Here is a 57,671-nt window from a genome sequence, read left to right as displayed (position 1 = left end):
AAATATTAAACAAGGCTCTGACAGGACTTCTGAAGGAGCCTGTTGCCGTTATCGGCGCAAGCAGGACGGATTCCGGCGTCCATGCGAGAGGCAACGTGGCTGTTTTTGATACGGAGAGCCGGATTCCGGGTGAAAAAATCTGTTTTGCCCTGAACCAGCGTCTTCCAGACGATATCCGGATCCAGGCATCGGAGGAGGTTCCGCTCACCTTTCACCCCAGAAAGGCCAACTGTACAAAGACTTATGAATACAAGATCATGAACCGGAAAATCAGTATGCCGCTGGAACGGCTTTACAGCCATTTCTGTTATTTTGATCTGGACGTGGGCAAGATGAAGAAGGCGGCCGCTTTTCTGGTAGGAGAACATGATTTTAAGAGTTTCTGTACAACTCGTACCCAGGCGGAAGAGACGGTAAGGACTATTTACAGCCTGGACGTCGATAAGGCAGGGGACATGATTACGATCCGCATCAGCGGCAGTGGTTTCCTTTACAATATGGTCCGCATTATTACGGGAACACTTGTGAAGGTAGGAATGGGAGTTTATCCCCCTGAGCATATGGAAGAGATACTGGAGGCCAGAAACCGGGCGGCAGCGGGACCGACAATCCCAGCCGAGGGTCTGACACTGGCGAGCCTGGATTATGAGAAGGAACTCCGGCCTTATCTGGAAGGGAAGAATAAACACTGGCATTACGTTCTGGATCAGAGGGAAGTAAGCGGGGGCGGTCCTGCCTATCTTACAATACACCGCTGTGAGGACGAAGAGTTTGAGGGCGTTGTGAGGCGCGTGGTGCACCAGGCATACCGGAATGGAGCGAGGCGCGTGTCGGTGGCAGATGAAGAAAAAGAGCGGTTCAGGGACGGAGACAGGTATGGATTTTATATTGTAAAAGAAGATGGCGGATTCTGGATGTGTGATGAGGCGGGACTGGATGAGGGCGTTATTATGGGTGTGAAACAGTAATTAAAGATGCGGGTGTAAACCGGCGGTAAAACAGAGAATGAGGACGCGGAAACCGCAGTCCTCATTCTTTATTGCAGCCGGCCCTAAAGTGTAAGGCTGATTCAATGCCAATACCGTTCTGTTATTTTTCTATGCCCTCCCGTCCCGTTTTGTTGACGAACCCTCCCCTACCACGTATAATTAAGGACAGGAAAAAAACGGAAGAACATGCCTTAAGGCATGCCGGCATAGTGGGGGGGAAAATGAGCAAAACATTTGTTTATCTGGTCTATTTCGGACTTTATTCGCTGGCAATTCTTATTATAGGAAAATCATCCTTCGGGGAGAGCGATTCCATCTCAAAGTTTTTTGTCGGAGAGAGGAAAATCGGCGTCTGCCGGCTCTTTTTTACATTTGTGGGAACCTGGATTTCGGCGGCCACGATTCTGGGGTATACGGGAAACGTGTACCAGAACGGTGTGGCCGTCATTTCCATGTCCGTTATTCCATGGTTTATCGGAGCCGTGATGCTGTATGCAATCAGTGACCGGCTCTACGACAACGACATTTTTACAATTCCCCAGTTAATTCGCAACCGGTACGGCTCCAAGGGGCTGCAGATTGCCTCGGCCCTTTTGATGTCGGGCGGATATGTGATGTATCTCGTCATGCAGATAAAGGGGTTTGGCATTGCCGCCTCCAACCTGCTCAATATCGACTACAAGGTGGCCGTTTTTCTGGTGTATCTGTTCATCCTCTATTCCACCTTTGGCGGTTTTAACTCCGTTACCAAGACGGACGCCGGGAATCTGGTGATGCTTGCAATCAGTGTCGGGGTAATCTACTTTGTCATTGTGGGAAAAGTGGAGGGAACATGGCTCCTGACCGACGGCACCGTGGCCCGGGAAACAATGAAGGCCGGAGCGGTGGTGGAACAGAAGGGACTGTTCCGGGATTATTCCCCTCTTATGTATATCTCCATGTTCTTCGGCTGGGGGATGGGGCTGGCTACGAATCCCCAGTATATGGTCCGAATTATTGCGGCAAAAGATAAGAAAACGGCAAAGAGGATGCTTCTCTGCGCTATGGGGTTTCTCGCGGTATTCTATTTCGCCCTGACCCAGATCGGTCTGGGACTTAAAATCCTGTTTCCCCATCTGGAGACATTCTGTGCAACGGACGACATCTTTGTCTACGCGATTGATCATCTGCTCCATACGAGGTTCAGCGGCTTTTTCCTGATCAGCGTGATCGGAGCCTGCCTCTCTACCGCCAACTCCCAGCTTCTGCTGATTGGCTCTATGCTCTCCTACGACGTGGCCGGCCAGTTCGGAAGCAATGGGATGAAGGAGGAAAAGCTCCTGGTCCGGGCCAGATGGTTTATTTTTATTGGCGGCACCTTGTCCCTGATTCTCTCCATCAATCCGCCGGGTAATATCCTCTTTTTCGGGGCGGATGTATGGGGAGCATTTGCAGTGGTTTTCACACCGCTTATTTACGGCGCCCTGCTGTACCCGAAGGGGACAAAAGCAGGGGCCTATGCGGCATTTATAACGGGAGTCCTCTGTTCACTCCTGCTTTGGGGGAGAACCACCAGGGTGTATTGGGCTTTTCCGGCCACGGCCTGTTCCGTCTTTGCATACCTTGCAGTTTCGTACATTGAGAGAAAATGGGGGACGAGAGATGAAATGGCTGAGTGATAGACTGTCAAAATGGTTTTTCCAGATAGAAAATGAAATCCTGGTTCCCTTTTTATTTGTAGGAATCATCGTAATCTGCGGGTTCGGCGCCATTTCCTATTACAACGGCTACACGATGCAGAGGGACAACCAGAAAGCAATGGCGCTTCAGATGTTTGATGAAATCAACAAGGACGTCAATTTCCTGACCGGGAAAATCAGCGAGGACGATCTGAGGGAGAAATACAGATATTACGGGCGCGGATATATCAGAATCACAGATGAAAACGGAACGGTTCTGACCTATGAAAGCAGCGCAGCATCCGACCGGGAGGTGTTCCTCACCAATGAGACGGGCAATAAACTGGGATGGAAGCTGGAATTCCTGATAGACGGTAAGACATTTGGGGAGGAGATCCTGGAAAAACAGAATTATGTGGTGGTCGGAGCGATTGCGTCTCTTCTCATTATTATCCAGGCCAGTATTTTTATTTCCCACAACATTACAAGGCCCATCAGGAGCATGAGCAGCACCTGCAGGGAGATCAATAAAAATAAGGGGAATTACAGAAATTACCGGTTTGAGTCGGTCAAGAGAAAGGATGAGATTGGCCAGCTTGCCGTTACATTTGAAAGCCTGCTCCGCAATATGGACAACTACACCAAGATGGAATATACCAGTAAGATGTCCGCCACCCTTGCCCATGAAATAAAAAATCCAATCGCAGGGATACGTTCTGGCATCCAGCTTCTGAAGGACAGGGCGGCCAAAGAGGGAGACAGGATGCTTTGTGAGAGCATGATCAAGGAGATCGACCGGGTGACGGCTCTTATTATGAACCTGTTTACCCTCTCTGTGAAAAAGGAGTCCCCGAAGGAACTGGTATCCTTTGAAAAGGTGATTGGCGAGATTGCAATGATTTATTCCAAGGGGCCGGAGGGACAGAAAGTCACGATGGAAACCGGTGTTGAGGAGGGGCTGACCGGTTATCTGAATGAAAATGAATTCCGCCAGATTGCCCATAACCTGATCAGCAACAGCATCAAGTCCATCCCGTTCGGGACGGATGGACGGCTTAAAATCACAGGAAAGAGTGACGGCAGCAGGGCATTGATAGAATTTCAGGACAACGGAAAAGGCATGAGTAAGGAGGAGCTGTCCCAGGCCATGGAACCATTTTACACAAAGAGCATCAATGGAATCGGCATCGGTCTCGCAATTGTCAAGAAACTGGTGGAGCAGAATGGAGGCACTCTGGAAATGACCAGCGCCTGCGGGGAAGGAACCTGCGTGAGACTCAGATTTTACAGGAGGGAGGAAGACTATGAAGAAAATATTAGTCGTGGATGACGAATTTCTGATCCGCTATACACTGGAAGAGGGGCTAAGGGACAGGGGATACGATGCAAAATCCGCAGGAACCATTGAGGAGGCCGTAGAATGCGTGAAAAGTTTTCATCCCAATGTAGTGATTCTCGACAACCTTCTGGAGCACAGCGTGGGAATCGATGAGATTGCGACCTTTAAGGGAATGGACGACGACATCCAGGTCATTCTCATGACGGCTTACGGCTCCGTATCCCAGGCTGTGGAGGCAACCAAGAGGGGAGCCTATGACTATGTCCTGAAACCGTTTGACGTGGATGAGATCGACTTTATCATTAAAAGATGCCTGGAGCAGATGAAACGGAAGGACTCCCTGGAGTTTTTAAAAGGAAAATCCCAGGATTTTACTGGAGTCAGCGAGGCGGTCTGTCAGATCCGCTCCCAGATTAAGGTGCTGGGAGAGAACTCTTCCGTCAATGTCCTGATCCGGGGAGAGACGGGAACCGGCAAAGAGGTGGTAGCCAGGCAGATCCACGACTGCAGTGACAGGAGGGAAAACTTGATGGTCAGAATCAACTGCGGCGCTATTCCCGAAAACCTGCTTGAAAGCGAGCTGTTTGGCTATGAGAGGGGAGCTTTTGCCGGTGCGTTAAAGACGAAGAAGGGGCTGATCGAGCTGGCAAACGGGGGAACCGTTTTTCTGGATGAGATAGGAGAACTGCCCCTGGCCATGCAGACAAAACTCCTGGCATTTTTAGATGACAGGAAATATAAACGGATCGGCGGGCTGGAAGATATCGAACTGGATGTCCGAGTGATTGCGGCCACGAACCGGAACCTGGAAAAGGCCATTGAGAGCAAACAGTTCAGGGAAGATTTATTTTACCGGCTCAACGTCATGCAGATCGTAATTCCGCCGCTTCGGGAGAGACGGGAGGACATACCGGTCCTCTGCGATTATTACCTCGATTACTACAATAAATCGTTTGCCAGGAATATTGAAAAAGTGGAGCCTGATTTTATGAGGGAGCTGATTCTTTATGACTGGAAGGGTAATGTCAGGGAGCTTAAGAATATTTTCGAACGCTGCTTTTTATTCAGCCAGGGCAATGTGCTGGAAAAACATGTGGAACTGACGCCGGTTGAAAAAACCGAGGTCAGAGGCAGCGGAAACTGTTATTACCTTAAGAATCTGGCCGAAGGGCCAATCAGCCTGGAACAGGAGGTTTCCATGCTGGAAAAACTCTACATGGAGCAGGCGCTTAAGCTCTGTAACAACAACCTGACAAAGGCAGCGGCCCTCCTCGGAACGACCCGTTTTTCAATGAAAAGAAGGATGGAGCGGGAGGAATAGGGACCGGGCGGATGTGAACAGTGCAAAAAGTCACATCGTGCAAAAACGCACGCAAAATTCGTGCGTTTTTGCACGATTTTTGCGTTAATAAGAAAGAGAAATAAATATAATCGAAATTAATATTGAAAAAAATGGAAAAGTCAGATAAAATAATACTGTTGGGACTGAGAGGTCCAAGGGGCAAAGACAATGAGCAAGGTAAGGAGGATAAGACTATGTATTATGTGGATCTGAACAGTGATTTGGGAGAGAGTTTCGGCAATTATACGATTGGTATGGACGGTGAAATTCTTAAATATGTATCGTCCGCAAACGTAGCATGCGGATGGCATGCAGGTGATCCGATCGTGATGGAGAAAACGGTTGCCACTGCAAAGGAAAATGGCGTAGCCATAGGAGCCCATCCGGGATTTCCCGACTTAATGGGGTTTGGAAGAAGAAATATGGTGGTTACTCCGGAGGAAGCAAAGGCTTATGTGAAGTACCAGCTTGGGGCTTTAAAGGCATTTACGGACAGCCATGGGGTTAAGATTCAGCATGTAAAACCGCACGGCGCGCTCTATAATATGGCAGCTGTTGATGAGAAGCTGGCAAGGGCAATGTGCGAGGCAGTTTATGAAGTAGACAAAGATATTATTTTCATGGGTCTGGCCGGTTCAAAGATGATCGAGGCGGCTGAGGCGGCGGGCCTTAAGGCAGCCAGCGAAGTATTTGCAGACAGGGCATACAATGACGACGGCACTCTGGTTTCCAGAAAATTGGAGGGCGCTGTAATTAAGGATAAAGAACTGGCAATCAAACGCGTTGTAAGAATGGTAAAAGAAGGAAAGGTAGAGAGCATCAACGGCAATGACATCGCCATTAAGGCAGATTCCATCTGTGTTCACGGTGATAATCCAAAGGCTCTTGAATTTGTCAAAAATATCCGCGAAACTCTGATCGCGGAGGGCGTAGAGATTAAAAATCTCATGTAAGGGGAATGAAAATAAAGCTTTAAAGTAATCTAAGGCGAAGGAGATATATATGGGAGAGAAGAAAAAGAATAATATGACGGTCCTTCTGGGTGCCGCGTTCCTGATGGCCACATCGGCAATCGGACCCGGTTTCCTGACACAGACGGCTACATTTACGGGCCAGTACGGTTCTGTATTTGCAATGGTTATCATCTGTACGATTCTTCTGGATCTTACAACACAGTTAAACATCTGGTCGATTATCGGAGTTTCCGGTATGCGCGGCCAGGATATTGCCAACAAGGTACTTCCGGGACTGGGATATTTTATCGCATTCCTTGTTGCCCTCGGCGGCCTGGTGTTCAACATCGGTAACGTCGGCGGCGCGGCTACCGGACTAAACGTTATGTTCGGCCTTCCAGTCAAGGCGGGCACAATCATCGGCGGGGCCATCGGTATTCTGATTTTCCTGTCCAAGGATGCGAAAGCAGGAATGGATAAGATGACAAAATACCTGGGAAGTATTATGATTCTCGTAGTACTTTTCGTTGCATTCAAGTCCAAACCTCCGGTAGGAGAGGCAGTGACGAGCGTCTTCCGTTTTTCTGAAGCTCCGGGACTGGTATTCCCGATGATTACGCTGCTTGGCGGAAGCTGCGGCGGATATATTACATTCTCCGGCGCCCACCGTCTTCTTGACGCAGGTTTTTCAGGAACAAAAGACCTTCCGGAAGTACGTAGATCCGTTCTGATGGGTATCGGCGTATCCGGCACAATGAGAATCTTATTATTCCTTGCAGTCCTGGGCGTTGTTACGGCTATGCCGCAGGTTGTCGGAAGCGATGCATGGGTGGCCAGCCCGCCGGCAGCAGCATTCCAGGCAGGCGCGGGAGTGATTGGCTATAAGATTTTCGGCCTCGTAATTTTCTTTGCGGCTTGTACGTCCATTATTGGTGCGGCTTATACATCCGTATCCTTTTTAAAGACACTGCATCCGTTTATTATGGCAAATGAGAAATGGTTTGTAATCGGATTTATCGCAGTATCAACTGTTATTATGACTTTATTAGGACAGCCGGCAACTCTGCTTGTACTGGCAGGTTCCGTAAACGGACTGATCCTTCCTCTGACTCTTCTGACCATTCTTCTGGCCAGCAGGAGAAAAGACATTGTGGGAGAGAACTACAAACATCCTATGATTCTGATTGTTCTGGGAATCGGCGTTGTTCTTCTGACCGGTTATTCAGGCATCAAGGCACTTCCGAAGATTCTGACTATCTTTGGATGATAAATTATAACTGTTCCGTCGGGCGGGGATTTCCTGCCCGGCGTCTGACGAATTCGGAGGGAAATAAATGAGCGAAGTAAGATACCTTGTATCGGGCGACTGCTCTGTATGCGTAGAGTTCGGCAACGAGATCAGCCCCGATATCAACAAGAAAATCAGGGCATTCAAAATTGCTGTTGAAAAAAGTGGTATTGAAGGGATCGTGGAGACGGTTCCCACCTACCGTTCCCTGCTTGTCTATTACAAGCCGGAAATCATCAGCTTTAAAGAGCTTTCCGAAAAGTTTGAGGAGCTGATGGGCTCCCTGGACAACATTGAGATTCCGCCGCCATCCGTAATTGAGATTCCGGTTCTCTATGGAGGAGAAATGGGCCCGGATATTGTAAACGTGGCCGAACATAACGGAAAGACAGTCGAAGAAGTAATAAAGATTCACACATCGGAAGAATATCTGATTTATATGATAGGATTTATTGCCGGGTTCCCATATCTGGGCGGCATGAGCAAAGAAATCGCTACTCCAAGGCTTAAAAGCCCAAGGGTAAAAATCGACGGCGGCTCTGTTGGAATCGCCGGGGAGCAGACCGGTATCTATCCGGTGGACTCCCCGGGAGGATGGCAGCTGATTGGAAGGACTCCGCTTAAGCTTTATGACGCGGAGCGCGAAAAACCGGTGCTTCTGGAGGCTGGACAGTACATAAAATTTAAGTCCATTACCCAGGATGAGTATGACAAAACACTGAAAGCTGTGGAAGACGGCAGCTACCAGTATGTTGTATACGACAAGGAGGTGTAACGATGGGCGTCAAATTTTTAAATGGAGGATTCCTCACAACAATCCAGGATATGGGACGTGTTGGCTACCAGGAGTCCGGTATGTCCGTATCAGGCGTCATGGATCAGCGCTCTGCGGCGCTTTCGAATATCCTTGTTGGAAATGACGAGAATGAGGGTGTGCTCGAAGTCACACTGATGGGGCCGATGATGGAGTTCACGGCCGACAATATCATTGCGGTGACGGGAGCGAACCTTGGACCGAAGTTAAACGGCAAGGATCTGCCGATGTACCAGGCAGTGCCGGTACACAAAGGCGATTCCATGAGTTTCGCCGGAATGTTCAGTGGCAGCAGGGCCTATGTGGCTTTTGCGGGAGGGCTGGATATTCCTCTTATTATGGGAAGCAAGTCCACAAATCTGAAATCCAAGGTAGGAGGATTTGAGGGCAGAAAGCTGGGAGCGGGCGACGAGATCGCATTTACCGACCCGAAGACCACACTTCCGAATATGTATCTGAGAAAGGTAAAAGCCGACGATTTTACCCCGACGGAGCAGGAGCTGCGCGTTGTGATGGGACCGCAGGACGACTATTTTACCGAGCAGGGAATTAATACGTTCTTAAGTGAAACCTATACGTTTACCAATGAATCGGACCGCATGGGCTGCCGTTGCGAGGGTGAGGTAATTGAGCATAAGAACGGAGGCGACATCATCACCGACGGTATCGCTTTCGGTGCAATTCAGGTTCCGTCCCACGGCAAACCAATCATCATGATGGCCGACCACCAGACGACCGGAGGCTACACAAAAATTGCCAGTGTGATTTCCGTGGATCTCCCGAAGGTGGCACAGTCCAGGCCGGGATATAAAGTAAAATTCAAGAAGGTTTCCATTGAGGAGGCCCAGCGGCTGTATATTGCCCAGGTGGAAGAGTTTAAAGCGCTCAAAGAAAAACTTTCCAAAGCGCCGGAACCGTGTGCGGAGCGGGATGCGGCGATTCAGGTTGCGGTAGCCCACGAGGCGCGCAAATACTGGAGCCGGGCGGGCAAGTATAAAGTCCGGATCGACGGCGAAGAGTTTATCGTCGAAATCCAGGAGGAAAGAGAAGGCCTGCGGTAGCGGCATACCGGAAATTAGAACAGGGAGGTAGATACCCATGAAAGATTACAGCAAGACATCACCGGAAGAAATATGGAAACTGATCCGTTCGGGAGAAATTGATTATCCGACAGCGGGAATGTGTGCGGGATATGCTCAGGCAAACCTGGTCATCCTGCCCAAACAGTATGCTGAAGACTTTAAAGAGTTCGCAAGGAAAAATCCGAAACCATGCCCAATCCTGGAAGTGGTGGAGGGAACTCCCGATGTCCACGACATGGGAGAAGGCTCCAATATCGTGACCGATATTCCGAGATATTTTATTTACAGGGACGGCGTCAGGGCGGAGGAAGTGACCGATGCCTCCTCCTATTGGCAGGATGATTTTACCGGTTTCCTGATCGGCTGCAGTTTTTCCTTTGAGGAAGCGCTTATGAAGGCGGGAATCGAAGTGCGCCATATCGCGATGGGCTGCAATGTACCGATGTATAAAACGAATATCCAGTGCGAGAAAGCAGGTGTATTTGAAGGGCCCACGGTTGTCAGCATGCGCCCGATGACTCCGGAGAATGCAAAAATCGCCAAGGAGATTACCGATCGTTATCCAAATGTTCACGGAGGTCCGATTCAGATTGGAGATCCGGAAAAAATCGGAATCAAGGATATCAACAAGCCGGATTACGGCGACAGCGTTGAGATCCGCGAGGGAGAAATCCCGGTATTCTGGGCCTGCGGCGTAACTCCCCAGGCTGCGATTGAGAATGCAAAACTTCCGCTTGTTATCACCCACGCGCCGGGACATATGTTCATCACCAATGTGCTGAATACGGAGCTGAATGATTTCCTGGAGGCTAAAAAGAAGAAATAGCGGAAACTGCTTAAATAACAGAAGCAGCAGTAAAGTTGCCTTATCTAATTATGTATATAATATAAGGAAAAAAAGTTCATTACAAAAAAGCGGCGGGAAGAGGAGAGATGTTCCGGAAAGGGAAGCTCTCCTTTTCTCTTTGTGTTGAGGATTTCGTTGAGATGCGAGGACGCCTCTGTAAGACGGCGGACGGGGGAGTGGGAGGGTGTGTATGAGTTTTCAGTCCCGGTTGGTGGGTTGTGGTGAGGGGGAATCCAGGAGAAAAAATTCCTACGGGAACTCGCTCCCGCTTGTGGAGCGCACAGCGGATGCTAAGACGTCAAAGAACGCCGTCTAAGCACCGGTGGGCTCCAATGTCCCCTTCGGAATCTTTTCTCCTTCCTTCCCCGGGCAGGTTGTCGACGGGACTGAAGACTCAGGGAAGGTGTTGCCCCGTCCGCCGGCTTCAGGGGCTGATTGTCTCTTTCGTCAAGTAAGGGGGGAGGTATTGTCGCGTCCACTATGTAGTCGTGGTAGCGACAGTAGTCCCCGCACTCGTATAATAAGTTTATAGCCAGTTAACATAGGCTGTAAACTTATTTTTTTCTAGTATAGATGTAAGGAATTTCTATGTTGTCATATCAGGAGGGGTCTCCTCCAGGAGTGCTGGTCCATCCTTTTCTCATCTATACTGTTTACTGGTTACTTTCTATCAAAGCCTCCCGGTGCTATAATGGTTCTCAGTGGAATCTTAGCTAAGGTCACTGCTGCCCCCGCATGCAAAGCCTTTGGCTATTGCTTATCAAGCTTGCAGCCCAGACGGTGTGCCATGACTGCTTACACAAATGCTGCATCACCAGTTCCAGCCTCCAGCAGGGTATTTCTACTGGTTCAATGCTGATATCGCGAGGTTGCAGCCGGTACACCGAATCGGGATAAGCTTTGGCTATGTTTCCCCATTCTTACATGAAAGGTGGTGATTACACATGAAGAAAACCGATTACCTGTCAACGCTTTTTGTTGGAATCGACATTGGTTCCCGCTTAAACGTTATCTCTGCTTTGAATTTCGAGCAGGACTTCCTTATCCGCATGGTCCCCATCCCTAACGCCCAGTATGGCGCTGAGAGGATGGGGCAGATGATAGTGGAAGTTCTGGAACAGCACCATGAGTTCCTTTCCGTTATCATCGGTTTGGAGTCTACCGGTTTTTATGGCGTCCACATTGCCAATTACCTTTCCACCTGCGAAAGGCTGGCCCCTTTCGGCACGAAGGTTTACTGCCTTAACCCCAAGGAAGTGGCAAAGTACAAAGGATCCTTCAATTCCCTTGATAAGAACGATGGGATCGATTCCTTTGTCATTGCCGATTTCGCCAGGGTAGGGCGGATTAAAACCCAGCCGTGGCGTGGGGCACAGTATCTTGCCCTCCAGCGCCTTACCAGGCACCGGCTTCACATTACGGAATGTATGGCCAAGGAGAAAACCTACATGCTCAACAACATCTTCCTCAAATTCAGTGAGTTTGCCATGCTGAACAAGGAGGAACATCCTTTTTCTGACAAATATGGTGCCACCGCAGAAGCAGTCCTTACGGAATACCTTTCGACCGAGGCCATTGTAAATGCTTCGGTCGATGAGCTGGTTGCATTCATCAGCTCCAAGAGCCGTGGACGAATCTCCGATCCGGAGCAGACCACTTATCTGCTTCAAAAGGCGGCCACTAATTCCTACCGGCTGGACAAGTGTCTTTATGAACCGCTGACGGTCTCCATCGGGTGTTCTTTTAACTGTATCAATGCATTTGAAAAAGAACTCAAAGCAATTGATGATGCCATTTTAAGGACGGTGAAGGGGCTGAACCCTACCGAGTACCAGATCCTCAACTCCGTTCCCGGAATCGGCAAGGTTTATGCCAGTGGTATCCTTGCTGAAATCGGCACAATCAAGTGTTTCAAAAACAACGATGCACTTGCCAAGTATTGTGGCATTGTCTGGAAGGAAAACCAGTCCGGGATATTTGATGCAGAAGACACGCCTATGAATAAAGCCGGCAACCGTTATCTGCGTTATTACATGATAGAGGCCGCAGGCAGTGTCATGAATCACTGTCCGGAATACAAGGCCTTTTATGACAAAAAATTTGCTGAGGTGAGAACCCATCGGCACAAACGAGCACTCGCGTTGACTTCCCGTAAACTGATACGTATGCTTTTTGGACTGCTGGACAAAAGCCAACTCTACTCTGTGGAAAAGAGTAGGTAATCCATAGTATATACCGAACTTACGTTTCTTTTGAATCGTAGGTCTATTAAAGTTACCTTTCTTATAGAAAATCTTTTTCATTTACCTCTTGACATTTCACCAAATTGCTTGAAGGAACAGAACAAATCAGCGGCCGCAGGCCGGAGTTTGGGATGGCGAAAACCTTCGCGTCTTCAGTCCCGGCCCATAACCTTCCTGTGGGGAAGAAGGGAGAAAAAGATTCCGGAGGGAACCTGGGAGTTCATCGGCACTTACCGAGGTTTTTTCGAGGTTAGTGTCCGCTAGGTACTCCAAAGAGCGCAAGCGTTTCCCGCAGGAACTTTTTCTGCCCGAATTCCCCACCCGCGACAACCTAGCACCCGGGACTGAAGACTCATCCCCTCCCACTCACCATCCCGCCCCCTGACCGTCACCGGCGGCGTTCTCCTTCCTCAATTAAATCATAAATTGTTGAAAAAACCTTGATTTTAAAGGAAAAAGAGGTTGACACGTCCGGCAGAGTGTAATATAATGTATAACTGTGACATCAGGAGAAAGTGCCTGTACCAATGCCCCGGAACAGACATTTTATGATAAAGTTAATCTCAAATATCTGATAGTAAAACAGGAGGTCAACCAATGAAGAGTTATATGGCTAGTCCAGCAACAATCGAGAGAAAATGGTACGTAGTTGACGCTACAGGATATACATTAGGTCGTCTGGCATCAGAAGTAGCAAAGGTTTTAAGAGGTAAGAACAAACCGATCTTTACACCACACGTAGACTGCGGTGATTACGTAATCGTGGTAAATGCAGATCAGATTAAAGTAACAGGCAAGAAGTTAGATCAGAAGATCTATTACAACCACTCTGACTATGTAGGCGGCATGAGAGAGACTACATTAAAAGAGATGATGGCTAAAAAACCTGAGAAGGTAATGGAATTAGCAGTTAAGGGAATGCTTCCAAAAGGACCTTTAGGAAAGAGTATGCTTACAAAACTTCATGTTTATGCTGGTCCAGAGCATGAGCAGACAGCTCAGAAACCAGAAGTTTTAGAAATCAAATTTTAATTAAAGGTGCTGGAAGGAGGAAACAATAATGGCTAACGCAAAATTTTACGGAACAGGCAGAAGAAAAAAATCTATCGCCAGAGTATATATTGTACCAGGTACAGGTAATATCACAATCAACAAGAGAGATATCAATGAGTACTTCGGCCTTGAAACACTTAAGGTAGTTGTACGCCAGCCACTCACAGCAACAGAGACAGTCGATAAATTCGACGTAATTGTTACTGTACGCGGAGGTGGATTCACAGGACAGGCAGGAGCTATCCGTCATGGCCTTTCCAGAGCTCTTCTTCAGGCTGACGCTGATTACAGACCAATCCTCAAGAAAGAGGGCTACTTAACACGTGACCCAAGAATGAAAGAGAGAAAGAAATACGGTCTCAAAGCAGCTCGTCGTGCTCCACAGTTCAGCAAACGATAAGAAATCATATTGTTCAGAACATTTTTGGTGCTCAGAACACTCTACAACATCCCAAGACATTTTGTTTTGGGATGTTTTTTTATACTATTGTGGTATACTAAAAATATGAGCACAGGTGTTTTCTGGGAAACATATCTGATAATAGGTAGAAGGATGTTGCAGCATATTATATATTATAGAAAATTAGAAAGGATAGATACGATGGACATAATAAAAGAAAGAACTGGAAAAAAACATTCTGTTAAAGTCATATCATCCACTGACCAGAAAAAATATATATCTGATAAGGATCTTGAGATGGATGCAAGAGCTACACAGGCGGTCAAAGCAGCGCTTGCAAAAGCAGAATTTTGCAAAAAACCAGTAGCAAAATATGATCTTAAAACAAAAAGGGTCTATGTAGAATATGCAGACGGGGAGAAAAAACGTGTCAAATAAGAAACCGATGATTCTGATCTTGGCGGGACCAAATGGCTCTGGTAAGAGTACCATCACACAGTATCTTGAAAAGGTAGGGACTTATACGAATGCGGATGATATCGTCTCATCTACAGGAATGAATAATGAAGACGCAGCAAAGTTTGTAGATGACAGAAGATACAAGTCGATTGATAAAAAAGAAGACTTTACCTTTGAAACAGTATTATCATCGGATTTTAAACTGAAAATTTTAGAGAAAGCAAAGGCAGAAGGATATTTTATTAAGTGTATATTTGTTCTTACGGTTGAGCCTTATATCAATGTTGCCCGTGTTGAAACCAGAGTGGGATCCGGCGGTCATGATGTAGAAGAAAAGAAAATAATAGAACGTTATCATAAATCACTTGGTAATATAAGCCGGCTTATGGAACTGTGTGATATTTTACACGAGTATGACAACACGATTGAGTCGGTCAGAATTGTACGTAAGCATAAAGAGGACATATCAATTTTTCCAAATGATTTATGGTCGGAAGATGAGATAATGGGTTTAATTGAATAAGCAGGATTATTGAGACTAAGAACCTTCCGGGATTCACCGGAAGGTTTTTTTGAGTGGCAATGAAAAGTTCGTGAAGCATGCTTTTTGTTGTTTGATTACGATAAGATTTTACATAACCTGGTAGCACAGTGCACACAGGCCTTACATTGGACAGTTATAATAACAGCAGGGAGAGTAGTCCCTGCTGTTATTATAACTGCCTGAAAAAACTACTTCTCAGGCATGTCTGATTATCATATGATAGAGCAGGTAAGAAAATTGCCTGAAAGAAGGAGGCCTGTGAATGATTAAAACCTACGTGGTGGATACGAATGTTCTGATTCAGGCGCCATATGCGCTGAATTGTTTTGAAGATAACCAGGTGGTGCTTCCGGTCGTGGTATTGGAGGAACTGGATAACCTGAAAAAGGCCGAGGGGGAGAGAGGCAACAATGCCAGGACCGCCATACGCCTGCTGGAGCAGTTGAGAGTTTCCGGAGATCTGCTCAAAGGGGTCGGACTGCCGGGGGGAGGTACGCTGCGGGTGGAAAAAAACTTTGTGGATGTGAAGCTTCCCAGAGATCTTCCTGAGGAGAAGGCGGATAACAGGATTTTAAAGGTCTGCAAAGGCCTGTCGGAGCAGGTTTCCGGGGGGAAAGAGGATGAGCGGGTAGAAGTGAAATTACCGGGAGAAGGGGGGCAGCCGGGGGAAGCGGCTCAGCCGGAGGAAAAGGGACAGGTGATTCTTGTTACAAAAGATATCCTTCTGCGTATCAAGGCACAGATTATCGGTATCAGAGCAGAGGACTTTACCACAGAGCAGGTTTCAGACAAAGGTGGGCAGTATCAGGGAAGGACCGAGGTCTATGTCCCTGAGGATTTGTTTCATGCGTTCAAAAAAAACGGAATTCCCATGGACGCGGTTTACACGGCGGATTCGGAGGGGAGCCATTCCGGTGTGAGGCTGGAGGAAAATGAGTTTGTCATCCTGAAGGCAGATCAGTCTACGAAAAAAACTCAGCTCGGCCGGGTGGAGAACGGAGTAATCCGGGAATTGGAATTTAAGAAAACCCGCCCCTACGGTGTCAGCCCCAGGAATGCCGGGCAGTATTTTCTCCAGGAGGCGCTGATGCAGCCGGCCTCTAAAGCACCCCTCGTAATTATCAAGGGTATGGCGGGAACGAGCAAGACATTTTATTCTCTGGCCGTGGGACTGGAAAAACTGGTAAATAACCCAAATGGAGAGTACAGGAGAATCCTGGTAAGCCGCCCGAACGCTCAATTTGACACGGACATCGGCTTTCTCCCCGGTACCGAGCAGGAGAAAATTACACCGCTTATGAGACCGATTATCGACAACCTGGAGCAGTTGATTGATTCCAACGAGGAACAGCGGTACTCCAATGAAAAAGAACTGAGCGATAAGATAGAGGAACTTTTCGACCGGGGAATAATACAGGCGGAGGCGCTCAATTATATCAGGGGACGCTCCATTGTAAAAACGTATCTGATTATCGACGAGGCACAAAACATGACCCCCAACCAGGTAAAAGGAATCATCACGCGTGCCGGGAAAGACACAAAAATTATTCTGCTGGGAGACCCCAACCAGATTGACCGCCCTTATCTGGATGAAAAGACAAACGGACTCAGTTATGCGGCGGAATACATGAAGGGAAGCCCGCTCTGCTGGCAGCTCACCATGACTGCGGAGGAATGCGAGCGTTCCCTGCTGGCCATGGATGCGATAAGGCGGTTATAAGGGGAGTTAGTTGAGATGCGAGGACGCCTCTGTAAGACGGCGGACGGGGTGGTGGGAGGTTGGATATGAGTCTTCAGTCCCGGCGGTTGGTTGTGGTAAGGGGGAATCCGGAGAAAAAAATTCCTGCGGGGACGCGCTCCCGCTTGTGAAGCGCACAGCGGATGCTAAGCTCGAAAATACCTCGCCAAGCACCGGCGGGCTTCAAGGTCACCCTTCGGAAAGTTTTTCTCCTCCTTCCCCGGGCAGGTTGTCGACGGGACTGAAGACTCAGCGAAGGTGTTGCCCCGTCCGCCGGCTTCAGGGGCTGATTGTCTCTTTCGCCAAGCAATTTGGTGAAATGTCAAGAGGTAAATGAAAAAGATTTTCTATAAGAAAGGTAACTTTAATAGACCTACGATTCAAAAGAAACGTAAGTTCGGTATATACTATGGATTACCTACTCTTTTCCACAGAGTAGAGTTGGCTTTTGTCCAGCAGTCCAAAAAGCATACGTATCAGTTTACGGGAAGTCAACGCGAGTGCTCGTTTGTGCCGATGGGTTCTCACCTCAGCAAATTTTTTGTCATGAAAGGCCTTGTATTCCGGACAGTGATTCATGACACTGCCTGCGGCCTCTATCATGTAATAACGCAGATAACGGTTGCCGGCTTTATTCATAGGCGTGTCTTCTGCATCAAATATCCCGGACTGGTTTTCCTTCCAGACAATGCCACAATACTTGGCAAGTGCATCGTTGTTTTTGAAACACTTGATTGTGCCGATTTCAGCAAGGATACCACTGGCATAAACCTTGCCGATTCCGGGAACGGAGTTGAGGATCTGGTACTCGGTAGGGTTCAGCCCCTTCACCGTCCTTAAAATGGCATCATCAATTGCTTTGAGTTCTTTTTCAAATGCATTGATACAGTTAAAAGAACACCCAATGGAGACCGTCAGCGGTTCATAAAGACACTTGTCCAGCCGGTAGGAATTAGTGGCCGCCTTTTGAAGCAGATAAGTGGTCTGCTCCGGATCGGAGATTCGTCCACGGCTCTTGGAGCTGATGAATGCAACCAGCTCATCGACCGAAGCATTTACAATGGCCTCGGTCGAAAGGTATTCCGTAAGGACTGCTTCTGCGGTGGCACCATATTTGTCAGAAAAAGGATGTTCCTCCTTGTTCAGCATGGCAAACTCACTGAATTTGAGGAAGATGTTGTTGAGCATGTAGGTTTTCTCCTTGGCCATACATTCCGTAATGTGAAGCCGGTGCCTGGTAAGGCGCTGGAGGGCAAGATACTGTGCCCCACGCCACGGCTGGGTTTTAATCCGCCCTACCCTGGCGAAATCGGCAATGACAAAGGAATCGATCCCATCGTTCTTATCAAGGGAATTGAAGGATCCTTTGTACTTTGCCACTTCCTTGGGGTTAAGGCAGTAAACCTTCGTGCCGAAAGGGGCCAGCCTTTCGCAGGTGGAAAGGTAATTGGCAATGTGGACGCCATAAAAACCGGTAGACTCCAAACCGATGATAACGGAAAGGAACTCATGGTGCTGTTCCAGAACTTCCACTATCATCTGCCCCATCCTCTCAGCGCCATACTGGGCGTTAGGGATGGGGACCATGCGGATAAGGAAGTCCTGCTCGAAATTCAAAGCAGAGATAACGTTTAAGCGGGAACCAATGTCGATTCCAACAAAAAGCGTTGACAGGTAATCGGTTTTCTTCATGTGTAATCACCACCTTTCATGTAAGAATGGGGAAACATAGCCAAAGCTTATCCCGATTCGGTGTACCGGCTGCAACCTCGCGATATCAGCATTGAACCAGTAGAAATACCCTGCTGGAGGCTGGAACTGGTGATGCAGCATTTGTGTAAGCAGTCATGGCACACCGTCTGGGCTGCAAGCTTGATAAGCAATAGCCAAAGGCTTTGCATGCGGGGGCAGCAGTGACCTTAGCTAAGATTCCACTGAGAACCATTATAGCACCGGGAGGCTTTGATAGAAAGTAACCAGTAAACAGTATAGATGAGAAAAGGATGGACCAGCACTCCTGGAGGAGACCCCTCCTGATATGACAACATAGAAATTCCTTACATCTATACTAGAAAAAAATAAGTTTACAGCCTATGTTAACTGGCTATAAACTTATTATACGAGTGTGGGGGAGGTATTGTCGCGGCCACTATGTAGTCGTGAACCTTTTACCTATTGAATATGTTTCAGGCTGAATTCGGAGATAAATCCAAAACTAAATTTAATGTGTAAACAAAAAATTGCATGGTTATGTAAGGATAGGATAGGTCAGGCACTAAAGAGCAGACTCATCAATTTAATACCAAACGGGAGGCACTCTCCTGAAATTCAAGGAAACGTAGTGGTAGCGACAATACCTCCCCCCTTTTGAAGGAATAAGAACAATTCAGCGGCCGCAGGCCGGGGATCGGGATGGCGATAACCTTCGCGTCTTCAGTCCCGGGCCATAACCTTCCTGTGGGGAATCCGGGAGAAAAAGATTCCGAAGGGAACCTGGGAGTTCATCGGCACTTACCGAGGTATTTCACGAGGTTAGTGTCCGTTATGTACTCCAAAGAGCGCAAGCGTTTCCCGCAGGAACTTTTTCTGCCCGGATTCCCCACCCGCGATAACCTGCAAACCGGGACTGAAGACTCACAACCTCCCCCTCACCATCCCGAACCCCGACTCCCGGCGGCGTTCTCTTTCCTCAATAAATCCCCTTTTATATCGGAGCCTTAACAAACTTATTACACATTTTCCTTCATTCTATTGAGAATTCTCTCAGCCAGTGTTATAATTCTTCCAATTGCAGTAAAAAAGTATACGGAGATATGAAAAGAAAAGGCACACCGGAGGAGGTGTGCAGGGAAACAGAGGTTTGAAATGGAAAAGAAACACATGTTCAGCAACAGGGATCTGCGGAAATTACTGGTGCCGCTGGTAGTGGAGCAGATACTGAATTCATTGATGGGAACGGCGGACAGTATTATGGTCAGCAACGTGGGATCGGCGGCCATATCGGCGGTTTCGTTGGTGGATTCGATCAATATTCTGGTGATCCAGGCGTTTTATGCGCTTGCCGCAGGAGGAACGATTATCTGTTCGCAGTATATCGGCCAGGAAGATCACAAGAATGCCAACCGTTCGGCGAAACAGCTTGTATTTGTCGTTACGACGATCTCCATCGCAGTCACCCTGCTTTGCCTGGCTTTTCGTTTCCCTCTGCTAAAACTGATATTTGGGCAGGTGGAACCGGCCGTCATGAGCGCGGCACAAATCTATTTCTTCTTTACAACACTGTCCTTCCCGTTTATCGCCCTCTATGATGCCGGATCGTCGGTCTACAGGGCACAGGGGAATACAAAGCTTCCCATGACAATCGCAATTGTCTCCAACGGGCTTAACATCTGCGGGAACGCTATCCTGATCTGGGGATTTGGTCTCGGAGTAGCCGGAGCGGCTATTGCAACCCTGGGTTCACGCGTTATTTCGGCCGTTGCCGTATTCATTTTCCTTAGGAAAAAAGATCAGATGCTGGTAATCCGGGATTATTTTAAAATACGTCCCGATTTAAAAAAGATAAAAATGATTCTGGCGGTAGGGGTTCCAAATGGTATTGAAAACGCCATGTTCCAGTTTGGAAAGCTGGCGATCCAGTCCACGGTATCAACACTTGGCACCGTTGCGATTGCAGCCCAGGCCATGACGAATATTATGGAGAATTTAAACGGTATTGCGGCCATCGGAATCGGAATCGGCCTGATGACCGTGGTGGGACAATGCATGGGCGCCGGCAGGAAAGAGGAGGCCGTCTATTATATTAAAAAGCTGACCGGTCTGGCAGAGATTGTTATTATCATCAGCTGTCTTGCCGTTTTTGCACTTACAAAACCAATTACATATCTGGGCGGGATGGAAAAAGAAAGTGCAGATATGTGTTTCTATATGGTGGGCTGGATTACTCTGGTGAAGCCATTTGTCTGGACCCTTGCGTTTATTCCGGCCTATGGATTGCGGGCGGCGGGAGATGTGAAGTTTTCCATGGCCACCTCCTGCGTCACGATGTGGGTCTTCAGGGTGAGCCTCTGCATTTTCCTGTGCAGGCAGTTTGGATTCGGACCGATGGCTGTGTGGATTGGCATGTTTACGGACTGGACAATGCGCGCTATCATCTTCTCATGGAGATTTTTCAGTAAAAAGTGGATGTGCCACAAGGTTGTTTCATGATACATAAGCGGGTTCAGGAGTAACGATCCGGGAAAAAGTAAAGGCGCCGGTTCGTTACCGTTTCAGATAAAACAATAAGAATGGAGAAGGAAAATCGGAGGATAACGGAAATGGAAGTGGGGGGAAATGTATATGGAGAAGCAGGGCTGCTGCACTATGGAGACAGGGTGGGGCTTGCCTGCTGTTCGAATGGGCTGTCGGAGGGCGACAGAACATCTTTGAAGCTGCTGAAAGAAAAACTGGCTCTCATCGGACTGGAGGCGGTGGAAAGCCCTTTTTTATACAGAGGGGAGACCGTATTCAGCGGTACCGGAAAAGAGCGGGCTCATGCACTGATGGATTTTTACAGGGATGAGACGATTAAGGCTGTGTTCGACCTGTCGGGTGGTGACATGGCCAATGAGATTTTGGATGAACTGGATTTTAAAATGATCAGTGCTTCCGATAAGATTTTTTACGGATACAGTGACCTGACGACTATCATCAACGCCATTTATACTAAAACGGGAAAAAAATCTGGTCTTTACCAGCTGAGAAACCTGGTGGGATGCTGCGGTGAGAAACAGGCCCGCGAATTCCGTGAAACCATGATGGAGGGGGGAAAATCCCTGAAACACTTCAACTGCCATTTTCTGAGAGGGAGCAGGATGGAGGGAACGGTGATAGGAGGCAATATCAGATGCTTTTTAAAACTTGCGGGAACGGCTTTCTGGCCTGATTTTAAAGGCAAGATCCTGTTTTTAGAGTGCAACGGCGGACAGGTTCCCCAGGTGGTGACTTATTTCAGCCAGTTGAAACAGATGGGAGTCTTTAACCAGGTGTCGGGAATCCTTCTGGGAACATTTACCGCAATGGAAAATAAGGGGATGACGCCGACTGCGGAGGAGCTCTTATTAAACGTGGTCCGTCCGGAATTGCCCGTTGCTAAGACTACCTGTATCGGCCATGGGAATGATTCGAGATGCCTCATGATAGGGGAGCATATGAGAATCCAGAAGGGATGCGGCCCGACGTAATTTTGCGGCGGGAAATGGCGTTATTACCGTTTCTGTGCATCTTTTATTGCCGTTTGGCCGAAGGCGGACGGTAACAAGAGCAGGCAGGAACAGGGTTTTTGCTTGATATCCGGATGGCAAAATGGTATAATGGCGGCATTACAGTATTGGACTGAGCGAGAAAAGTTGAGAAAAACCCTTTGTGAATTCGGGAGGAAGATAGCATGTTGAATTATAAAAAATATAAAAGAGTTCCGGTAATTGATTTCCCTGAGAGAGAATGGCCCAATAAAGAAATTGAGAAGGCGCCCATTTGGTGCAGTGTGGATCTGCGCGATGGTAACCAGGCGCTGATTGAACCGATGGTAGTGGAAGAGAAGATTGAACTGTTTAATCTTCTTGTCAGAATGGGATTTAAGGAAATCGAGATTGGCTTTCCGGCGGCATCCCAGATAGAGTTTGACTTTTTAAGGCAGCTTGTTGAGAGAAGACTGATCCCGGACGACGTGGTGGTCCAGGTTCTGACCCAGTGCCGCGAGCACCTGATCAGACGTACCTTTGAATCGATCCGTGGAATTAAAAAAGCGATTGTACATATTTACAATTCCACGTCCACTCTTCAGAGAGAAGTGGTATTCCATAAGGACCGCGACGAGATCCGTGAGATTGCCATTGAAGGGACAAGACTGGTCAAAAAATATATGCAGGCCTTTGACGGCGAGGTAATTCTGGAGTATTCGCCGGAGAGTTTTACCGGTACGGAGCTGGATTTTGCCCTTGATATCTGTACGGCGGTACAGGAGGAATGGGGACCGACGCCGGAGCACAAGATGATTATCAACCTGCCTGCCACGGTTGAGATGACAACACCGAATGTTTATGCAGATCAGATTGAATGGATGAATAAGCATTTCAAGAATCGCGACAGTATCATTCTGAGCGTCCACCCGCACAACGACAGGGGAACCGGCATTGCGGCCGCAGAGCTGGCGCTTTTGGCCGGAGCGGAACGCATCGAGGGAACTCTTCTCGGAAACGGAGAGAGAACCGGTAATGTGGACATTCTGAATATTGCATACAATATGTTCTCCCATGGAATCGATCCAAAGCTGGAGATTGAAAATATTAAAGAAATCACGGAAATCTGTGAGCGCTGTACAAAGATGCCGGTCGATCCGAGACATCCCTATGCAGGCAAACTGGTATTTACTGCATTTTCCGGTTCCCATCAGGATGCCATCAACAAGGGAATGCAGGCCCTCGGAAGGAGAACGGACGGAATCTGGGAAGTTCCTTATCTTCCTATCGATCCGAGCGATATCGGCCGCGAATACGAGCCTGTCGTGCGTATCAACAGCCAGTCCGGCAAGGGCGGCGTTGCTTTTGTCATGGACAGTTTTTACGGATTCCGTCTACCCAAGGGAATGCACAAGGAATTTGCCGATATTATCCAGGGGATTGCGGAGAAACAGGGAGAGGTGGCTCCGGAACAGATTATGGACGAGTTCAGCAACAATTACCTGAACCGCAAAGAACCGATGCATTTCAGAAAATGCCAGATTACGGACAAGGAGTACGAGGGCGGCGGATTTGCTACGGTTGCCCATCTTACCTTTACGGATCACGGAGAAGAACGCATTATTGACGGCGTAGGAAACGGTCCTATCGATGCAATCCAGAGAGGACTTGAGGATGCCCTGGGAATCCAGATACGCGTACTGGATTACGACGAGCACGCACTCCGCTCCGGTTCCGGCGCCCAGGCTGCTTCCTATATCCATCTGATGAACGTGGAGACGGGGGAGACGACATACGGTGTCGGCATCAGCTCCAATATTACGAGAGCTTCCATCCGCGGTATCTTTAGTGCGGTGAACAGATTATTTTACTAGGTAAAAGAACATTTACCGGAAGTAACGGCGGCATAGGCGGCAAAACAGCGGTTTGCGAATCAGTAACCGGTCGACCGTATGTTGGTAATGAGATGTTAATAGAAGTGATGTTAATAAAAGAGATGTCACTAAGACAGGCGGCATACTGCGTTATGGCAGTATGCCGCCTCAGCTTGTCTACAAACTATATTTTCCTTATATCAGGAGTTTGAGGGTGTAACCCTCATTTCAAATCACGTAGGAGGAATTCAGTTCTTCCTTCGGTGACTAGAATTTATGCGATAGGTTTTTCTTCAATCATGCTTACAATTCCATTTTCCACATCAATGAAAAAGGGCATTCCAGGTGTGGAATCTTTATATGTGCCCAGATAACGGACGAATTTTTCTTTGTCCGTAGTCTCGATTAAAAGTTCTTTCGGGTCGTCGGAAGAAACAAAGTCACGTCCCCAGTCGATGAAACGGTATAGGGTCTGGTCGGTCAGGGTCAGAATGGTCTGAGACCGGCTTGGATTGTAAATATAGTATCCGTCCGGCATATCCTGTTCCGACAGCTTCAGTTCCCGTACTCTCTCCGTATCTTCCGGTGTTATCCATTCCGCTATATCTACATAAAGTCTGTCTTCGTCCAGCCGTTGTATAAAAGCACAGAAGGGACCTGAAATCCCGTCTGTCTCCTCTGCGCGGAAGATGTGCCATTCTTTATCCTCTGATAGGACCATGATCATGCCATCGCCAAAATCCCGTGTATATGGATTCCCAATACAGCCAAAATTGGACTGCCCTTCGATATCGGGAGTTTCATCCGGTTTCAGGGAGGCGGTGATATGGCCGTCCACACTGCCTGCATCGCCCATGGGACCGATTTCGGAAGTTCCGTAATAAAGTTTTCCGCCGGCCATGAGAAGATGGCTGCTGAATTCGTCTTTTGGAGCGGCGCTGTCTGACAGCCCGTCTTTTATTTGGGCAGAATCTGTACCGCTGCTATCCGTATCGGTAAAGGATACGGTGATAAACAGGACACGGTCATATCCGCGTTCCTGCAGCTCGGGCAGGTTGTAGTAATCCGTGACTCCGGCGCTTGCAATGGAGCCGGACTGGGTGCTTGCCACCATGGCGATAGATAACGGCTCATTATACTCAAAAGAAGAAAGCGCTCCAAGGTGGCTTGTGACACTTGATTTGTAACCGGAAGTGGTATCTACCAGACAGGAGTATCTGCCTCCGTCCCAGGAGACGGTGATCTCATCCGGATCCATGAGGATAGAAAATTTGCCCTCCTGCGGAGCCGGGCCGCCTGCACTGGCTATGCTGGTGAGAGTTCCGTCTTTGAATTCTTCGATATGAAAGAGCAGCTCCTTCATTTCACTGCCTGTTTTGTATTCATAGAGCCAACTGTTGGAATGTGTGTCCAGCAGGGAGACAAGTTCCTGTTCTTCACTGGTGAGCGTCACTTCGCTGATTTCCATGGAGGAAGGGGCGGGACTGGAAGAACTACCGCCCCCGCAGGCCGTCAATATGATTCCGGCAGCCAGCAGAATAGCGGCCGGAATTATGGATGGAGGCGGGAAGGAGAGGGGGGTATGCCGGGAAATATCATGGATGTTTATCATTATTGCTCCTTTCTGAAGCCGAATGTTTGATAGATAGCAAATTTATCAGTATTGTTTTTATCAAGCCGGATTTAAAAAGGCACAAATCCGTTTACATTATTTTACCATATTAGATTCTGTGGTGTTTTACTTTTTTATTGCGGAATCCTGAAGTTATCACGCTGTATGCAGAAAGAAACAGATTTTAAAATTGTATAATAATTTTTATAATTGTGCTTGCAAATCATTTTTAATGGAATTATCCTTATTTCAAGGATATCCTTTATAATTTAAAGGAGGAAATTGATTTGATGAATCAGGAGAAAATTAAAGAGTTAGAAAATATTATTAAAAGCGATTACAATAATATCGCCGGTATTATGGTACAAAAAAATGGAGTAAATTTATATGAAAAATATTTTAATGGTTTCACTGCGGACACTGCGTTCCATGTGTTTTCAGTGACAAAAAGTATTTTTTCCGCGCTGGTAGGTATTGCCGTTGATAAGGGCTATATCAAAAGCACGGACCAGAAAGTAATGGATTTTTTCCCGGATTACAAGGTTATACCGGGAGAGAAGACGGTCTATGATGTGACAATTAAACATCTGCTTACTATGACTGCACCGTATAAAACGGCAATGGAGCCGTATGAGAAGTTTTTCTCTAGTGAGAACTGGCTGGAATTCGCCCTCGGCTTATTGGGAGGTGAAAAGCCGGCGGGAGAATTTGTGTATTCCCCGATTGTCGGTACGCATATTCTTTCCGGCATCCTGGCAAAGGCAACGGGGCAGCCGATACTGGATTTTGCATCGGAACATTTGTTTACGCCGCTGGGAATTGAGATTAAGGAAAATGTGGTGCTGGCTACCAAAGAAGAGCATATTGCATTCGGCATGAGGGATACTCATACACGCGGGTGGGTGGTCGATCCACAGGGGCTTAATACGGCCAGCTGGGGGCTGACGCTGACGCTCACTGATCTGGGAAAAATAGGCAGTTTGTACCTGGACGGCGGGATAAAGGACGGGAAACAGATTATTCCTGCCGGATGGATCGAGGAGAGCACCAGGGAGCAGAGCCGATGGAATGAACTGTCATATGGATATTTGTGGTGGATTATTGATAATCAGGCTCACATTTATGCCGCACTGGGAGATGGGGGAAATGCGCTTTATATCAATGAAAAGAATAAAATGGTTGTAGCGGTCGCGTCTCTCTTCCGACCGGAGGTGAAGGACAGGGTAGAATTTATTACAGAGGTAATTGAGCCGATGGTTGAGGAAGAACAGGGATGAAGGCCGGGCGGGCAGATGAATGGAACAGTGATAAATGTATTTAATTACTCTGAATTGTTGACAATCTCTTGACTTGTTGTATACTTGAAAGTAGAAAAACCTGGAGGGAGATTATATGAAGCTTGATCAGGGCAATAATTTGAGCGAAATGGTGTACCATTATTTACTGGATATGATTTTATCTATGAAAATCAAGCCTGGGGACAGAATCCCGGAGGCTAAGATTGCCACTCAGTTTGGAATCAGCAGAACGCCTATCCGGGATGCGATGAAGCAGCTCGCGAATGACGGCATTCTGAATATTTATCCGAACCGGTTTGCAGAGGTAGCCAATTGGGATGAAGCTCTTATCAAGGAGATTGGGATTACCCGTGCCCATTTGGATAATCTGGCTGCTAAACTGGCAATATTTTATGGCAGCAATGCAGATTTTAACCGGATGATGGAACATGCGAAAAATTGTCTTCAGGCGGCGAATGAGGATGATGTGGCAATGAAGATAAAAGAGGACTGTGCCTTCCATCTTGAGCTGAGTGTGATATCGCGCAACCGGCAGCTGATTGAGTTTCAGAAAAAGGTATATTTAAAAATTGAGTTTCTGCAATCCTGGAGAGGCGATTTCCTGGAAAATCCGGTGGAACAGTACCGTCAGCATGAAGAGATAGTGGCGGCGCTGGTGGAGAGGGATGAAAAGAAGGCAGTTCACTTACTTACCCGCCATAATATGCATTTTCACAATCTGGAAAAAGATTTTCCCGTCGCTTTTTTTGCATAGCGTAAGGAAAAGTCCTACAAATTGATTTGGGACGATTCTCCGGGAATAAAACAGGGATGACAAGGCATTCGGACTATAGAAAGAGAATAAAAAAGAGGCTTTCGTTGAGCATATTGCCAACGGAGGCCTTTTTTGCTTACAGGTAAAATGAGTATAAAAATGAATGAAAAATTGATTTTATTAATTTGATTGTTGTGAGTTATTACTAAAAATGAGAGTGAAAAGTAGACAGTTTAAACAAATTGTATACAATTAAAGGAAATGGTATTGACCTTTGTTTGTGAAATGTTATAATGAAAATACAAGTGAAACGGAAATGATTCCGAAGAGGAGAGGTAAACGAACAAAGGAGGAAATGTCTATGAAAAAAATGCTCGCAGTTCTTATGGGGACATGTTTAACCGTCAGCGCCCTGACCGGGTGCTCCAGTGGGAAGGCGCCCGAGACTACGAAAGCTGCCGAACAGAGTGAGGCAGAGGAAACAAAAGCGCCAGAGGAGGCAGAAACTGAGGCAGCAGCTCAGGCTGGGGAAAAGATTGTGGTAGCCAATTTGCCGAAATCTGTAGGAGGCGCATGGTTTAACCGTATGGCGGTCGGTATTGAAAAATACGGACAGGATACAGGCAATGAAGCGTTCCAGACAGGCGCGGACAAGGGCGACGCTGCACTTCAGGTAAAAGAAGTTGAAAACCTGATTACCCAGGGTGTTGATGTACTGACAATTGTTCCGGTATCCCCGGAAGCCCTTGAACCGGTCCTTAAAAAGGCCAGGGAACAGGGAATTATTGTTATTTCACATGAAGCACAGGGAATCGTGAACGTGGACTATGATGTGGAGGCATTTGACGGGCCTGCATATGGAGCCCATCTGATGGATAAGATGGCGGAAGCCATGGGAGAAGAGGGAGAATATGTGATGTGCGTTGGTTCCCTTACCGCGAAATCCCATATGGCATGGGCCGAAGGCGCGGTGGCACGCCAGAAGGAAGCGTATCCGAATTTGACCTGCGTCAATGAAGATGCCTTTGTGGAGACGAACTATAATCAGAAAGCATCTCAGGAGAAAGCAGCCGAGCTTATGAAAACATACCCGAATCTCAAGGGCATGTTCGTAACTTCTGCAACTGATCTTCCGGGTTATGCGCTTGCAGTTGAGGAAGCCAGCAAACAGGGGGCAATCGCTGTTGTCGGCAACGGTCTTCCAAGTGCGAATAAAGATTATATCGAATCCGGCGCACTCACATTCCTGGGATGCTGGGATCCTGCGGACAGCGGCTATATCATGGCCAAGGTGGGAGAGATTTTAAAGAGCGGAGGCACAATAGAAGAGGGGATGGATTTGGGAATTGAAGGTTATCACTCCATTAAGCTGGATGGCAACGTGATTATTGGTGAGGCCTGGAGAGATGTAACAAAGGATACCCTGGCGGATAACGATTTCTAAATGACCGGAACGGAATTCTTAAGAAGGCTGTCTCAAATATTTTTGGGACAGCCTTTTATGATGATGGCGGCAAAAGAGGTGTAATCTATGAAAACTCCAGTTTTAAAGGTATCGGGTATTAACAAATCATTCTCGGGCCACCGGGTGCTGAAAGATATTAATTTGACCGTTTATCCGGGGGAACGGCTTTGCCTGGTGGGAGAAAACGGGTGCGGAAAATCTACGCTGATTAAAATTATCTCGGGCGTTTACAGGGCGGATTCAGGAACAATCGAATTGAACGGCCGCAGTTACACGGAACTTCTTCCCACCGCATCAATTAAAGAGGGCATTCAGGTGATTTATCAGGATTTTTCCGTTTTTCCAAATCTGACTGTTGCGGAGAACATTTCATTGGGAACACAGCTTGTGGAGGGAAAACGTCTGGTAAACTGGAAGCGGATGAGGCAGCAGGCGCAGGCAGCCCTCGACATGATCGGCGTGAAGATGGATCTGGATGAGGAGGTAAGCAGACTTCCGGTGGCACAGAAGCAGATCATAGCCATTTCAAGGGCAATACTTCAGAACGCAAAGCTGATTATAATGGATGAGCCTACGACGGCTCTCACCAAGAAAGAGATAGAGCGGCTGTATCAGATTATTTATGGCCTGTCGGAAAAAGGGATCGCAGTAATCTTTGTCAGCCATAAGCTGGACGAAGTATTTACCGTATGCCAGCGTATTGCAGTAATAAGAAACGGAGACATGATTGTCGACAGGCATGTGGAGGAATTTGAACGTGACAAGCTTGTCTATTATATGACGGGACAGGAAATTGAGGTAACTCCGTTCCAATACAGGAAAATCAGTGATAAGCCGGTCCTGGAACTTGAAAAGTGCTGCCAGAAGGGAGCATTTTACGACATCAGTTTCAAACTTTACGCCGGTGAGATCCTGGGAATCACGGGGCAGCTCGGTTCCGGGCGCACGGAGCTGGCAAAGGCGCTTTTTGGTATCGGCAGAATCCATGAGGGGACTTTAAAAATTCATGGTGAAGTGAGAGAACTTAAAAATATACGGTCCGCCCTGGAAAACCATATCGGTTATGTTCCGGAGGATCGTCTGACGGAAGGCCTTTTTATGGAGAGAACGCTGACGGACAATATCAGCGCCTCCATTTTAGAAAGAAAAAAGAAGAAAAACGGAATGCTGGACTTTAAGAAAATGAAAGAAGAGGCCGCACTCAGAATAAAAGAATTAAACATCAATGCGGCGGGAACCGAAGTCCTGGCAGGTACATTTTCGGGCGGGAACCAGCAGAGGGTCGTGATAGCAAAATGGCTGGCCAGCCGGCCGGAAATCCTCATATTGAATGGTCCGTCGGTAGGCGTCGACGTGAAATCGAAGAGTGAGATCCACCGTATTCTGCGGGAACTGGCGGAACAGGGGCTGGCCGTGATTATGATTTCGGATGACCTGGGAGAACTGCTCAGTACAACAAACCGGATCCTGGTAATGAACGGGGGAAGGATGATTTATGAGGGGGAAACAGCTCGGATTACGGCGGAGATTCTGAATGAGAAGATTACGCAGTCGGATGCCGAGAAACCGGATATGATGGGGAGAGATGATGGAGAGATGAGTGACGCGCAGTCAAACGGCGGCCAGTCTAGTGACAGTCCGGTGGGTGATAGACAGTCAAATGGCGGGCAGAAAGGTGGCGGTCGGTCTCATAACGGTCAGACGGGAGAAGGGAAGGAGGCGCCGAAGATATGATGAATTCCAGAATGAAAAAGTTTGTTAAGAGTAATGAATTTATTGTTTTGATTATTCTGTTCCTCGTCATGGCGTTATTTTCCGTGCTGAATCCCTCGTTTCTGACCGTCAGGAATATGTTTGATCTGTTCAGGACGATGATTGTGACCGGTATTTTCGCCTGCGGTGTCATGATGATTATTATCAACGGCGGAATCGACATGTCTTTTATGGCCATCGCTATATGTTCGGCGTATATGACGATCCGTCTGGCTGCTTCAATCGGATATCAGGGACCGATTCTGGTACTGATGCTGATTTCTGCAGTACTTGGAATGCTGTTTGGGTTTCTGAATGCATTTCTGGTCAATAAGTTTGATATACCAATTTTCATTGTTACACTCAGCGTGGCGACGAGTATCAGGGGAATCATACTGAAATTTGTGGGTAATGAATATGTGGCTAGTGCGGAAATGCCGCCCTGTACGATTGAATTTTCCAAGACATACTGGTTCAACATGGTGGACGCGACCGGATCCAGTTACGGGCTCCATTTTTCCGTCTTTATAATGCTGGGAATCATGATTATAACGCATCTGATTCTGAACCATACGATAATCGGAAGAGGAGTTTATGCTCTGGGAGGAGACAGCTCCAGCGCACAGAGAATCGGATATAATCTGACGGGAATCAGGATGTTTATTTACGGTTATGCCGGTCTTCTGGCCGGGATTGCCGGACTTATCTACGTAAGTAATAACCGTATGGCGGATCCCATGAGTTTTCAGGGAGAGGAACTGACTGTAATCGCAGCCGTGGTAATGGGCGGAACCAGTATTTCAGGAGGTAAAGGAACGGTGCTGGGAGTTTTTCTGGGCCTGATGCTGACAAACGTAATAAACAACAACCTGGCGCTGATTAACGTGCCTTCCTATTGGCAGAAATTTACCTTTGGCCTGCTGATTATCTTTGCCGTCCTGGTACAGTCCATAAAGGCAAAGAGAGAGGCCCGCACATAAGGAGGGAAAACGTATGGGTAAAATAAAACAATTACTGGGAATTAATCTGGTGGTATTCCTGATTTTCGCCTGTTTAAAACCGGACCGTTTCCTGACGGCTTACAACTTTGAATCCATGTGCTTCCAGTTTCCGGAGGCGGGGCTTCTGACATTGGGGATTGGAATTACGATGCTGACGGCCGGGGCGGATTTATCAATTGTGGCGGTGGCAAACCTGACGGCAACCGTAAATGGTATTATTCTGCTGCAGTTCATGCCGGAAGGGCTCACGGGAAGCGGTGTGTGGACGTATCTGCTGCTCTGCCTGGCGTCAACGGTGGTAATTGGTCTTGTATGCGGAATTATCAACGGAATTCTGGTTGCAAAGCTGGGAATCTTTCCTATCCTGGCTACATTGGGAACCCAAAATCTTTATACAGGAATCTGCATGGTGCTTACAAAAGGCCAGGGCGTGTTCGGAGTCTTTCCGGAACAGGTCATGTTTATTGGAAACGGGAAGCTGTTTGGGCTGGTGCCAATGCCGCTTATTATTTTCCTTGCGGCCCTGCTGGCCGTGTATCTGATTATCCACAGAACGCCTCATGGACTCAAAACCCAGCTCTTTGGTTCCAACAGGGTGGCCAGTTTTTATTGTGGAATTGATAATGTAAAAACGGTTTTTAAGACATATATGATGTCGTCCATGTTGGGCGCCCTGACCGGAATCCTGATTCTGGCCAGAACCAACTCGGCAAAATACGATTACGGTTCCTCCTACGTGCTGCAGGCCATGCTGGCCTCCGTGTTCGCGGGGATCTCTCCTCTTGGAGGAAAGGGAAATGTGTTTAACATCCTGCTGTCAGTTGTGGCCCTTCAAATGCTGGATTCCGGCTTTAACCTGCTCAGGATCAGCAGCTTTGTGCGTTCTTCAACATACGGAATTCTTCTGATTATTGGGATTCTGCTGGACTATCTGGCGGTAAAATACCGGCAGAAACGGGAGATTGCACGGGCAAATCAGTAGAGCGGCAAGCAAAGGGAGCAGAGATCGGAAACAAAAATTACAGTGAGACAGGAGGTATACGGATGAGGGCAGCAGTATTTGAAAAAGAGGGAGTACTGGTCATAAAGGAAGTTCCTAAACCAGTCATTACAAAAGACGATGATGTAATAATAGAGGTGGAGCTTTGCAGTATCTGTGGTACTGATGTGCATATTATGAGCGTCCCACCCGGCTACAAAGCAACGCCGGGAACAATACTCGGCCATGAATTGGTGGGTAAAATTGTAGAAACCGGAGAGAAAGTAACAACGGTAAAAGTGGGGGACCGTGTTGTATTAAATCCCAATGATTACTGCGGCGTCTGTGATTACTGCAAAAACAATCTTCCCAATTTCTGTGAAAATATTAAGGCCATGGGAATTGACGTAGACGGAGGATTTGCAGAATACGTAAGGACATCAGAGCGCGTAGTATACAAAGTGAGCCGCAAGCTGCCGGCAGAAATAGCGGCATTTGCCGAGCCTCTGGCATGCCTGCTGAACGGATTCGGTAAAATCAGAGTGATGCCAGGGGAAAGCGCCGTGGTGATCGGAGCAGGGACGATCGGGCTTATGTTTACTCAGATGATGAAAGCGGCCGGGGCGTATCCGGTAATAGTCTCGGAGCCAAGCGAATTGAGACGGGAATTTGCCAGGAAATCTGGAGCGGACTACGTGATCAATCCGCTGGAACAGGATCTGGAGGTCTTTGTGAGAGAGCTGCTTCCTCTGGGGGCGGACTACGGTGTGGACGTGGTGGGAAGCCAGATGATGGAGGCGGTCAAGGCGGTAAGAAAGGGAGGCACCGTGCTTCTGTTTGGAGTCAACGCAAATGCAAGGCCGGAGATTATACAGAGCAGGATTACGCAGCATGAGATCGATGTGAAAGGAACCTGGCTGGCCAACGCGACATTTCCACAGGCCGTGAAACTGCTGGAGAGCGGTGTGCTGAATCTCAGTGAATTGATTACCCATACGCTGCCGTTAGAGGATACATTAAAGGGGATTGAATTGCTTAGAAACGGTACGGGAGTTGAAATATTGATTGATCCGAACAGGTAGGAAAAGGGAAATAATGTTGGAAGAAATAGTGCGGTTAGAGGCTGCATTGCAGCAACAGTGTCATAAAGAGCGCAATGGGGCGGGATGATAGGGGGATATACGAGATGGATTTTTTTAAATATAAAGAAGATACATCCCTGGAGGCAAGACGGTATGAAATATCGTTAAAGAGGCAGAGAGTTGACAGAATGCTAAGAGAGAGGGGAATGGAGGCGCTTCTGCTGACAAAACATCCAAATTTCAGCTGGATTACAGCCGGAGGGAAAAGTTTCGTGGCAAACTGTTTTGATGCCGGTGCGGTAGCTGTTTTGATAACAGGGCAGGGGATGTACGCAATCTGTAATGTGATTGAAGAGCCACGTTTGAGAAAAGAAGAAATGCTGCCGGAATTGGGATTTGAACTTTTGGTTTACGGGTGGGAGGAAAACAGACTTGCCGAATTTGTAATAAAACATGTCTCAGCCATGGATAAAGTGGTCAGTGATATGCCCTGCGGAGGGGCTGTGGTGGCGAACGAATGGATTAGGCCGCTGCGTCTCTGCATGACGGAAAATGAGATGGGCCGCTACCGTTATCTTGGCGACACGATGTCCATGGCATTGGAAGAATATCTTCCGACCATAAAACCGGGAATGACGGAGCTGGAAATTGCAGGCGGAATATCAGACGCACTCTGGAAATATAACATTGAACAGGTAATGCATCTGGTGTCGGCCGATGAAAGAGCCTGCCTGTTCCGGCACGGACTTCCCACGAAAAGGCCGCTTAAAAATAACCTGATAGTTTCTATTAACGGAAGATATAAAGGACTGATTACAACGGTTTCCCGCATGATTCATTTTGGAAAACCGGAGGATTCACTGATCCGGCAGTATAGAGACTGCAGCGAGATGGAGTGTATGGCGGTAGCCAGGGCGGCGGTCGGTGAGGACGAAATTCATATGTACGAAACGTTGAAGCAGGCGTATCTGGATAAAGGCTATAAGGGAATGTTTGAAAAGCACGGCCAGGGCGGCTGTCAGGGATATTGGCCAAGGGAGTACATGATTACGCCGGACTGCCACCATAAGATTCAGGAAAACCAGGCATACTGCTATAATCCGGTGGTGGACGGCACAAAGTCCGAGGATTCTTTCCTCGTTACAAAGTCCGGGCCTGTTTTTATTACAAGACCGATTTCATATCCAAAGCTGGTTTGGGAGATTGACGGAATCAGGATGGAAAGGCCGGATTTATTGGTTGTAGACTGATGATTAGACAAAAATGAGGAGATGGGATGAAGAAAACGGAATTGTTGAATTCGGAAATCAGTTATGTGATTTCCAGACTCGGCCATACACAGCAGATTGCGATTGGAGATGCAGGACTTCCGGTACCGGAAAATGTGAAGAGGATTGATTTGGCTCTTGTAAAAGGAGTTCCCGGTTTCCTGCAGACACTGGATGCGGTGCTGACTGAGATGGAAGTGGAGGGGATAATTCTGGCCTGTGAAATCAGTGAAAGATCCCCGCAGATGGAGCGGGAGATTTTGGAAAGATTCCCGGGGGTGGAAGCTGAGTATGTAGAGCATGAGGTTTTTAAGGAGAGGATGAAGGGGTGCCAGGCCGTGGTCAGAACGGGGGAGACTACGGCTTATGCGAATGTTATTTTGAGGGCGGGGGTGACGTTTTAAGGAGGAAATAATTGGGGAAATTGAAAGAAAAGAAGACACTATAATAAAGAGACAACAAGGCGGCAAGGTTATGTTTGGCAGGCATAGCATGCCGCCTTTCTGCGTCGTAGTGGAAAAGAATATAAAAACAGGATATGATATGACAGACAAGCTGCGAACACACATTATAATTGCTTAGAATTTTGAAAAATGATATGATTATTAACAGAGAAAACAAGGAGGTGCGGAGGTCTTATGCAGGATTCATTAAATTATTATAACGAGCATGCAAGGGAGTTTTCTGATAATACGATAGCGGTTGACTTTAAGAATATGCAGGATAAATTTCTTGCATATCTGGAGCCGGGAAGCCGGATTCTGGACTTTGGGTGTGGCTCTGGAAGGGATACGAAATATTTTTTATCCCGGGGCTACGATACGGATGCTTCAGACGGTTCGGAGGAATTGGTTAAAATCGCTTCCGAATACACCGGAATACAGGTAAGACGAATGTTGTTCCAGGAACTTGATGTAACAGAAAAATATGATGGCATATGGGCATGCTCCTCTATTCTGCATCTGCCGTATGCGGAACTGGCGGATGTGATAATAAGGATGGGGAAAGCGCTGGTACTGCATGGAATTGCCTATACCTCTTTTAAATATGGGAATGGAGAAGGCGTTCGGAACGGCCGGTTTTTTACGGATATGACAGAGGAAAAGATAACAGGACTTCTGAATGAAACGGATGTATTTAAAATAGAAGAGATATGGATAACATCGGATGTACGCCCGGGAAGAGAGGTGGAAAAATGGTTAAACCTGATATTACGGAAGAAATAAAAGTTCAGGATAATATACATTTTGATATCGAACAGAGTGAAGCCATCACCGGGGGAAGGAACAAAAGTAAATTTTTGCTGTACAAGTTAAAAAACAGCATGCCGAAGGCGGAGAGGATTGATATTATTGTGTCTTTTCTTATGGAATCCGGAGTGAGAATGATTTTGGATGACTTGAAGCAGGCACTGGAGCGCGGAGTCAGAATAAGAATATTAACAGGAAATTATCTGGGTATTACTCAGCCGGGAGCTCTTTATCTGATAAAAGACCGGCTGGGTGACCAGGTAGATCTTCGGTTTTATAATGAAAGAAAGCGTTCATTCCATCCTAAGGCATACATTTTCCACCGTAAGGAATTCAGCGAGATTTACATAGGTTCTTCAAATCTATCAAAGAGCGCACTCATGTCGGGGATTGAATGGAATTATAATTTTAATGACAAACGGGACGGGAAGAGTTTTAAGGAGTTTTATCATACATTCGAAGATCTTTTTTACAATCACTCTAATATTATCGATGACCAGACTTTAAGGGAATATTCTCTTAATTGGAAGAAGCCTGCCGTGCAAAGGGATCTGGACAGATATGACAGTGAATCTCAGGAAGAAGATGAGGATGTTGAGGAGGAGCTGTTCCAGCCGAGGGGAGCACAGATAGAGGCCCTCTATGCTTTGAAAAACACCCGTAGGGAAGGTGCGGACAAGGCGCTAATTTTTGCAGCTACGGGCATCGGGAAAACGTACTTGGCGGCGTTTGATTCTATGTCGTATGAAAAGGTGCTTTTTGTAGCACATAGGGATGAAATTCTGCAGCAGGCAGCCGAAAGCTTTCGGAATGTCAGACATTCCGATGACTACGGCTTTTTTACCGGGAAGGTGAAAACAACTGGCAAATCTGTTATTTTCGCATCGGTATTCAGTCTGGGAAAGCAGTCAAGCCTTAACGAACAAAATTTTTCACCGGAGTACTTTGATTATATTGTGATAGATGAATTCCACCATGCGGTAACGGAGCAGTACCGGAATATCATAGCGTATTTTAAGCCACGCTTTTTGCTGGGACTGACAGCAACACCGGAGAGGATGGATGGAAGGAGTATTTACGAGCTGTGTGACTATAACGTACCCTACCAAATCAGCCTGATGGATGCAATTAATAAAGGAATTCTGGTACCCTTCCACTATTACGGTATTTATGATGAAACAGTCGATTACTCATTGATCCGCAGAGAAAATGGTGCCTATGTGGAAAGGGCTCTGACGGCAGGCCTGCTGGCAGACGGCAGACCAGATTTGATTTTCAGGCATTATATGAAATACCGTTCATCCAGGGCACTGGGATTCTGCTGTTCCAGAAAACATGCCGAGGAGATGGCAGGAGAGTTTAGCCTGAGGGGGATTCCGGCTGTAGCGGTATACAGTAATGCGAACGGTGAATATTCAGAGAACCGGACCGAGGCGCTCAGGAAGCTGCGCAGCGGTGAAATTAAAGTAATCTTCTCGGTCGATATGTTCAATGAGGGATTGGACGTACCTGATGTTGACATGGTCATGTTCCTAAGGCCAACGGAATCTCCTGTGGTATTTCTTCAGCAGCTCGGCAGAGGGCTTCGTAAGAGTAAGGGAAAAGAATACCTGAATGTACTGGATTTTATCGGTAATTATGAGAAGGCTGGGGCGGCGCCGTTTTTATTGAGCGGAAAGCCGTATTCCAGGGCGGAGTCGGGAAAAATGCAGCAGCAGGACTTTGAGTTTCCGGACGACTGTATTGTTGATTTTGATATGCGGCTGATTGATTTGTTTCATGAAATGGCAAAGAAAGGGGTTAAAAAAGACGAACTTGTCCGGGAGGAGTATTTCCGTATTAAGTGGCTTCTGAAGGTTAGAATACCAACGAGAATGGATTTGTTTGCCTGCATGGAGGATGATGTTTACAGACTGTGCAGTGGTTTGAAAAACAGTCCGTTTAAACATTATCTGAAATACCTGGAGAGTATTGGAGAACTGGGTAAGATGGAGTCGGGTATTTATAACAGTAAAGGAAATGCATTTCTGGAAATGATAGAAACGACACAGATGAGCAAGTCATATAAAATTCCTGTTTTGATGGCATTTTATAATGATGGGGATGTAAAAACTGAAATCAATGAAGATGATATCTACCGGAGTTACATGAAATTTTATTTCACGGCAAATAACTGGAGGGATCTGGAAAAAGATAAGAGTACGAGTGACTACCGTACTTGGGATGCAAAACGCTGTGCCGATGAGGCACTGAAAAATCCGGTTCGTTATCTCCTGGATTCCGGGGAGGGGTTTTTTGTAAAGAAAGAAGGAGCGATTCTTGCAATGAGTCAGGATATACATGAAGCGGTTAAAATGGAGGGATTTGCGGAGCAGATGAAAGATATTATTGAGTACCGGGCCGCGGATTATTATAGGAAGAGGTATGAAAAGGAAGTGTAGTTTTAAACCTGCAGGGAGTTTTTGAGACTGATATCCCCGGAGTTCAAGGTAAAAGGAATAACATTTAAAACATAACATTTCTCATGATGACAATTTATAAAAGGAGAGGTACGGAATGGACCAAAATTATATTAAATATGGAATTTACCTTTAGAAACACCGGAGGGCAGTATTGATAAAGAGCGCCAAGACCTCTATTATGCTATTTATTGGTGTGATAACTGTAACGTACCTCTCTATAGTGACGTATGCCCTTGCTATGGTACAAAGGGGAGTATGTAGCTGCGGATCTCAGGCCGGTATTTCCTAAGGAGGTTTTGCTAATCGGTATTATTTTAAATGTAATGAATCCATTGGCATTACAAAAATCTTCTGTTTGGAAAGGGAAAGGATTTTATGTTATAGACGGAAAGAAAATACGAATTAATGCTGCAAAACTCAAAAGATTACCAGCCTAAAAGAAGCAGGCATAGCAGGGCCTGTAAAAGTATTTGCAGGTATTCTGTAATATCAGTTAATACACTACCGGATAGGGCTGTAGAATATAAAATTAATAATGAATAATGTGTACGCTGTGGGGATTGTGTTGGACATTTTGATGCAGGATGTTATATGAAAAAAGTTCTAGGAACGAAGCGAAGATGATTTTATTTAAAGTGTAAATCAAATATAAGGGAGTGTAAAATAGAGTGTGAATTTCACTTATGAACTTACACATTCTATTTTACACTTCCCTTTTTAGATTCTGTTCCCCATTGTAACTCTGTTTAATATGGTTTATTTAGAAAAACATCTCTTCACAAATCCTCTTACCCGTTTCGGTTCTGAAGATATTCTGATAAGCCGCATCCGCAGCTTCCGGCTGCAGCCCTTCCTCAAACAGATTTACCAGGAAATCGGCCTCTAAAAGGATCTGATAATCCATCCCGTCCACATCGGAATAGGTGTGGTGATGCCCGACCAGATAGCTGACACGGTCGATGACCGAGGCTCTGAAACCGAGGGAGCGAAGCAGCTTTTCAGCTGGTTCCGGCCCTTCCTGTTCCTGGAGTTTGCCGTTGCAGTACCCATATTTTTCTTCGGCCGGTTTGATTCCGATATCATGGACAATCGCAGCGGCTTCCAGAGTAAGCTGGGTGTCGCCGTCCAGGTTTTCAGAAAGTCCGATGAGCCGTGCAAAGCTGTGGACTTTTAAAAAGTGCTGAATCCGCTTGGGATCACCGGAGTTGTAGTGAATCATTTTCATCATCAGTTCGTCAAGTATATCCATTTGAAAATTCCCCTTTTCTTCCCGATACAATCGATGTTCGGTCATGGTAATATTATTAAAACCACACCTAGAGTATACTCGATTTTCCTTGCAGGTACAATGGATTTGTTTACTATTTCTGTCTGGTATAGTAAAATAAGGTATCAGATCAGTCGTGATGTATTCCGCGGGTGGGGATACTTAAGGGAGAGCAGTGTAGGCTGACGGTGTCCGCCAGACTTTGCAGCTCAGAGCATAATTGAAAAGGAGAAACAAAAGGCCTATGTGGAATTACACAAAATGCACGGCAGCAGACAGGGAAGAAAAGCTGGGCATGCTTGCGGAAGCGTTCAGGGAGGAAAAGGACAGTTCAAAATACTTATCGGAAGTCCGCAAATATATCAACAGCACACAGACGACAATTGTACTGCTTCAGGATTTGGAGGCCAATATTCTGATTGAGATGGACTACGTTCCGGTAAACGACTATGTTTTCCGTGTGGTCAGCATTGAGGAAAGCGGTATTAAGAATCAGGGGCTGCCATGCCTGACGATTCAACAGGCGGTACAACAGTTTACGGCACTGGTGGAGAATGAGACAGGGAAATAGAATTAAAATAGCTACAGACGGGGTTTCCCCGGCAGAAATGAACTGCCCGGGGAACTCCCTTTTGTTTACTTTTGCCATAAAGTATAGTAAAATAGGGAATCATGTAATTACAATGGAGGTTTTCTGCGCTGATGAAAAAATACGATTATCTACTGGTTGGAAGTGGTCTTTATGCGGCGGTATTTGCCTGGATGGCCGGAAAGAACGGAAAGAAATGTCTTGTAATAGAGAAAAGGGATCATATCGGAGGCAATATTTACTGCCGTGAAGTAGAGGGAATCCGTGTTCATCAGTATGGAGCCCACATCTTTCATACATCGAACAGGGAGGTATGGGACTTTGTAAATCAGTTTACGGAGTTTAACCGCTACACCAACAGCCCGGTGGCTAATTATAACGGTGAGATGTACAATATGCCGTTTAATATGAATACGTTCAGCAAAATGTGGGGAATTTCCAGGCCGGACGAAGCCAGGGCCATCATCGAGGAGCAGATAAAAGCCGTTCCCGGGGAGCCAAAGAACCTGGAAGAGCAGGCGATCAAGCTGGTTGGTACGGATATTTATAAAAAGCTTGTAAAGGGTTACACGGAAAAACAGTGGGGACGCGACTGCAAAGAGCTTCCGGCATTCATTATCCGCCGTCTTCCGGTGCGTTTTACCTATGACAATAACTATTTTAACGATCCTTATCAGGGAATCCCAAAAGATGGTTATAATGCAATTATAGAGAAACTTTTCGACGGTTGTGAAATCAGGACCGGCGCGGATTATCTGGAAAACAGGGAAGAGTACGACGGACTTGCCGAAAAGACTGTATATACGGGTATGATCGACGCCTACTATGGTTACCGTTTCGGAAATCTGGAATACAGGAGCCTGAGATTCGAGTCGGAGCTTCTGGACACCGACAACTTCCAGGGAGTGGCCGTGGTCAATTATACGGATCGGGAAACTCCGTTTACAAGAATCATTGAACACAAGCACTTTGAGTTCGGAACCCAGCCAAAGACCGTCATCACCCGGGAATATCCCGAGGACTGGAAGATGGGCATGGAACCTTATTATCCGGTCAACGACGAAAAGAACCAGGAGCTTTACGGGAAATATGCCAAACTGGCAGCCGGTGAGGACAAAGTCATTTTCGGCGGCCGTCTGGCAGAGTATAAATACTATGACATGGATAAGGTAATTGAATCGGCACTGAAACGTGCGAAAGAGGAATTTGGCGATGAACAGCAATAAAACAGCAGGCAGTGAACAGGGTAAATTCTATGAGCCGGAAGTTCTCGCCCGTCTGCAGCAGGAGATTCTCTCGATACTCGATGATTTCCTGAAACTGTGTGAGGAATACCATCTGGAATATTTCGGCATTGCTGGAACCGGGATCGGTGCCATCAGACACAAGGGTTTTATCCCCTGGGATGATGACATCGATATTGCCATGCCCAGAAGGGACTTTGAAAAATTCTTGAAACTCGTACAGAAAAAAATGGGTGATAAATATCTGGTACTGAACGCCAAGACGTGTCCGGAGTACCCTCTGATGACAACGCGTCTGGTAAAGCGCGGGACCGTATTTATTGAAGAGGTAATGAAGGATGTGGACTGCCCCTTTGGCATTTTTCTGGATCTCTATGTGCTGGACAATGTTTCCGACAATCCGGTCATGTACCAGGTTCAGTCCTGGGCAGCGTGGTTCGTCAGCAAACTGATGATCCTGCGGTGCATCCCGAGGCCGACGCTGGCACAGAACGGTTTGAAGGCCGCGCTCATCTGGTCGGTCTGCGGTTTTGTCAACAAAGGCATGAACTTGCTCCACGTATCGCCGGAGGGTCTGCGGAGAAGCTGTGAGGCGGTCTGCAGAAAATATGAAAAACGAAAGACAAACAGAATGGCCTTCCTGCCCGACACCAGTCCATACTGGAACCTGGTGGACAAGAGAAAATACCATCCGTTAAAGAAGATGGAATTTGAGGGCAGAATGATGAACTTCCCCGGTAACATAGAAGAAATGCTTACCAACATGTACGGCGACTATATGAAGCTGCCACCGGTGGAGAAGAGAAAGACCCATTATCCGTACCGGCTGGCCTTTTCAGACGAGAAAAACGTTACGCTTCACTCTGTGCCCGGTAACACGCTTTGCGATGCCCGGAAACGGTAGAAAATACAGAAAGACAGGTAACAGCCATGAACTTACTCAGAACCCTCCTGATTGGAGGAGACGATAATCTGGAAAAACGGAATATGGCATGGAATATGCTGGGGAGCCTTCTCTATGCATTTGCCTCAATGGTCCTGTCGATCGTTGTCATACAGATTGTCGGCGAGGATGAGGGCGGAATCTTCAGCTTTGCGTTCTCCGCCTTCGGACAGCACATGTTTATGGTTGCCTATTTCGGCATGAGGCCGTTTCACATCACGGATATCGGAAGACGTTATACATTTGGCGAGTACCTCCGTCTACGGTTTGTGACCTGCGGCGGCGCCCTGGCATTCGGCCTGGTTTATGTGCTTTTCAACCAGGACAGCTATACTTATGTAAAAACCATGACCGTTATTCTGATGGTCTGTTATAAAGTAATCGACGGTTTTGCCGACGTGTATGAAGCGGAGTTCCAGAGAAACGGAAGACTGTATCTGACCGGCAAATCCAATACATTCCGGACGCTTCTCTCGGCAGGCAGTTTCATCGGCTGCCTGGTGATGACCCATAACCTGGTGCTCTCCTGTATGGTTTCGGTGATTGCCCAGATTCTGGGAGTCCTGATATTCAACATTTCCGTCATCGGAGAGCTGCCGCAGGTGGACTGGAGCTGCCGGAAAGGCAGATGCAGTCTGCTGTTTCAGGAGAATTTTGTCCTGTTCTTATCGGCAATTATTGATTTCTATGTGTTTTCCGCTTCCAAATATGCAATAGAGGGAAACATGATGAATAAAGATCAGGCTATTTTCGGAGCGATATTTATGCCCACCAGCGTGATTAACCTGGTAGCCGGATTTGTTATCAGACCTTATATTACAAAGCTTTCCCTGGTATGGGAGAACCGTGAATTTGCAAATTTTGCACGGGTAGTCGGCCGTCTGGCCGCTATCATTGCGGGACTTACGGTGTTGGCGCTGGGAGGGGCATGGTTCCTCGGCATTCCGGTGTTAAGCATGCTGTATCCGAAGCTTGGCTATGCGCTGTCGGCCAGCCGTCTGCCGCTGCTTTTAATTATTCTGGGCGGAGCATTTAACGCCTATATTAACCTGTTTTATTATTCGCTCGTCATTATGCAGAAACGCAGGCATATTTTCGTTATCTATGCACTGGTGGCGGTAATGGCGGTCACGATTTCCGCACCGTTTGTCAGATGGATGGGAATCCTGGGCGGAGCGATGTCATACCTGATACTGATGTTTACGCTGACGGTCTGCTTCGGACTGACGGCACTCTGGTTTTTCAGAAAAGAGAGGAAGAGCGCGAAATGATTAATTTTACGGTAGGTCCCGTCCAAATGGAGGAGGAAATCAGGAAAATCGGAGCAGAAGAAATTCCGTATTTCCGTACGCCTGAATTTTCCGCTCTGATGAAGGAGAATGAATCCCTGATGAACCGGTTTATGAAGGCCGGAGAGGGAGCCAGAACTGTGTTCCTGACGGGTTCGGGCACCGCGGCGATGGAAGCCGCCGTGATCAATCTTTTTACGAAGCAGGACAGGCTCCTGGTTGTAAACGGAGGGAGTTTCGGCGCGCGGTTCGTCAGGATTTGCCAAATCCACGGCATTCCATATAATGAAATCAGGCTGGAGGCGGGAAAAAAGCTTACCAAAGCACATCTGGCTCCATATGCAGTCTCAGGAGATTCGGGGCAGGGAGATTCCACACAGAGATACACCGGATTTCTAGTCAACGTCCATGAGACATCCACCGGAGTACACTATGATATGGAACTGATCAGCCGTTTCTGCCGGGAAAACCGTTTGTGGCTGGTTGTGGACGCGATCAGTTCGTTTCTCGCGGATGAATTTCTGATGGAGAAATGGGGCGTGGATCTGGTGCTGACCGGTTCCCAGAAGGCCCTTGCCCTGCCGCCGGGAATCGCCGCGATCGTAATGAATGATCGGACCGTGAAGCGCGTGGAGGAATCACGGGTGGAGTCGCTCTATTTCAATCTGAAGGACTATCTGAAAGACGGGGAGCGCGGCCAGACGCCTTTCACTCCTGCGGTCGGTATCTTAATTCAAATGAACCGCCGTCTTAAGGCGATAGAAGAAAAGGGACTTGTGGAAGAGCAGAAGCAGATAAAAGAGCTGGCAGAGGATTTCAGACAGAAGATAGGAGAGCTTCCGTTTCAAATTGTATCGGAATCGTTGTCGAACGCGGAGACGCCTCTCGCCCCGACTGGTAAGAATACCGACGGAAGTCCCGTATCGGCGTACCGGATATTCGAGATACTGAAAGACGAGTACGGAATTTTTGTATGCCCGAATGGAGGAGAATTGGCAGAGAAGGTTTTCCGGGTAGGCCATATCGGACATCTTACGAAAGAAGATAATCAAAAACTGGTGGATGCATTGAAAGATATGCAGGACAGGGGGCTTTTGTGAAAGTACTGATTTTAGCGGCGGGCAGAGGAACCAGAATATCGCGTTACCTTTCGGGTAATCCAAAATGTACGGTGGATATAGGCGAAGGACAGTGCCTGATCCAGTATACGGTGGAACTTCTTAAATCCAGGGGAATCCGGGAAATCGGGCTGGTTCTGGGATATAAGGCACAGGTGATCCGGGAGGTACTGAAAGGACAGGATGTTTCATTTTATTATAATCCCTTTTATGACGTTACCAACAGTATTGCTTCCGCATGGTTTGCAAAAGACTTCCTCACAGGCGGTGACCTGCTGATTATGAACGGGGATGTCTATCTGGAGGAACGTCTTCTGGACCGGATTCTGGAGGAAAAGAAGAGTCCGGTGATGTTTGCCGACGAGAGCCGGAAAGAGACTGCGGACTACAAGTTCTATTATGAAAACGGAATTTTGAAAAAGTTCGGAAAAGAACTGGAGGGTGACGATATCACCGGTGAATATATCGGAATCGGCTGCTTTTCCGGAGAATTTATGCCCGAATTCGTGAGAAGGATGGAAGAGATGATAGACCGCCAGGAACACTCCGTCTGGTGGGAGAATGTAATATACAGCATGACGGAGGAACAGCCCGTTTACGTGGAAGACGTGGGCGGCCATTTCTGGGCTGAGGTGGACTATATTGAGGATTACGAGCGGATTCTGGAACACAGAGGCGTGGAGAAGATTGTAAGATAAGATGGAGAGAAAATAAGGTTACTGTTCACAAAATAAGAAATATCAGGCAGGTAGAAACTTTGATGGCAGAGCGTTTAAAGATGAACAAAAAGAAGAATGACCATGGCGAAAAAAATGGCAGACACACAAATAATCATAGACAGAACCTGAAAAAACTGGCGCTTACCGCACTGGTAGTGTTTGTCATGGGTATTTTTCTCGAAGTTCTCTGTAACCTGCCGCTGATCCGGGCCAATGCAGGGAAGAGCCAGGGAAGTTTCGTTGTCGACATGAGCCGTGTTACTTATGAAGGATTTCATGAGGAAGACGGAAAACTCATATTTGACGGGGAAAACGGAAAAATACGGATACCGCTTGACGGACGTTTTGTGGGAAAATTCTGTTATTCCTACGAGTATGACGGCCTGTTAAATACCATGGTAAAAGTGGGGGTTTACAATGATTATGGTGAGCTGAGGGAGCGGGATATCCTGACGGTGGAAGACAGAAACAGCAAAAATGTGAAAAATTCCTGGATTCCGGTGGGCAAGAAGGCGGAGTATGCGGAAATCTATATTTTCCGGGACGCTCTCGATGAGCCGGGACTTTCCTATATTGATTTCAAGGCCATGCCGCTTCATATCACGGGATTTGAGGCCGTTACGGCGCCGTCGGCCAACTGGTACAGGCTGTGTTTCTTCTGGTGTCTCTTTGGTATCGGGGCAATGCTCATATTTTACAGGGAGTATATCGGAAAACGGATTGAGATTGGCTTTCTGATTATCTCCATCAGTGTGGGAACGCTCCTTTCCCTGTCCCTTCCGGCCAATAAGGTGAGCTGGGATGAGGAAGTCCATTTTTCCCAGAGTTTCTGGATGTCCAACTACAGGACGCCGGTTTCCGTATCACCGGCCATTACCCAGGAATTTATTGCAGGGATCGACACCTGGCCCTATAATCAGCCGGGAACGGCCGAGGAGCAAAAAGAATTTGATGATTATCTGGACCGGACAGGCGATTACAGGAATGGCGGAATCACCTGGAGTGCAGATTTAAATAAAACGATTTTTACCGGGTATGCAGGGGAGGCACTGTTTTTAAAGGCAGGCCAGCTTTTCCGTCTCCCGTTTTCTCTGGTGTATAAGCTTGGAAGACTGGGAAATCTTTTCATTTACTGCATCGCCCTCTATTTTGCCATAAAGAAAACGCCGGTTGGCAAGGGAATTATGGTTTTCCTGGGCCTGATGCCGGAGCCGATGATGCTGGCAGGGGTCTATTCCTATGATCCGACCGTGACGGCCTTTCTATATCTCTCATTTGCTTATATTCTGTCGGCGATTCTGGAGCCGGACAAAAAGATCACCTGGAAAGAATACGCGGTGCTTATGTTTTCTTTCTTCTGGGGATGCAGAATTAAGGCGGTCTATGCACCGTTATTACTGACCGGACTGCTGATACCCGCGGATCATTTCAGGAGCCGCAGGGAAAAGCTGATTATGAAGGGCGGTATGGTTCTGCTGTGCCTGGGGCTGATGGCTTCCTTTGCCCTTCCGGTAATTTTTTCACCAAGTGAGACGGGGGATGTGAGGGGCGATAACACCAGTGAGGCGGGACAGATGTCCTATGTGCTGGGACAGCCTGTTGCCTACGCAAAAATATTGATTCAGAATATCTTTCATACCCTGCCGTCCTATGTAATAGGAGAAAAATCTCTGGGACTTTTGGGACATCAGGGAGAAGTCGCGTTCCCGTGGCTGATTTATGCAGGTTCGGCGGCAGTTATCCTCACCGGGGGACAGTCCTCTTGTGGAAAACGTCTGGACTGGAAGCAGAAGTTGTGGATATTCATCCTGGCTTCGGCCGCGGTTGTCCTGGTCTGGACCTCCATGTATGTAATTTTCACGACACCGGGCAATACTTATATTGACGGGGTTCAGGGGCGCTATTACATTCCGTTCCTGTTCCTGGTATGGCTGGTGCTGAATCCCAAATGGGTTACGGTCCATTTAAAAAACCAGGATTATTACGGTCTTGTGCTGGCGCTCTCGGGAGGAATGCTGCTGGCGGTCTACTATATGAATGTGCTGCAGAAATTCTGCCTGTAAACGAATCCGGAATTCAGGGAACGAAAAGGAGTGAGGAAATGGAGAACGCAAAGAATCATTTTGATAAGGCCCGTCCGGTGCATACATTTGCCGTCTGCGCCTATAAAGACTCGCCCTACCTTGAGGCCTGTATCCACTCCCTGAAAGAGCAGCAGGTGAAAACCGATGTGATCTGCTGTACCTCCACGCCGAGTCCCTATATCGAGAAAATCACCGGGAAATACGGGGTTCCCCTGTATGTGCGGGACGGTGGGAGCAATATCAGGGAAGACTGGCTGTTTGCGTACCACAGGGCGGAAGGAGAGCTGGTGACAATTGCCCACCAGGATGACGTATACAGGAGCGACTATACGAAAGAGCTTTTAAAGGCATATCAAAAATATCCCGATATGACGGTTTTTGTCAGCGACTATATGACGCTGAAGGTCACGGAGAAGGGAACGAAGACAGAGTGCTTCAACACGGTCTGGCTGGTGAAGAAAATCCTGCGTCTGCCTTTGAGACTTAAATTTCTGTCCGGCGTGAGGGCGGTAAAACGAAGCAGCGTGATTTTCGGCAACTCCCTCTGCTGTCCGGCCTGCACTTACCAGAAAAAGATGACAGGAGAGGAGATGTTTGGCTCAAAGTATGATTTTGCCCTGGATTGGGATAATCTCTATGAGCTGGCGGGGCGGAGCGGCCGGTTTATCTGCGTGGAAAAACCGCTGATTGCATACCGCGTCCACGAGGGAGCGACGACAAAGGCCTGCATCGAAGATAACAGACGCACAAAGGATGAGATGGCGATGTTTGAAAAAATGTGGCCGTCATGGATGGTAAAAATCCTGATGCACTTTTATGTAAAAGCGTATGATGAGTATGAATAGATTTTGGCTTACAGGCAGTATTTTGCGAGCTGCGGGAGAAACAGAAAGAGAACCGACAGGACAGGGCCGCAGGGCCGGGAGGATAAACGAACGAAATGAGTGCTGCTGACATTAGGGAGAGCGGGAAAGAGAAGACAGATGTACGGCGGGGGGCGGGGGCACAGGAAGTGAACCGGCATCAGGATACGGGGACAAGCCCGAGGGTAGATGTCATCATCCCTGCATTCAGGCCGGGCGATAAACTGGAGCAGCTTTTAAAGCGGCTGCTGAAACAGACTTACCGGGTGAACCGCATTATCATCATGAATACAGAGCGCCAGTATTGGAATGAGGAGCGTTTTGAGCCTCTGTTTTATGAAAGCAAAACCGCTATGACCCTGATTCATCTTCCACAGGAGGAATTTGATCACGGCGGAACCAGGCATAAGGGGATCCTTGCCTCGGACGCGGAAATCTGTATCTGCATGACCCAGGATGCGGTTCCCTATAACCGGGATCTGGTGAAAAATCTTGTGGCTGCTTTAACTGCGCGGGACGATATCGCCGCCTCATATGCAAGACAGCTCCCGGCCGAGGACTGCCGGGTGATTGAGAGGTACACCAGGGACTTTAATTACCCGGGGGTGAGCCGGATAAAAGGGAAAGAAGATATAGCGGCGCTGGGAATTAAAACTTATTTCTGTTCCAACGTCTGCGCCGCCTATAAGAGAGATATCTATCTGAAACTGGGCGGATTTACGCAGAGAACCATTTTCAACGAGGATATGATATATGCAGCCGGAGCCGTAAAGGCGGGATATAAAATTGCCTATGCGGCCAATGCGGAAGTGATTCATTCGCATAATTACAGCGCCTCCCAGCAGCTCCGCCGGAACTTTGATCTGGCTGTGTCGCAGGCGGATCACCCGGAAGTTTTTTCGGGCCTGGCATCCGAAGGAGAAGGGATGCGTCTTGTCAAAATGACGGCCATGTGGCTGTTTCGGAATGGAAAATGGTACCTGGTTCCGGAGCTTGTGGTCCAGAGCGGGTTTAAATACATGGGATACCGCTTGGGAAAAGCTTACAGAAAACTTCCTGGCTGGCTGATCAGGAAGTTAACGATGAACCGGGCATACTGGAAGCAATAAAATCTTACAAACCTGAGTAACAGTTACAGACCTGATATCAAATGACGGAGGAAAAAATGGCAGAACTGCTAATTGTGATACCAGCTTATAATGAGGCAGAAAACATAGAACGCGTGGTAAACCGGCTGATAGAGGATTTTCCCCAGTACGATTACATCATCATCAATGACGGCTCCAAGGATCAGACGGCGGCCATATGCAGGCGGAACGGTTATAATTTCCTGGATCTGCCGGTCAACCTTGGGCTTGCCGGAGGTTTCCAGGCCGGGCTTAAATATGCGGCCAGAAACGGCTACCGTTACGCAGTCCAGCTCGACGGGGACGGGCAGCACAGGCCGGAATATATTGAGGCGATGAAAGAAAAGATGGATGAGGGATACGACATTGTGATCGGTTCCCGGTTTGTGGGACAGAAAAAGCCATTTACCATGAGAATGCTCGGAAGCAATCTGATCGAGACCGCAATCCGGATAACCACGGGCGAAGACATCAAAGATCCGACCTCGGGAATGAGAATGTTCAGCAGGAAAATGATAGAGGAATTTGCAAAGGGCCTCAATTACGGTCCGGAGCCCGATACGGTATCCTATCTGATAAAACAGGGAGCGCGCATCGCGGAGGTGCCGGTTATCATGGATGAACGCCTGCTGGGCGCCAGCTATCTGACGCCGGTCAATGCATCGAGATATATGGCTAAAATGCTGATATCGATTTTGCTGATTCAGAATTTCAGGAAGAGAGGTTAACGGATCATGACATTTATGCTGCGAATTGTTCTGATTATAGTTTCCATGGCAACCACGGCGCTGATTATGAGAAGAATCCGCCAGTCCAAACTGCAGATAGAGGATTCTATTTTCTGGATCGGTTTTTCATTTATCCTGATTTTGTTCAGCATCTTCCCACAGATACCTGCTATCCTGGCCAGGATGGCGGGAACCTATACAACGGCCAATTTTATCTTCCTGTCGGTTATTTTCCTTCTGATAGTCAAGATGTTCCATATGTCCATCAAGATGTCCCAGCTCGAAAGCAGGGTAAAAGAACTGGTCCAGGAAATGGCCCTGGAAGAGAACCGGAGAACGGCTGAGAAGAGTAACAAAACGGAAGCGGGGGTAAACGCTGAAGCGGAGACTGGGAAGGATGAGGATTTAGTTGAGATGTGAGGACGCCTCTGTAAGACGGCGGACCGGGGAGTGGGAGGGTGTGTATGAGTCTTCAGTCCCGGCCATAACCTTCCCGTGGGGAATCCGGGAGAAAAAGATTCCGCAGGGAACCTGGAAGTCCATCAGTACTTAGGTGGCGTATTTTGGCACCTTAGTACTGTTATGCACTTCAAAGAGCGCAAGCGTTTCCCGGAGGAATTTTTTCTGCCCGGATTCCCCACTCGCGACTAAACTCAAACCGGGACTGAAGACTCACAACCTCCCCCTCACCATCCCGAACCCCGACCGTACCGTCGCGTTCTTATTCCTCAACCAAATCCCTATTGCCAGGTTCCCACGGTAGTGATATAGTAGGTTACAGTCCGGTTTCGGCATCATACAGGATTTATCATACACAGGTAAAACTGCAATGTGAAACAAAGAGCTGCACGTTTCACTGCATGAGATAGAATATTATGTTAACACAGATAAAGGAGAGATTAAAATGGGAAAGATTACAGTAACCCCCTGCGACATTGAGGGACTTTATGTTATTGAACCAACGGTATTTAAGGATGAAAGAGGATATTTTGTAGAGACCTACAACCAGAATGATTTCAAAGAAGCAGGGCTCAACATGGTATTTGTACAGGACAACCAGTCCATGTCCGTAAAGGGTGTGCTCAGGGGACTCCATTTTCAGAAGGAATATCCTCAGGGCAAGCTGGTACGCGCGGTGCGCGGTTCGGTATTTGACGTGGCCGTGGATCTCCGTTCCGGTTCTAAGACGTATGGAAAATGGTTCGGCGTAGTTCTTTCGGCCGAGAATAAAAAACAGTTCTATATCCCGGAGGGATTTGCCCACGGTTTCCTCGTCCTTTCTGACGAAGCGGAGTTCGCATACAAGTGTACGGATTTCTATCATCCGGGAGACGAAGGCGGACTGGCATGGAATGATCCGGAGATTGGAATTGAGTGGCCGATCGAGGAGGGAATGGAACTGATTATTTCCGAAAAAGATAAAAAATGGGGCGGTTTCAGGGATACATTTAAATTCCAGATGTAAGGCCGTTTACAACAGTTTAGCCGCAGGCTGGACTGTTTCAGCCGTTCGGCTTTGCGGGTGACTGTGAACCTGCTGTGGTTTTATGAAAGAGGAGCGAACGGTGACTTTTACAGAAATTAGAGCGTGTTTGAAAATTGCTTTCCGTCAGATGTGCAATTTTCAAACACGCTTTAGTCCGGAGGTTCTTAATGAGAGAATTGATTGCCCTTGTAAAAGGGATTGTTAACAAAAGAAAATTAATTCTGGATCTGTCTATAGCGGATTTTAGAAAACGGTTTGTCGGTTCTTATTTCGGTATTGTGTGGATGTTCATCCAGCCGATGGTGACGATTGCAATTTACGCATTCATTTTCGGTGAACATGGGATGAGAAACGCACCGCCCGTAGAAGGGGCGACTTACGTCATTTGGCTGACACCAGGCCTTATTCCCTGGTTCTTTTTCAGCGAGGTGCTGAACACAGGGACAAACTGTCTGCAGGAGTATCATTATCTTGTAAAAAAGGTAGTGTTTGAGGTGGAAATGCTGCCTATTATAAAACTGATTTCCTGTTTTATGGTACATGTCTGTTTCCTGGTAATTATGATAGGTCTGTATCTGGTCAGCGGCTATGCGCCCAGGATTACCTGGGTTCAGATTCTATACTATTCCTTTGCCGCGTCCATGTTCAGTCTGGCGCTTGTGTATTTTACCAGCGCGGTTCAGGTCTTTTTTAAAGATATGGCGCAAATCGTGGGAATCTGTCTGCAGTTTGGAATGTGGCTGACTCCGATTATGTACGATGAAGCTCTTTTTACGAGCCGGGCGGCGTGGCTTGGGATCGCCTTTAAACTGAATCCTTATTACTATATTGTAGCGGGATACAGGGACAGTATGATGACCGGAAACTGGTTCTTTGAGCGTCCCACGATGACAATCTATTTTTGGGCGGTAACGCTGATTGTTATGGTCTTTGGACTTAAGGTGTTTAAAAAAATGAGACCGCATTTTTCAGATGTACTTTAGAATAACAACGAAAAGTACGCTTCGCGAACTTTTCATTGCCGATCAACAACGAAAAGCATGCTTTGCGGACTTTTCATTGCCGATCAACAACGAAAAGCATGCTTTGCGGACTTTTCATTGCCGATCAACAACGAAAAGCATGCTTTGCGGACTTTTCATTGCCACTCAACAGAAAACGCCCCTGTACCGGATTCATGGTACAGGGGCGTTCGACTATCTGTATATAGGATGATTCTTTATTTTCTCCGGGCAGAACCTTACTCAATGTCCTCCTGCCTGGCAAAGTGTGCATCCGGAGGGAGTAGCCGCACAGCCGCCGAGCGCCGTTTCACGCAGTTCAACCGGAAGGCGTTTTCCGACGGAGTACATGGATGCGATCATCTCGTCCAGGGGAATTAACTGCGGGATGCCCGACAGAGCCATTTCCGCGGCGATCAGGGCGTTAGCCACGCCTGCGGCATTGCGGTTCTGGCAAGGGTATTCCACCAGCCCGCCGACCGGATCGCAGACGAGGCCGAGCATGTTCATCAGAACCGTGGATGCGGCATACAGGCATTGCTGCGGTTCGCCTCCCATCAGTTCCACGGCCGCCGAGGCCGCCATGGCGGAGGCGACGCCGACCTCGGCCTGGCAGCCTCCCACGGCGCCGGCTACGGTGGCATTGCGCATGGCCAGGTAGCCGATGGCCCCCGCATTAAACAGAGCATCGATTAATCGATCGTCCGAGATATGGTATTCCTCCTGCAGGGCAAGCAAAAGACCCGGCACAATGCCGGAAGACCCGGCGGTCGGAGCGGCCACAATGAGTCCCATGGAGGCGTTGACTTCAAGGACCGCCATGGCATAGGTGATTCCACGGCTCAGGACGGAGCCGCAGATATTTTTCCCTTTTGCGTGATGGACGCTGAGCTTTTTTGCCTCGCCCCCGATCAGTCCGCCCATGGATTTACCCGGGCATTTGATGGGAGAGGAGGCGGATTCCCGCATGATCTCCAGCACCCGGTTCATACGGTGGCGGATTGTATCGGCTGTTGTTTCACCCAGTTCACATTCCCGCTGTCTCATTACGCTGGAGATCGGGAGATGATTGATTCTGCATAATTCCAGCAATTCTTTAGCATTTTTAAAATCCATAATTCAATTACTCCTTACAATGGGATGAAAATCAAAAAGCAATTTCCAACACGCTTTATGACTGGACGATCATGACGTCGCGTACGTGGCAATTTTCCTTCAGCATTTCCGTGACATCTTCCGGGAGGCGGCCATCCGACTCTACAATCGTGTAGGCGGTGTGTCCCTTAGATTCGCGGAACAGTCTCATGAAAGCGATATTCACGTTGCGGTCGCTCAGGCATTTGGTAATGTGGGCAGCCACACCGGGCCTGTCCTGATGGATAACGATGACGGCGCTGTATTCGCCTGTGAATTCTACCTTCACCTGATTGATACGCACGATGCGGACCTTTCCGCCGCCCAGGGATTCCCCTCGCACCGTCATGACGCGTTCATCCTGTCCGGTCATGCGGATGTCCACCGTGTTAGGGTGGATATCCGTCTCTTCTTCATTGGCGATGAAAGAAAAGTCCAGGCCGCGTTCCTTTGCAATCTGGAAAGAATCGCGGATTCGGGTATCGTCCGTTGAAAAACCCATGATACCACCCAAAAGGGCGCGATCGGTTCCATGGCCGCGGTATGTCTTGGCAAAAGAGCCGTAGAGCGTGAATTCCACTTTTTTAAGCGGACTTCCAACCATCTTTTGAGCCAGGAAGGCGATGACGGCCGCTCCCGCCGTATGGGAACTGGAGGGCCCGATCATGTTGGGACCCAGAACATCAAATACACTGATGAATGACATTGGTAAACCTCCCTATGCCTCTTTAGAAATAAATTTCTTATAGATAGTATCGACAATTATTCCGATTGCATTATCCCCGGAAACATTGCAGGCCGTTCCGAAGGAATCCTGAGTAATGTAGAGCGCAACCATGATGGCACAGATTGGTCCTTCCGGATCGCCGGCTACGGCGCCGAAAACCATGTACAGGAAAGGAAGCGCGGTCATGATGGAGCCGCCGGGTGCGCCCGGAGATGCCACCATAGCAATGCCCAGCGTCATGATAAACGGAATCACGGTACCCAGGCTGATTGGAAGCTGGTTCATCAGACAGACTGCGGTGGCGCAGGCCGTGATAGTGATCATGGATCCGGCCATATGGATGTTGGCGCAGAGCGGTACCACAAAGTTACGAATCTGTTCGCTGACGCCGTCTGCTGCGGCACACTGAAGGTTGACCGGAATTGTAGCGGCGGAAGACTGGGTTCCAAGCGCTGTTGTATATCCGGGAATCTGATTTTTAATCAGGGTAAACGGATTCTTTTTGCTTACGGTTCCGGCAATGATAAACTGAATCAGAATGCAGATCAGATGCATAATGATGACAACGAGGAATACTTTCCACAGGATGCTTAAAATAGCAAATGTTTTTCCGGATTTCGTCATATCCACAAATGTTCCGCAAATATAGAGCGGAAGGAGCGGAATGATGGCGGTGTGAAGCACTTTGTCGATGATACTGGAAAAATCCTTTATGGCCTCATAAAGAGTATTGCCAATTTCCTTACCGCGCATTACAGAAAGGCAGAGACCCAGAATAAAAGCCAGAACTACGGCCGACAGCGTGTCCAAAACCGGTGTGATGGAGATGCTGAAGTAGGAATCAACGGAAACGCCTGCTGTGGCGGCAATCTGATCCAGAGCGCCTTCGCTCATGAAACTCGGGAACAGGCCGGAGGAGACCAGGTAAGAGCAGGATCCGGCGATCAGAGTGGAGCCGTAAGCTAAGGCCACTGTGATCAGCAGCAGTTTCCCTGCGCCCTGAGATAAATCGGCAATTCCCATGGTTACATAGGCCAGGATCATTAACGGGATGACAAACTTCAGAAAGGTGCTGAAAAGGCCGGACAGTGTGACGACGAAGCGGCAGAAGCCCTCCGGCAGAAATTGTCCGATCAGAATGCCGACGATGATGGCAATGATGAGTTTGGGGACGAGCCCCAGCTTAAATGCTTTCTTTTCCATGATTCATGTTCCCTCCATTTTTTGGTTGTTCTGTTTGAATACTTTGATGGTGCGGCTTGACGGAGCGCCCCGCGCGAGACATTTGGCCAGGGCAGCTCAAATTAGTGCAAATTCACGATTGACGTCGTGGTTTATGTATTATATCATGACAATATGCATGAATCAAATTCGTAGATTTCATATAGTTGTTGAAAAATTTTAATAAAGGGAGGCGTCCGAATGGAGATCCGTCAGCTTGTCACATTTATTCGCGTCGTGCAGCTTCAAAGTTTTTCCAAAGCCGCCGAAAGTCTGGGATATTCTCAGTCGGCAGTCACAGTACAGATCCGTCTTTTGGAGCAGGAATTGAATGCCAGACTCTTTGACCGGATCGGAAAACGGATCACGCTCACGGATCAGGGAAACCAGTTCTGTACCTATGCCTACAATATTTTACATGAAGTAAACAAGGCAAAACTCTCGCTGGACAGTGACACGGAGCTCAAAAATTCCCTTCATATCGGAACGATTGAATCCCTGTGTTTCTCCAAATTCCCTCCGATTCTCCGCTATTTCAGGGAACATCATCCGAAAGTAGCCATCCGGATCACCACGGCTTCCCCGGAAGAGCTGATTGAGATGATGGAGCACAATCAGCTGGATCTCATCTATATCCTGGACGAACCACGGTATAATAACAACTGGATTAAGGTGATGGAGGTACGGGAGGAAGTGGTCTTCGTCTCATCCCCCGCCTTCGAGCTTGCCGGGCGCGGCCATATAAGGCTGGAAGAACTGCTCGGAGAGCCTTTTTTCCTGACCGAGAAAAACGCCAATTACAGGCGGGCCCTGGACCGCTTCCTGGCATCCAGGCAAATGATCCTCTCGCCATTCCTGGAAATCAGCAATACGGAATTTATTATCCGCATGATAGAGGAGAACAGGGGCCTTTCCTTTCTTCCTTATTTTGCAGTGCAGAAGAGTGCGGAGGAACGGCGGCTGGCTGTCCTTGAGGTAGAAGATTTCCATACAGCAATGTACCGTCAGATTTTTTACCACAAAGAAAAGTGGAAGACGAAAGAGATGGATGAATTTATTCGGTTAGGGGAGATGAATCTTACATAGGGATTTTGTTGAGGAACGAGAACGCCGCCGGGACGGTCGGGGTTCGGGATGGTGAGGAGGAGGCTATGAGTCTTCAGTCCCGGTTTGCAGAGTGTGACGAGGGGGAATCCAGGAGAAAAAATTCCTACGGGGACTCGCTCCCGCTGTTGAATGCGCAACGGATGCTAGATTCGGTAATACCTCATCAAGCACCGGCGGATTCCAAGGTCCCCTTCGGAAAGTTTTCTCCTTCCTTCCCCGGGAAGGTTTTCGACGGGACTGAAGACGCGAAGGTTTT

At 47.7% G+C, this 57,671-nt stretch carries 51 protein-coding genes (2 of these 51 only partly in view); 45 read left to right on the top strand and 6 right to left on the bottom strand.

Features of this window, described 5'->3' with window-relative positions; all coding sequences use genetic code 11:
• The 16 genes from truA to V3C10_21300 all read left to right on the top strand — a co-directional run.
• A protein-coding gene (gene truA, locus V3C10_21375; protein WVP61827.1) for a tRNA pseudouridine(38-40) synthase TruA crosses the window boundary here: on the top strand, window positions 1-968 show its 3' portion. It extends 85 nt beyond the left edge of the window; 968 of the gene's 1,053 nt are visible here — the last part of the coding sequence; its start codon lies off the left edge, out of view; the stop codon is at window positions 966-968.
• Window positions 969-1,210: 242 nt separating this feature from the next.
• Window positions 1,211-2,647, top strand: a complete 1,437-nt coding sequence (locus V3C10_21370; protein WVP61826.1) for a sodium:solute symporter family protein — start codon at window positions 1,211-1,213, stop codon at window positions 2,645-2,647.
• On the top strand, window positions 2,631-3,977 hold the full coding sequence (locus V3C10_21365; protein WVP61825.1) for a HAMP domain-containing sensor histidine kinase: 1,347 nt from the start codon (window positions 2,631-2,633) through the stop codon (window positions 3,975-3,977). The genes V3C10_21370 and V3C10_21365 overlap by 17 nt, the downstream gene beginning before the upstream one ends.
• Window positions 3,952-5,307, top strand: a complete 1,356-nt coding sequence (locus tag V3C10_21360) for a sigma-54 dependent transcriptional regulator (protein ID WVP61824.1) — start codon at window positions 3,952-3,954, stop codon at window positions 5,305-5,307. Before V3C10_21365 ends, V3C10_21360 begins: the two co-directional genes overlap by 26 nt.
• A gap of 215 nt (window positions 5,308-5,522) precedes the next feature.
• Window positions 5,523-6,281 carry a 5-oxoprolinase subunit PxpA gene (locus V3C10_21355; GenBank protein ID WVP61823.1) on the top strand — a complete coding sequence of 253 codons (759 nt, stop codon included), beginning with the start codon at window positions 5,523-5,525 and terminating at the stop codon, window positions 6,279-6,281.
• Window positions 6,282-6,330: 49 nt separating this feature from the next.
• Window positions 6,331-7,548: an NRAMP family divalent metal transporter gene (locus tag V3C10_21350; protein WVP61822.1), complete on the top strand. Its 1,218-nt coding sequence runs from the start codon at window positions 6,331-6,333 to the stop codon at window positions 7,546-7,548.
• 67 nt (window positions 7,549-7,615) lie between these two features.
• Entirely contained in the window at window positions 7,616-8,344 is a 729-nt protein-coding gene (pxpB, locus tag V3C10_21345) for a 5-oxoprolinase subunit PxpB (GenBank protein ID WVP61821.1), read from the top strand.
• 2 nt (window positions 8,345-8,346) lie between these two features.
• Complete coding sequence (locus tag V3C10_21340) at window positions 8,347-9,444, top strand: biotin-dependent carboxyltransferase family protein (protein WVP61820.1); 1,098 nt, start codon at window positions 8,347-8,349, stop codon at window positions 9,442-9,444.
• Between the two features lie 37 nt (window positions 9,445-9,481).
• Window positions 9,482-10,291 (top strand): putative hydro-lyase, encoded by an 810-nt coding sequence (locus V3C10_21335; GenBank protein WVP61819.1) that lies wholly within the window; start codon window positions 9,482-9,484, stop codon window positions 10,289-10,291.
• Between the two features lie 211 nt (window positions 10,292-10,502).
• Complete coding sequence (locus tag V3C10_21330; GenBank protein WVP61818.1) at window positions 10,503-10,628, top strand: hypothetical protein; 126 nt, start codon at window positions 10,503-10,505, stop codon at window positions 10,626-10,628.
• Window positions 10,629-11,256: 628 nt separating this feature from the next.
• Window positions 11,257-12,534: an IS110 family transposase gene (locus V3C10_21325; protein WVP61817.1), complete on the top strand. Its 1,278-nt coding sequence runs from the start codon at window positions 11,257-11,259 to the stop codon at window positions 12,532-12,534.
• Between the two features lie 618 nt (window positions 12,535-13,152).
• A complete protein-coding gene (gene rplM, locus V3C10_21320; GenBank protein WVP61816.1) occupies window positions 13,153-13,587 on the top strand; it encodes a 50S ribosomal protein L13 in 435 nt (144 codons plus the stop codon).
• Between the two features lie 28 nt (window positions 13,588-13,615).
• Window positions 13,616-14,008, top strand: a complete 393-nt coding sequence (gene rpsI, locus V3C10_21315) for a 30S ribosomal protein S9 (protein WVP61815.1) — start codon at window positions 13,616-13,618, stop codon at window positions 14,006-14,008.
• A 201-nt stretch (window positions 14,009-14,209) separates the two neighbouring features.
• Window positions 14,210-14,446 (top strand): hypothetical protein, encoded by a 237-nt coding sequence (locus V3C10_21310; GenBank protein WVP61814.1) that lies wholly within the window; start codon window positions 14,210-14,212, stop codon window positions 14,444-14,446.
• Complete coding sequence (locus V3C10_21305; GenBank protein ID WVP61813.1) at window positions 14,436-14,990, top strand: zeta toxin family protein; 555 nt, start codon at window positions 14,436-14,438, stop codon at window positions 14,988-14,990. The genes V3C10_21310 and V3C10_21305 overlap by 11 nt, the downstream gene beginning before the upstream one ends.
• A 283-nt stretch (window positions 14,991-15,273) precedes the next feature.
• On the top strand, window positions 15,274-16,731 hold the full coding sequence (locus V3C10_21300) for a PhoH family protein (GenBank protein ID WVP61812.1): 1,458 nt from the start codon (window positions 15,274-15,276) through the stop codon (window positions 16,729-16,731).
• Between the two features lie 432 nt (window positions 16,732-17,163).
• Here V3C10_21300 and V3C10_21295 read toward each other — a convergent pair whose 3' ends face one another.
• Window positions 17,164-18,441 carry an IS110 family transposase gene (locus V3C10_21295; protein WVP61811.1) on the bottom strand — a complete coding sequence of 426 codons (1,278 nt, stop codon included), beginning with the start codon at window positions 18,439-18,441 and terminating at the stop codon, window positions 17,164-17,166.
• Window positions 18,442-19,614: 1,173 nt separating this feature from the next.
• Between V3C10_21295 and V3C10_21290 the strand changes: the two genes are divergently transcribed.
• From V3C10_21290 to leuA, 3 genes are all read left to right on the top strand, one after another.
• Window positions 19,615-20,958 (top strand): MATE family efflux transporter, encoded by a 1,344-nt coding sequence (locus V3C10_21290; protein WVP61810.1) that lies wholly within the window; start codon window positions 19,615-19,617, stop codon window positions 20,956-20,958.
• Window positions 20,959-21,068: 110 nt separating this feature from the next.
• Entirely contained in the window at window positions 21,069-21,974 is a 906-nt protein-coding gene (locus V3C10_21285) for an LD-carboxypeptidase (GenBank protein WVP61809.1), read from the top strand.
• 203 nt (window positions 21,975-22,177) lie between these two features.
• The gene (gene leuA / locus V3C10_21280; protein ID WVP61808.1) at window positions 22,178-23,845 is read left to right on the top strand and encodes a 2-isopropylmalate synthase; all 1,668 of its coding nucleotides are present in this window, start codon (window positions 22,178-22,180) and stop codon (window positions 23,843-23,845) included.
• A 274-nt stretch (window positions 23,846-24,119) separates the two neighbouring features.
• On the opposite strand, the gene V3C10_21275 is transcribed toward leuA, so the two are convergent.
• On the bottom strand, window positions 24,120-25,457 hold the full coding sequence (locus tag V3C10_21275) for a hypothetical protein (GenBank protein ID WVP61807.1): 1,338 nt from the start codon (window positions 25,455-25,457) through the stop codon (window positions 24,120-24,122).
• Window positions 25,458-25,747: 290 nt separating this feature from the next.
• Here V3C10_21275 and V3C10_21270 point away from each other — a divergent pair, with 290 nt between their 5' ends.
• The 11 genes from V3C10_21270 to V3C10_21220 all read left to right on the top strand — a co-directional run bounded on the left by V3C10_21270 (window position 25,748) and on the right by V3C10_21220 (window position 38,747).
• Entirely contained in the window at window positions 25,748-26,734 is a 987-nt protein-coding gene (locus V3C10_21270) for a serine hydrolase (GenBank protein ID WVP61806.1), read from the top strand.
• 115 nt (window positions 26,735-26,849) lie between these two features.
• Complete coding sequence (locus V3C10_21265; protein ID WVP61805.1) at window positions 26,850-27,509, top strand: GntR family transcriptional regulator; 660 nt, start codon at window positions 26,850-26,852, stop codon at window positions 27,507-27,509.
• 361 nt (window positions 27,510-27,870) lie between these two features.
• Entirely contained in the window at window positions 27,871-28,953 is a 1,083-nt protein-coding gene (locus V3C10_21260) for a substrate-binding domain-containing protein (GenBank protein WVP61804.1), read from the top strand.
• Window positions 28,954-29,040: 87 nt separating this feature from the next.
• Window positions 29,041-30,708, top strand: a complete 1,668-nt coding sequence (locus V3C10_21255; GenBank protein WVP61803.1) for a sugar ABC transporter ATP-binding protein — start codon at window positions 29,041-29,043, stop codon at window positions 30,706-30,708.
• Window positions 30,705-31,706, top strand: a complete 1,002-nt coding sequence (locus V3C10_21250) for an ABC transporter permease (GenBank protein WVP61802.1) — start codon at window positions 30,705-30,707, stop codon at window positions 31,704-31,706. The genes V3C10_21255 and V3C10_21250 overlap by 4 nt, the downstream gene beginning before the upstream one ends.
• Before the next feature lie 13 nt (window positions 31,707-31,719).
• Window positions 31,720-32,709, top strand: coding sequence for an ABC transporter permease (locus V3C10_21245; protein WVP61801.1), 990 nt, complete (start codon window positions 31,720-31,722; stop codon window positions 32,707-32,709).
• A gap of 62 nt (window positions 32,710-32,771) precedes the next feature.
• A complete protein-coding gene (locus V3C10_21240) occupies window positions 32,772-33,788 on the top strand; it encodes a zinc-dependent alcohol dehydrogenase family protein (protein ID WVP61800.1) in 1,017 nt (338 codons plus the stop codon).
• 104 nt (window positions 33,789-33,892) lie between these two features.
• Window positions 33,893-35,038: a M24 family metallopeptidase gene (locus V3C10_21235; protein ID WVP61799.1), complete on the top strand. Its 1,146-nt coding sequence runs from the start codon at window positions 33,893-33,895 to the stop codon at window positions 35,036-35,038.
• Between the two features lie 26 nt (window positions 35,039-35,064).
• Complete coding sequence (gene rbsD / locus V3C10_21230; protein ID WVP61798.1) at window positions 35,065-35,460, top strand: D-ribose pyranase; 396 nt, start codon at window positions 35,065-35,067, stop codon at window positions 35,458-35,460.
• A 234-nt stretch (window positions 35,461-35,694) separates the two neighbouring features.
• The gene (locus V3C10_21225) at window positions 35,695-36,282 is read left to right on the top strand and encodes a class I SAM-dependent methyltransferase (protein ID WVP61797.1); all 588 of its coding nucleotides are present in this window, start codon (window positions 35,695-35,697) and stop codon (window positions 36,280-36,282) included.
• A complete protein-coding gene (locus V3C10_21220) occupies window positions 36,252-38,747 on the top strand; it encodes a DEAD/DEAH box helicase family protein (protein ID WVP61796.1) in 2,496 nt (831 codons plus the stop codon). Before V3C10_21225 ends, V3C10_21220 begins: the two co-directional genes overlap by 31 nt.
• 781 nt (window positions 38,748-39,528) lie before the next feature.
• Here the strand turns inward: V3C10_21220 and V3C10_21215 are convergent.
• The gene (locus V3C10_21215; GenBank protein WVP61795.1) at window positions 39,529-40,017 is read right to left on the bottom strand and encodes an HD domain-containing protein; all 489 of its coding nucleotides are present in this window, start codon (window positions 40,015-40,017) and stop codon (window positions 39,529-39,531) included.
• 262 nt (window positions 40,018-40,279) lie between these two features.
• Between V3C10_21215 and V3C10_21210 the strand changes: the two genes are divergently transcribed.
• From V3C10_21210 to V3C10_21150, 13 genes are all read left to right on the top strand, one after another.
• The gene (locus tag V3C10_21210; GenBank protein ID WVP61794.1) at window positions 40,280-40,606 is read left to right on the top strand and encodes a hypothetical protein; all 327 of its coding nucleotides are present in this window, start codon (window positions 40,280-40,282) and stop codon (window positions 40,604-40,606) included.
• 131 nt (window positions 40,607-40,737) lie between these two features.
• Complete coding sequence (glf, locus tag V3C10_21205; protein ID WVP61793.1) at window positions 40,738-41,850, top strand: UDP-galactopyranose mutase; 1,113 nt, start codon at window positions 40,738-40,740, stop codon at window positions 41,848-41,850.
• Window positions 41,837-42,772 carry a LicD family protein gene (locus V3C10_21200; GenBank protein ID WVP61792.1) on the top strand — a complete coding sequence of 312 codons (936 nt, stop codon included), beginning with the start codon at window positions 41,837-41,839 and terminating at the stop codon, window positions 42,770-42,772. The genes glf and V3C10_21200 overlap by 14 nt, the downstream gene beginning before the upstream one ends.
• Before the next feature lie 26 nt (window positions 42,773-42,798).
• Window positions 42,799-44,082 carry a lipopolysaccharide biosynthesis protein gene (locus tag V3C10_21195; protein ID WVP61791.1) on the top strand — a complete coding sequence of 428 codons (1,284 nt, stop codon included), beginning with the start codon at window positions 42,799-42,801 and terminating at the stop codon, window positions 44,080-44,082.
• Complete coding sequence (locus tag V3C10_21190; GenBank protein ID WVP61790.1) at window positions 44,079-45,200, top strand: aminotransferase class V-fold PLP-dependent enzyme; 1,122 nt, start codon at window positions 44,079-44,081, stop codon at window positions 45,198-45,200. The genes V3C10_21195 and V3C10_21190 overlap by 4 nt, the downstream gene beginning before the upstream one ends.
• On the top strand, window positions 45,197-45,916 hold the full coding sequence (locus V3C10_21185; GenBank protein WVP61789.1) for a phosphocholine cytidylyltransferase family protein: 720 nt from the start codon (window positions 45,197-45,199) through the stop codon (window positions 45,914-45,916). The genes V3C10_21190 and V3C10_21185 overlap by 4 nt, the downstream gene beginning before the upstream one ends.
• A gap of 62 nt (window positions 45,917-45,978) precedes the next feature.
• Window positions 45,979-48,000 carry a DUF2142 domain-containing protein gene (locus V3C10_21180; GenBank protein ID WVP61788.1) on the top strand — a complete coding sequence of 674 codons (2,022 nt, stop codon included), beginning with the start codon at window positions 45,979-45,981 and terminating at the stop codon, window positions 47,998-48,000.
• Window positions 48,001-48,038: 38 nt separating this feature from the next.
• Complete coding sequence (locus V3C10_21175; protein WVP61787.1) at window positions 48,039-48,866, top strand: glycosyltransferase family A protein; 828 nt, start codon at window positions 48,039-48,041, stop codon at window positions 48,864-48,866.
• Window positions 48,867-48,961: 95 nt separating this feature from the next.
• On the top strand, window positions 48,962-49,993 hold the full coding sequence (locus V3C10_21170) for a glycosyltransferase (GenBank protein WVP61786.1): 1,032 nt from the start codon (window positions 48,962-48,964) through the stop codon (window positions 49,991-49,993).
• A 56-nt stretch (window positions 49,994-50,049) separates the two neighbouring features.
• Window positions 50,050-50,739, top strand: coding sequence for a glycosyltransferase family 2 protein (locus tag V3C10_21165; GenBank protein WVP61785.1), 690 nt, complete (start codon window positions 50,050-50,052; stop codon window positions 50,737-50,739).
• Window positions 50,740-50,745: 6 nt separating this feature from the next.
• Entirely contained in the window at window positions 50,746-51,159 is a 414-nt protein-coding gene (locus V3C10_21160; GenBank protein WVP61784.1) for a DUF2304 domain-containing protein, read from the top strand.
• Between the two features lie 484 nt (window positions 51,160-51,643).
• The gene (rfbC, locus tag V3C10_21155; protein WVP61783.1) at window positions 51,644-52,204 is read left to right on the top strand and encodes a dTDP-4-dehydrorhamnose 3,5-epimerase; all 561 of its coding nucleotides are present in this window, start codon (window positions 51,644-51,646) and stop codon (window positions 52,202-52,204) included.
• 188 nt (window positions 52,205-52,392) lie between these two features.
• Window positions 52,393-53,208: an ABC transporter permease gene (locus V3C10_21150; GenBank protein WVP61782.1), complete on the top strand. Its 816-nt coding sequence runs from the start codon at window positions 52,393-52,395 to the stop codon at window positions 53,206-53,208.
• 261 nt (window positions 53,209-53,469) lie between these two features.
• Here V3C10_21150 and sdaAA read toward each other — a convergent pair whose 3' ends face one another.
• Genes sdaAA through V3C10_21135 form a run of 3 tightly spaced genes read right to left on the bottom strand, consistent with a single transcriptional unit; the run spans window position 53,470 to window position 56,290 of the window.
• Window positions 53,470-54,342 carry an L-serine ammonia-lyase, iron-sulfur-dependent, subunit alpha gene (gene sdaAA / locus V3C10_21145; GenBank protein WVP61781.1) on the bottom strand — a complete coding sequence of 291 codons (873 nt, stop codon included), beginning with the start codon at window positions 54,340-54,342 and terminating at the stop codon, window positions 53,470-53,472.
• Between the two features lie 55 nt (window positions 54,343-54,397).
• Window positions 54,398-55,066, bottom strand: coding sequence for an L-serine ammonia-lyase, iron-sulfur-dependent subunit beta (gene sdaAB / locus V3C10_21140; GenBank protein ID WVP61780.1), 669 nt, complete (start codon window positions 55,064-55,066; stop codon window positions 54,398-54,400).
• Between the two features lie 12 nt (window positions 55,067-55,078).
• Complete coding sequence (locus tag V3C10_21135) at window positions 55,079-56,290, bottom strand: dicarboxylate/amino acid:cation symporter (protein ID WVP61779.1); 1,212 nt, start codon at window positions 56,288-56,290, stop codon at window positions 55,079-55,081.
• Window positions 56,291-56,509: 219 nt separating this feature from the next.
• On the opposite strand from V3C10_21135, the gene V3C10_21130 reads away from it, so the two are divergent.
• Both V3C10_21130 and V3C10_21125 read left to right on the top strand, forming a co-directional pair.
• Window positions 56,510-57,394, top strand: a complete 885-nt coding sequence (locus V3C10_21130; protein WVP61778.1) for a LysR family transcriptional regulator — start codon at window positions 56,510-56,512, stop codon at window positions 57,392-57,394.
• 65 nt (window positions 57,395-57,459) lie between these two features.
• Window positions 57,460-57,671, top strand: partial view of a hypothetical protein gene (locus V3C10_21125; GenBank protein WVP61777.1) — the 5' portion only. Its footprint extends 88 nt past the window's final position; only the first 212 of its 300 coding nucleotides appear in the window; its start codon is at window positions 57,460-57,462; the stop codon falls past the right edge of the window.

The organism is [Clostridium] symbiosum, assembly GCA_036419695.1.
In the GTDB taxonomy this organism is placed as follows: domain Bacteria; phylum Bacillota; class Clostridia; order Lachnospirales; family Lachnospiraceae; genus Otoolea; species Otoolea symbiosa_A.
This window is presented reverse-complemented; position numbering and strand designations above follow the sequence as displayed.

What these genes read in the sequence shown, in the direction of transcription:
- V3C10_21370 (WVP61826.1), top strand. Translation starts at nt 1,211, where the DNA reads ATGAGCAAAACATTTGTTTATCTGGTCTATTTCGGACTTTATTCGCTG.
- V3C10_21365 (WVP61825.1), top strand. Translation starts at nt 2,631, where the DNA reads ATGAAATGGCTGAGTGATAGACTGTCAAAATGGTTTTTCCAGATAGAA.
- V3C10_21360 (WVP61824.1), top strand. Translation starts at nt 3,952, where the DNA reads ATGAAGAAAATATTAGTCGTGGATGACGAATTTCTGATCCGCTATACA.
- V3C10_21355 (WVP61823.1), top strand. Translation starts at nt 5,523, where the DNA reads ATGTATTATGTGGATCTGAACAGTGATTTGGGAGAGAGTTTCGGCAAT.
- V3C10_21350 (WVP61822.1), top strand. Translation starts at nt 6,331, where the DNA reads ATGGGAGAGAAGAAAAAGAATAATATGACGGTCCTTCTGGGTGCCGCG.
- pxpB (WVP61821.1), top strand. Translation starts at nt 7,616, where the DNA reads ATGAGCGAAGTAAGATACCTTGTATCGGGCGACTGCTCTGTATGCGTA.
- V3C10_21340 (WVP61820.1), top strand. Translation starts at nt 8,347, where the DNA reads ATGGGCGTCAAATTTTTAAATGGAGGATTCCTCACAACAATCCAGGAT.
- V3C10_21335 (WVP61819.1), top strand. Translation starts at nt 9,482, where the DNA reads ATGAAAGATTACAGCAAGACATCACCGGAAGAAATATGGAAACTGATC.
- V3C10_21330 (WVP61818.1), top strand. Translation starts at nt 10,503, where the DNA reads ATGAGTTTTCAGTCCCGGTTGGTGGGTTGTGGTGAGGGGGAATCCAGG.
- V3C10_21325 (WVP61817.1), top strand. Translation starts at nt 11,257, where the DNA reads ATGAAGAAAACCGATTACCTGTCAACGCTTTTTGTTGGAATCGACATT.
- rplM (WVP61816.1), top strand. Translation starts at nt 13,153, where the DNA reads ATGAAGAGTTATATGGCTAGTCCAGCAACAATCGAGAGAAAATGGTAC.
- rpsI (WVP61815.1), top strand. Translation starts at nt 13,616, where the DNA reads ATGGCTAACGCAAAATTTTACGGAACAGGCAGAAGAAAAAAATCTATC.
- V3C10_21310 (WVP61814.1), top strand. Translation starts at nt 14,210, where the DNA reads ATGGACATAATAAAAGAAAGAACTGGAAAAAAACATTCTGTTAAAGTC.
- V3C10_21300 (WVP61812.1), top strand. Translation starts at nt 15,274, where the DNA reads ATGATTAAAACCTACGTGGTGGATACGAATGTTCTGATTCAGGCGCCA.
- V3C10_21295 (WVP61811.1), bottom strand. Translation starts at nt 18,441, where the DNA reads ATGAAGAAAACCGATTACCTGTCAACGCTTTTTGTTGGAATCGACATT.
- V3C10_21290 (WVP61810.1), top strand. Translation starts at nt 19,615, where the DNA reads ATGGAAAAGAAACACATGTTCAGCAACAGGGATCTGCGGAAATTACTG.
- V3C10_21285 (WVP61809.1), top strand. Translation starts at nt 21,069, where the DNA reads ATGGAAGTGGGGGGAAATGTATATGGAGAAGCAGGGCTGCTGCACTAT.
- leuA (WVP61808.1), top strand. Translation starts at nt 22,178, where the DNA reads ATGTTGAATTATAAAAAATATAAAAGAGTTCCGGTAATTGATTTCCCT.
- V3C10_21275 (WVP61807.1), bottom strand. Translation starts at nt 25,457, where the DNA reads ATGATAAACATCCATGATATTTCCCGGCATACCCCCCTCTCCTTCCCG.
- V3C10_21270 (WVP61806.1), top strand. Translation starts at nt 25,748, where the DNA reads ATGAATCAGGAGAAAATTAAAGAGTTAGAAAATATTATTAAAAGCGAT.
- V3C10_21265 (WVP61805.1), top strand. Translation starts at nt 26,850, where the DNA reads ATGAAGCTTGATCAGGGCAATAATTTGAGCGAAATGGTGTACCATTAT.
- V3C10_21260 (WVP61804.1), top strand. Translation starts at nt 27,871, where the DNA reads ATGAAAAAAATGCTCGCAGTTCTTATGGGGACATGTTTAACCGTCAGC.
- V3C10_21255 (WVP61803.1), top strand. Translation starts at nt 29,041, where the DNA reads ATGAAAACTCCAGTTTTAAAGGTATCGGGTATTAACAAATCATTCTCG.
- V3C10_21250 (WVP61802.1), top strand. Translation starts at nt 30,705, where the DNA reads ATGATGAATTCCAGAATGAAAAAGTTTGTTAAGAGTAATGAATTTATT.
- V3C10_21245 (WVP61801.1), top strand. Translation starts at nt 31,720, where the DNA reads ATGGGTAAAATAAAACAATTACTGGGAATTAATCTGGTGGTATTCCTG.
- V3C10_21240 (WVP61800.1), top strand. Translation starts at nt 32,772, where the DNA reads ATGAGGGCAGCAGTATTTGAAAAAGAGGGAGTACTGGTCATAAAGGAA.
- V3C10_21235 (WVP61799.1), top strand. Translation starts at nt 33,893, where the DNA reads ATGGATTTTTTTAAATATAAAGAAGATACATCCCTGGAGGCAAGACGG.
- rbsD (WVP61798.1), top strand. Translation starts at nt 35,065, where the DNA reads ATGAAGAAAACGGAATTGTTGAATTCGGAAATCAGTTATGTGATTTCC.
- V3C10_21225 (WVP61797.1), top strand. Translation starts at nt 35,695, where the DNA reads ATGCAGGATTCATTAAATTATTATAACGAGCATGCAAGGGAGTTTTCT.
- V3C10_21220 (WVP61796.1), top strand. Translation starts at nt 36,252, where the DNA reads ATGGTTAAACCTGATATTACGGAAGAAATAAAAGTTCAGGATAATATA.
- V3C10_21215 (WVP61795.1), bottom strand. Translation starts at nt 40,017, where the DNA reads ATGGATATACTTGACGAACTGATGATGAAAATGATTCACTACAACTCC.
- V3C10_21210 (WVP61794.1), top strand. Translation starts at nt 40,280, where the DNA reads ATGTGGAATTACACAAAATGCACGGCAGCAGACAGGGAAGAAAAGCTG.
- glf (WVP61793.1), top strand. Translation starts at nt 40,738, where the DNA reads ATGAAAAAATACGATTATCTACTGGTTGGAAGTGGTCTTTATGCGGCG.
- V3C10_21200 (WVP61792.1), top strand. Translation starts at nt 41,837, where the DNA reads ATGAACAGCAATAAAACAGCAGGCAGTGAACAGGGTAAATTCTATGAG.
- V3C10_21195 (WVP61791.1), top strand. Translation starts at nt 42,799, where the DNA reads ATGAACTTACTCAGAACCCTCCTGATTGGAGGAGACGATAATCTGGAA.
- V3C10_21190 (WVP61790.1), top strand. Translation starts at nt 44,079, where the DNA reads ATGATTAATTTTACGGTAGGTCCCGTCCAAATGGAGGAGGAAATCAGG.
- V3C10_21180 (WVP61788.1), top strand. Translation starts at nt 45,979, where the DNA reads ATGGCAGAGCGTTTAAAGATGAACAAAAAGAAGAATGACCATGGCGAA.
- V3C10_21175 (WVP61787.1), top strand. Translation starts at nt 48,039, where the DNA reads ATGGAGAACGCAAAGAATCATTTTGATAAGGCCCGTCCGGTGCATACA.
- V3C10_21170 (WVP61786.1), top strand. Translation starts at nt 48,962, where the DNA reads ATGAGTGCTGCTGACATTAGGGAGAGCGGGAAAGAGAAGACAGATGTA.
- V3C10_21165 (WVP61785.1), top strand. Translation starts at nt 50,050, where the DNA reads ATGGCAGAACTGCTAATTGTGATACCAGCTTATAATGAGGCAGAAAAC.
- V3C10_21160 (WVP61784.1), top strand. Translation starts at nt 50,746, where the DNA reads ATGACATTTATGCTGCGAATTGTTCTGATTATAGTTTCCATGGCAACC.
- rfbC (WVP61783.1), top strand. Translation starts at nt 51,644, where the DNA reads ATGGGAAAGATTACAGTAACCCCCTGCGACATTGAGGGACTTTATGTT.
- V3C10_21150 (WVP61782.1), top strand. Translation starts at nt 52,393, where the DNA reads ATGAGAGAATTGATTGCCCTTGTAAAAGGGATTGTTAACAAAAGAAAA.
- sdaAA (WVP61781.1), bottom strand. Translation starts at nt 54,342, where the DNA reads ATGGATTTTAAAAATGCTAAAGAATTGCTGGAATTATGCAGAATCAAT.
- sdaAB (WVP61780.1), bottom strand. Translation starts at nt 55,066, where the DNA reads ATGTCATTCATCAGTGTATTTGATGTTCTGGGTCCCAACATGATCGGG.
- V3C10_21135 (WVP61779.1), bottom strand. Translation starts at nt 56,290, where the DNA reads ATGGAAAAGAAAGCATTTAAGCTGGGGCTCGTCCCCAAACTCATCATT.
- V3C10_21130 (WVP61778.1), top strand. Translation starts at nt 56,510, where the DNA reads ATGGAGATCCGTCAGCTTGTCACATTTATTCGCGTCGTGCAGCTTCAA.